Annotated in this window: 47 protein-coding genes and 10 pseudogenes (1 of these 57 running past the window's edge); 32 read left to right on the top strand and 25 right to left on the bottom strand. The window is 58.7% G+C overall.

Annotation, left to right across the window (positions count from 1 at the left end; genetic code table 11):
• From KX729_RS30210 to KX729_RS34305, 3 genes and pseudogenes are all read right to left on the bottom strand, one after another.
• Nucleotides 1-588 (bottom strand): annotated as a pseudogene (locus KX729_RS30210) (3'-5' exonuclease) (its annotated part extends 3 nt beyond the left edge of the window); the annotation flags it as partial.
• 45 nt (nt 589-633) lie between these two features.
• Nucleotides 634-876, bottom strand: a complete 243-nt coding sequence (locus tag KX729_RS34700; RefSeq protein WP_376776097.1) for a GNAT family N-acetyltransferase — start codon at nt 874-876, stop codon at nt 634-636.
• Nucleotides 877-1,032: 156 nt separating this feature from the next.
• Nucleotides 1,033-1,326, bottom strand: a complete 294-nt coding sequence (locus KX729_RS34305; protein WP_219746155.1) for an I78 family peptidase inhibitor — start codon at nt 1,324-1,326, stop codon at nt 1,033-1,035.
• A gap of 320 nt (nt 1,327-1,646) precedes the next feature.
• Between KX729_RS34305 and KX729_RS30195 the strand changes: the two genes are divergently transcribed.
• From KX729_RS30195 to KX729_RS30185, 3 genes and pseudogenes are all read left to right on the top strand, one after another.
• A complete protein-coding gene (locus KX729_RS30195; protein WP_219746154.1) occupies nt 1,647-2,066 on the top strand; it encodes a VOC family protein in 420 nt (139 codons plus the stop codon).
• A gap of 91 nt (nt 2,067-2,157) precedes the next feature.
• A complete protein-coding gene (locus tag KX729_RS30190; protein ID WP_219746153.1) occupies nt 2,158-2,718 on the top strand; it encodes a YcxB family protein in 561 nt (186 codons plus the stop codon).
• Between the two features lie 118 nt (nt 2,719-2,836).
• Nucleotides 2,837-3,242, top strand: a pseudogene (locus KX729_RS30185) (OsmC family protein).
• Between the two features lie 95 nt (nt 3,243-3,337).
• Here the strand turns inward: KX729_RS30185 and KX729_RS30180 are convergent.
• Nucleotides 3,338-4,618, bottom strand: a complete 1,281-nt coding sequence (locus KX729_RS30180; RefSeq protein WP_219746152.1) for a hypothetical protein — start codon at nt 4,616-4,618, stop codon at nt 3,338-3,340.
• Between the two features lie 98 nt (nt 4,619-4,716).
• Complete coding sequence (locus KX729_RS34485) at nt 4,717-5,922, bottom strand: GGDEF domain-containing protein (protein WP_219746151.1); 1,206 nt, start codon at nt 5,920-5,922, stop codon at nt 4,717-4,719.
• A 163-nt stretch (nt 5,923-6,085) separates the two neighbouring features.
• Here KX729_RS34485 and KX729_RS30170 point away from each other — a divergent pair, with 163 nt between their 5' ends.
• The gene (locus KX729_RS30170) at nt 6,086-6,292 is read left to right on the top strand and encodes a hypothetical protein (RefSeq protein ID WP_219746150.1); all 207 of its coding nucleotides are present in this window, start codon (nt 6,086-6,088) and stop codon (nt 6,290-6,292) included.
• Between the two features lie 250 nt (nt 6,293-6,542).
• On the opposite strand, the pseudogene KX729_RS30160 reads toward KX729_RS30170, so the two are convergent.
• The 3 genes and pseudogenes from KX729_RS30160 to KX729_RS30150 form a co-directional block, all read right to left on the bottom strand.
• Nucleotides 6,543-7,384: pseudogene (locus KX729_RS30160) on the bottom strand (NAD(P)/FAD-dependent oxidoreductase); the annotation flags it as partial.
• Nucleotides 7,385-7,624: 240 nt separating this feature from the next.
• The gene (locus tag KX729_RS30155) at nt 7,625-8,170 is read right to left on the bottom strand and encodes a TetR/AcrR family transcriptional regulator (RefSeq protein WP_246617976.1); all 546 of its coding nucleotides are present in this window, start codon (nt 8,168-8,170) and stop codon (nt 7,625-7,627) included.
• Between the two features lie 44 nt (nt 8,171-8,214).
• Nucleotides 8,215-8,751 (bottom strand): dihydrofolate reductase family protein, encoded by a 537-nt coding sequence (locus KX729_RS30150; RefSeq protein ID WP_219746148.1) that lies wholly within the window; start codon nt 8,749-8,751, stop codon nt 8,215-8,217.
• 161 nt (nt 8,752-8,912) lie between these two features.
• Here KX729_RS30150 and KX729_RS30145 point away from each other — a divergent pair, with 161 nt between their 5' ends.
• The gene (locus KX729_RS30145) at nt 8,913-9,440 is read left to right on the top strand and encodes a hypothetical protein (protein WP_219746147.1); all 528 of its coding nucleotides are present in this window, start codon (nt 8,913-8,915) and stop codon (nt 9,438-9,440) included.
• A gap of 1,110 nt (nt 9,441-10,550) precedes the next feature.
• Here the strand turns inward: KX729_RS30145 and KX729_RS30140 are convergent.
• Nucleotides 10,551-11,438 carry a LysR family transcriptional regulator gene (locus KX729_RS30140; RefSeq protein ID WP_219746178.1) on the bottom strand — a complete coding sequence of 296 codons (888 nt, stop codon included), beginning with the start codon at nt 11,436-11,438 and terminating at the stop codon, nt 10,551-10,553.
• Between the two features lie 158 nt (nt 11,439-11,596).
• Between KX729_RS30140 and KX729_RS30135 the strand changes: the two genes are divergently transcribed.
• Nucleotides 11,597-12,493, top strand: a complete 897-nt coding sequence (locus KX729_RS30135) for a DMT family transporter (protein ID WP_219746146.1) — start codon at nt 11,597-11,599, stop codon at nt 12,491-12,493.
• A gap of 280 nt (nt 12,494-12,773) precedes the next feature.
• On the opposite strand, the gene KX729_RS30130 is transcribed toward KX729_RS30135, so the two are convergent.
• The gene (locus KX729_RS30130) at nt 12,774-13,313 is read right to left on the bottom strand and encodes an AraC family transcriptional regulator (RefSeq protein WP_312992750.1); all 540 of its coding nucleotides are present in this window, start codon (nt 13,311-13,313) and stop codon (nt 12,774-12,776) included.
• A 241-nt stretch (nt 13,314-13,554) separates the two neighbouring features.
• On the opposite strand from KX729_RS30130, the gene KX729_RS30125 reads away from it, so the two are divergent.
• Nucleotides 13,555-13,824, top strand: a complete 270-nt coding sequence (locus tag KX729_RS30125) for an SDR family NAD(P)-dependent oxidoreductase (RefSeq protein ID WP_219746145.1) — start codon at nt 13,555-13,557, stop codon at nt 13,822-13,824.
• A 243-nt stretch (nt 13,825-14,067) separates the two neighbouring features.
• Here the strand turns inward: KX729_RS30125 and KX729_RS30120 are convergent.
• Nucleotides 14,068-14,259 (bottom strand): annotated as a pseudogene (locus KX729_RS30120) (IS110 family transposase); the annotation flags it as partial.
• A gap of 170 nt (nt 14,260-14,429) precedes the next feature.
• Here KX729_RS30120 and istA point away from each other — a divergent pair.
• A pseudogene (gene istA, locus KX729_RS30115) lies at nt 14,430-15,982 on the top strand (IS21 family transposase).
• A 12-nt stretch (nt 15,983-15,994) separates the two neighbouring features.
• Nucleotides 15,995-16,771 (top strand): IS21-like element helper ATPase IstB, encoded by a 777-nt coding sequence (gene istB / locus KX729_RS30110; RefSeq protein ID WP_219746144.1) that lies wholly within the window; start codon nt 15,995-15,997, stop codon nt 16,769-16,771.
• A 67-nt stretch (nt 16,772-16,838) separates the two neighbouring features.
• On the opposite strand, the pseudogene KX729_RS30105 reads toward istB, so the two are convergent.
• A pseudogene (locus KX729_RS30105) lies at nt 16,839-17,723 on the bottom strand (IS110 family RNA-guided transposase); the annotation flags it as partial.
• A gap of 161 nt (nt 17,724-17,884) precedes the next feature.
• Here KX729_RS30105 and KX729_RS30100 point away from each other — a divergent pair.
• The gene (locus KX729_RS30100) at nt 17,885-18,094 is read left to right on the top strand and encodes a hypothetical protein (protein WP_376776095.1); all 210 of its coding nucleotides are present in this window, start codon (nt 17,885-17,887) and stop codon (nt 18,092-18,094) included.
• Between the two features lie 77 nt (nt 18,095-18,171).
• On the opposite strand, the gene KX729_RS30095 is transcribed toward KX729_RS30100, so the two are convergent.
• Nucleotides 18,172-18,816, bottom strand: coding sequence for a LysE family translocator (locus tag KX729_RS30095; protein WP_219746142.1), 645 nt, complete (start codon nt 18,814-18,816; stop codon nt 18,172-18,174).
• A gap of 638 nt (nt 18,817-19,454) precedes the next feature.
• Between KX729_RS30095 and KX729_RS30090 the strand changes: the two genes are divergently transcribed.
• From KX729_RS30090 to KX729_RS30080, 3 genes and pseudogenes are all read left to right on the top strand, one after another.
• On the top strand, nt 19,455-19,631 hold the full coding sequence (locus KX729_RS30090; RefSeq protein WP_181459245.1) for a hypothetical protein: 177 nt from the start codon (nt 19,455-19,457) through the stop codon (nt 19,629-19,631).
• Between the two features lie 216 nt (nt 19,632-19,847).
• Entirely contained in the window at nt 19,848-20,810 is a 963-nt protein-coding gene (locus KX729_RS30085; RefSeq protein WP_219746141.1) for a DUF3991 and toprim domain-containing protein, read from the top strand.
• Nucleotides 20,809-21,925 (top strand): annotated as a pseudogene (locus KX729_RS30080) (helicase-related protein); the annotation flags it as partial. The gene KX729_RS30085 and the pseudogene KX729_RS30080, both read left to right, overlap by 2 nt.
• 240 nt (nt 21,926-22,165) lie before the next feature.
• On the opposite strand, the gene KX729_RS30075 reads toward KX729_RS30080, so the two are convergent.
• Nucleotides 22,166-23,101 carry an NmrA family NAD(P)-binding protein gene (locus tag KX729_RS30075; RefSeq protein WP_219746140.1) on the bottom strand — a complete coding sequence of 312 codons (936 nt, stop codon included), beginning with the start codon at nt 23,099-23,101 and terminating at the stop codon, nt 22,166-22,168.
• Between the two features lie 100 nt (nt 23,102-23,201).
• On the opposite strand from KX729_RS30075, the gene KX729_RS30070 reads away from it, so the two are divergent.
• The 6 genes and pseudogenes from KX729_RS30070 (at nt 23,202) to KX729_RS30040 (ending at nt 28,995) form a co-directional block, all read left to right on the top strand.
• Nucleotides 23,202-23,999 (top strand): AraC family transcriptional regulator, encoded by a 798-nt coding sequence (locus tag KX729_RS30070; protein WP_219746139.1) that lies wholly within the window; start codon nt 23,202-23,204, stop codon nt 23,997-23,999.
• Nucleotides 24,000-24,223: 224 nt separating this feature from the next.
• Nucleotides 24,224-24,925 (top strand): annotated as a pseudogene (locus KX729_RS30065) (plasmid partitioning protein); the annotation flags it as partial.
• Nucleotides 24,926-25,776: 851 nt separating this feature from the next.
• Nucleotides 25,777-26,364 carry a hypothetical protein gene (locus KX729_RS30055; protein WP_219746138.1) on the top strand — a complete coding sequence of 196 codons (588 nt, stop codon included), beginning with the start codon at nt 25,777-25,779 and terminating at the stop codon, nt 26,362-26,364.
• Between the two features lie 267 nt (nt 26,365-26,631).
• The gene (locus KX729_RS30050; protein ID WP_219746137.1) at nt 26,632-27,555 is read left to right on the top strand and encodes an ArdC family protein; all 924 of its coding nucleotides are present in this window, start codon (nt 26,632-26,634) and stop codon (nt 27,553-27,555) included.
• 645 nt (nt 27,556-28,200) lie between these two features.
• Entirely contained in the window at nt 28,201-28,509 is a 309-nt protein-coding gene (locus KX729_RS30045; RefSeq protein WP_219746136.1) for a DUF736 domain-containing protein, read from the top strand.
• A 129-nt stretch (nt 28,510-28,638) separates the two neighbouring features.
• Entirely contained in the window at nt 28,639-28,995 is a 357-nt protein-coding gene (locus KX729_RS30040) for a hypothetical protein (RefSeq protein ID WP_219746180.1), read from the top strand.
• Between the two features lie 1,589 nt (nt 28,996-30,584).
• On the opposite strand, the gene KX729_RS30035 is transcribed toward KX729_RS30040, so the two are convergent.
• The 3 genes from KX729_RS30035 to KX729_RS30025 form a co-directional block, all read right to left on the bottom strand.
• The gene (locus KX729_RS30035; protein ID WP_219746177.1) at nt 30,585-31,514 is read right to left on the bottom strand and encodes a nucleotidyltransferase and HEPN domain-containing protein; all 930 of its coding nucleotides are present in this window, start codon (nt 31,512-31,514) and stop codon (nt 30,585-30,587) included.
• A gap of 166 nt (nt 31,515-31,680) precedes the next feature.
• Nucleotides 31,681-33,318 carry a type IV secretory system conjugative DNA transfer family protein gene (locus KX729_RS30030; protein ID WP_446692525.1) on the bottom strand — a complete coding sequence of 546 codons (1,638 nt, stop codon included), beginning with the start codon at nt 33,316-33,318 and terminating at the stop codon, nt 31,681-31,683.
• Between the two features lie 8 nt (nt 33,319-33,326).
• A complete protein-coding gene (locus KX729_RS30025; protein WP_219746134.1) occupies nt 33,327-33,614 on the bottom strand; it encodes a mobilization protein in 288 nt (95 codons plus the stop codon).
• Nucleotides 33,615-33,900: 286 nt separating this feature from the next.
• Between KX729_RS30025 and traA the strand changes: the two genes are divergently transcribed.
• Together traA and KX729_RS30015 are read left to right on the top strand one after the other, a co-directional pair.
• Nucleotides 33,901-37,212, top strand: coding sequence for a Ti-type conjugative transfer relaxase TraA (traA, locus tag KX729_RS30020; RefSeq protein ID WP_219746133.1), 3,312 nt, complete (start codon nt 33,901-33,903; stop codon nt 37,210-37,212).
• Entirely contained in the window at nt 37,196-37,729 is a 534-nt protein-coding gene (locus tag KX729_RS30015) for a DUF6118 family protein (protein WP_219746132.1), read from the top strand. Before traA ends, KX729_RS30015 begins: the two co-directional genes overlap by 17 nt.
• A 281-nt stretch (nt 37,730-38,010) precedes the next feature.
• Here the strand turns inward: KX729_RS30015 and KX729_RS34695 are convergent, their stop codons facing one another.
• A complete protein-coding gene (locus tag KX729_RS34695) occupies nt 38,011-38,160 on the bottom strand; it encodes a 5-formyltetrahydrofolate cyclo-ligase (RefSeq protein ID WP_512699462.1) in 150 nt (49 codons plus the stop codon).
• Nucleotides 38,161-38,530: 370 nt separating this feature from the next.
• Here KX729_RS34695 and KX729_RS30005 point away from each other — a divergent pair, with 370 nt between their 5' ends.
• Entirely contained in the window at nt 38,531-39,439 is a 909-nt protein-coding gene (locus KX729_RS30005) for a LysR family transcriptional regulator (protein ID WP_219746131.1), read from the top strand.
• Between the two features lie 33 nt (nt 39,440-39,472).
• Nucleotides 39,473-40,600, top strand: a complete 1,128-nt coding sequence (locus tag KX729_RS30000) for an HPP family protein (protein WP_219746130.1) — start codon at nt 39,473-39,475, stop codon at nt 40,598-40,600.
• Here the strand turns inward: KX729_RS30000 and KX729_RS29995 are convergent.
• The gene (locus tag KX729_RS29995; protein ID WP_219746129.1) at nt 40,597-40,908 is read right to left on the bottom strand and encodes a hypothetical protein; all 312 of its coding nucleotides are present in this window, start codon (nt 40,906-40,908) and stop codon (nt 40,597-40,599) included. The two genes, KX729_RS30000 and KX729_RS29995, sit on opposite strands and share 4 nt — an antisense overlap.
• Nucleotides 40,909-41,087: 179 nt before the next feature.
• Nucleotides 41,088-42,920 (bottom strand): chloride channel protein, encoded by a 1,833-nt coding sequence (locus KX729_RS29990; RefSeq protein ID WP_219746128.1) that lies wholly within the window; start codon nt 42,918-42,920, stop codon nt 41,088-41,090.
• A gap of 128 nt (nt 42,921-43,048) precedes the next feature.
• Here KX729_RS29990 and KX729_RS29980 point away from each other — a divergent pair.
• Together KX729_RS29980 and KX729_RS33935 are read left to right on the top strand one after the other, a co-directional pair.
• Nucleotides 43,049-44,166, top strand: a pseudogene (locus tag KX729_RS29980) (DUF5682 family protein).
• A gap of 300 nt (nt 44,167-44,466) precedes the next feature.
• Nucleotides 44,467-44,667: a hypothetical protein gene (locus tag KX729_RS33935; protein ID WP_312992736.1), complete on the top strand. Its 201-nt coding sequence runs from the start codon at nt 44,467-44,469 to the stop codon at nt 44,665-44,667.
• Nucleotides 44,668-44,707: 40 nt separating this feature from the next.
• Here the strand turns inward: KX729_RS33935 and KX729_RS29970 are convergent, their stop codons facing one another.
• A complete protein-coding gene (locus tag KX729_RS29970; protein ID WP_219746125.1) occupies nt 44,708-46,126 on the bottom strand; it encodes an RtcB family protein in 1,419 nt (472 codons plus the stop codon).
• A 941-nt stretch (nt 46,127-47,067) separates the two neighbouring features.
• Entirely contained in the window at nt 47,068-48,636 is a 1,569-nt protein-coding gene (locus tag KX729_RS29965) for a TROVE domain-containing protein (protein WP_219746124.1), read from the bottom strand.
• Nucleotides 48,637-48,846: 210 nt separating this feature from the next.
• Here KX729_RS29965 and rtcR point away from each other — a divergent pair, with 210 nt between their 5' ends.
• A complete protein-coding gene (gene rtcR, locus KX729_RS29960) occupies nt 48,847-50,460 on the top strand; it encodes an RNA repair transcriptional activator RtcR (protein ID WP_219746123.1) in 1,614 nt (537 codons plus the stop codon).
• 89 nt (nt 50,461-50,549) lie between these two features.
• On the opposite strand, the gene KX729_RS29955 is transcribed toward rtcR, so the two are convergent.
• Nucleotides 50,550-50,900: a LysR substrate-binding domain-containing protein gene (locus KX729_RS29955; RefSeq protein WP_312992784.1), complete on the bottom strand. Its 351-nt coding sequence runs from the start codon at nt 50,898-50,900 to the stop codon at nt 50,550-50,552.
• A gap of 168 nt (nt 50,901-51,068) precedes the next feature.
• Between KX729_RS29955 and KX729_RS29950 the strand changes: the two genes are divergently transcribed.
• Both KX729_RS29950 and KX729_RS29945 read left to right on the top strand, forming a co-directional pair.
• Entirely contained in the window at nt 51,069-51,545 is a 477-nt protein-coding gene (locus KX729_RS29950) for a Rossmann-fold NAD(P)-binding domain-containing protein (protein ID WP_219746122.1), read from the top strand.
• 81 nt (nt 51,546-51,626) lie between these two features.
• The gene (locus KX729_RS29945; protein ID WP_219746121.1) at nt 51,627-51,965 is read left to right on the top strand and encodes a LysR substrate-binding domain-containing protein; all 339 of its coding nucleotides are present in this window, start codon (nt 51,627-51,629) and stop codon (nt 51,963-51,965) included.
• Between the two features lie 256 nt (nt 51,966-52,221).
• Here KX729_RS29945 and KX729_RS29940 read toward each other — a convergent pair whose 3' ends face one another.
• Nucleotides 52,222-53,046, bottom strand: a complete 825-nt coding sequence (locus KX729_RS29940; protein WP_219746175.1) for a helix-turn-helix domain-containing protein — start codon at nt 53,044-53,046, stop codon at nt 52,222-52,224.
• A gap of 194 nt (nt 53,047-53,240) precedes the next feature.
• Between KX729_RS29940 and KX729_RS29935 the strand changes: the two genes are divergently transcribed.
• Entirely contained in the window at nt 53,241-53,795 is a 555-nt protein-coding gene (locus tag KX729_RS29935; protein WP_219746120.1) for a carboxymuconolactone decarboxylase family protein, read from the top strand.
• Between the two features lie 16 nt (nt 53,796-53,811).
• Here the strand turns inward: KX729_RS29935 and KX729_RS29930 are convergent, their stop codons facing one another.
• Nucleotides 53,812-54,708, bottom strand: a complete 897-nt coding sequence (locus KX729_RS29930) for a LysR family transcriptional regulator (protein ID WP_219746119.1) — start codon at nt 54,706-54,708, stop codon at nt 53,812-53,814.
• A gap of 164 nt (nt 54,709-54,872) precedes the next feature.
• Between KX729_RS29930 and KX729_RS29925 the strand changes: the two are divergent.
• The 3 genes and pseudogenes from KX729_RS29925 to KX729_RS29915 all read left to right on the top strand — a co-directional run.
• Nucleotides 54,873-55,100: pseudogene (locus KX729_RS29925) on the top strand (Atu4866 domain-containing protein); the annotation flags it as partial.
• 53 nt (nt 55,101-55,153) lie between these two features.
• Nucleotides 55,154-55,996 carry an oxidoreductase gene (locus KX729_RS29920; protein WP_219746117.1) on the top strand — a complete coding sequence of 281 codons (843 nt, stop codon included), beginning with the start codon at nt 55,154-55,156 and terminating at the stop codon, nt 55,994-55,996.
• A gap of 166 nt (nt 55,997-56,162) precedes the next feature.
• Entirely contained in the window at nt 56,163-57,557 is a 1,395-nt protein-coding gene (locus KX729_RS29915; RefSeq protein WP_246617974.1) for an epoxide hydrolase family protein, read from the top strand.
• The last annotated feature ends 114 nt before the right edge of the window (nt 57,558-57,671 follow it).

The raw sequence follows: 57,671 nt of genomic DNA, 5'->3' as shown, positions 1-57,671 counted from the left end.
TCGTAACAGTCCGGCTTTCAGGAGGTGTTGCAGGGTGTACGTACCGAAAGCGCATCATCGAGTGCATCGTGGCCCTGCAAGGGTGGATGCTCAACGTTGTAGTAATCGGCAAGCTTGATACTTGGGGTCTTGGCCAAATCCTCGATCGGCATCCCGGCGGCGAGCAGGAGCTTGACGGCGTTATCAAAACGCTGAGCCGGAACTGGCGCATCAATGCCGGCGATATAGCAACTGATGGCGACCATATTAAGTTCATCCTTGCCCCACGACCAAAATCGCGCCCCGCTGGAGAAACTGTCGACGCCGGATAGCGCGTCCTGCAACGTCACGCCTTCCGCCTCGATAACCTCTTCGGTGATCCCCGTAAGCTTCGTGAAGAAGGGATCGAGCGCAACCGCTTCCAAATAGATTCATCGGCCGGACGTAGGCCTTGTAGGTGTCAAGGATCGGAAAGTCAGCTTCCAAACCAAGCTTTACCGCGCCGATCTGGGCAATGACTGGATCGCGGTCGTGGGCGGCGCACCAAAATCTGCGTTGCGACCCTTCGAGACAAAGGAACTCACAGTCGAATATGATTGCAGTTTTCAAAAGTCCCTTCCTCTTCTTTCAAGTTCGGGTTCTGCTCGAAGGGCATCATTCTATCATTTTGCGCATTTGCACAGTCTCGAAAGTGCCAGCGTCGAATACAAACGGTGAAAAGCCGAGTTTCTGATAGAAGCCTGCTGCGTCCGTAGCGGAATGCACGAGAAGCTCGTTGATGCCAAGTAAACGCGCCAGCCGTTCAAGCCGCTCAAAAAGTGCTGTTCCGTGTCCTCGCCTTTGGACATCATTTGAAAAGCAAAGACAGATTCTGTTCGTTGATCTCCTCTGGCCCATCCGGGATATAGTCATACCGTTCTCTGGCTTCGAAGATTACCTGCCGTAAACCAAGGCTTTCTCAATCACAACGTTTTCTCCATCGCGTTGACGTGATCTCCGGTCGTGTTCTTCCCTCGCATATGAGTTCCTCCCCGAAGACTTTGTGCCAAGACCTCACCCGCAGGTCGCCCTCACCAGGCGCCCGGAGGCCGGATCGGTCTCAAGGGTCACCCTGTTATTTCGGTAATCATGGGTGACGGGCTGGCCGGGTGCGATCTGGCGTACGACGGTTGCTCTAGTTCGGTCCATGGCCGCCCTGTCGGTCAATTTCGGTTGCCCAACGAGCGCCAGCGCAGCTGCTGTATCGCACCGCCCACGCGACACATCAGACACCGTGGAACAGGCGATCAAACCGGAGATGACGCACAGGGACGCCACAACGGGCGCTATACGCAGAAGAGGATTCATTGTCTTCCCTCGTCAAATCAATAACATCAGCTGTCGGCCCGATTGCCGCTCGCTCGTTTGTGCAGGGAAGTCATGTTGAAATTTTGATCAATCAGACATCATGAGAGGGTCACGTAGTGTCAAAGCCCGGTGCATCATACTGATGGGTCCGAGTTATTTAAGCGGGAGCGTGCGGTGCAGGGGCACTAATCGCGCGAAAATGCATTCGTTTGATGCATCTTGGCGATAGTGGGCTAAAATTCGTGCGCATTGCGAATGCCTCAATGGTAAGTCACATAGTCGGGTTCGAGTTTGTTGGACACCATACTGGAGATAAAACCATGTTCACCCATGTCATGATCGGCAGCAACGACCTCGAGCGATCAAGGGACTTCTACGATGCCACCTTCGCTGCATTAGGTGTCGCGCCTGGCGAGATGGATGCGCGCGGCAGGCTGATCTATGTGCACGAAGGCAATCGACTAATGATCACCAAACCGATCGACGGCAAGCCGGCCACCGTTGCCAATGGTGGGACAATCGGTATCGCCGCTCAAAGCCGCGAGCACGGTCTGGCGTGGCACACCGCTGGTGTCGAGCATGGCGGCACGTCCATCGAGAGCCCGCCGAACGAGCGTCCGAACGGGGCCTTCGTCGCCTATCTTCGCGATCCGGACGGACACAAACTAACAGCACGGTCTAACCGACAAGGTAAGTCCGCGTCGACAGTGCTGCGCATTCTCACCACTGTTGTTGATTGATCTTCCTGCATATCCGGAGCGACAGCAATGGTAGTCCGGAGACAGCGTCATCTCACGATGTAAGGCCTTCAATTTCTCGTCGGATATCTCAATGCAAGCCGAACCTACGTTCCAGATCACCTACACCCTGACCGCGTGGGACTATGCCGCCATGGCGCGGGCGCTCACTCGCCGCCCCTGGCACCGCAGCATAGTCACGTTGGTTCTTTGGCTGTTTTCGGTCTGGTGTCTTCTGGTCTTCTTCACGGATCTCTACAATCCGCTGATCATGATCAACGCGGTAGCTGACAGCAGTTCCTGGCTTTGGCTACCTGTCGGTCTCGTCGTCGTCGCGCTGGTGTCACTGGCCACGCACTGGCTGGCATGGGGAGCATCGTTTCTGTCCTATCGGCAAATCGCGTCCGCGGACGCCACCATCACCATATCCCTCAACGATGATGCCATTCATGTGAAGTCAAACGTGGCAGATTCCACCGTTCCCTGGGCGAGTGTGAAACGCATCATTCGAGAGAAAGATTATCTGATGCTGCCGATATCAAACCGGGAAGCCTTCATTCTGCCAAGACGCAGCTTCGAAAATCAAAGGCGTTTTGAGGACGCCCTTCGCTATGCGAGCGCGCAAATATCGGCAGGACGTGGCATCGGAACTTGAGGCAAATACTAGTGCCTTTGATAAGCTTCTCAGGGGCTTACCGTTGGGGGAAATGCCTCGCAAGTTGACGGGGTGGCACTTGCGGCGCACGTTTTGTGCGGATGCCAAGGAGGAAGCCATGGTCCAATCAGTTGTTGAACTGCGAAATGTTGCGGGCACAGAAGCCGCGCTGGGATGGGCCGGGGGCCACACTGTGGTCGTGGATCGGCCTGACGGGAAGGCAGGGGGCAAGGGGCTGGGCTTCAATGGTGCGCAACTTCTCGGGTTGGCGATCGGCGGATGCTATTGCAATGACCTTCGGTATGCAGCTCACGAACTCAGGGTAGAGCTTGGGGAAATCGCTGTAACGGTCAGTATAGAACTGGAAGGGATCACCTTTACTCGCGACAAGCGCTGTCCTGAGCGTGTGGTGCGAGACAAGCGATGGTTCGAACCCGGAACGGGTCATATCTCGCGCTTGGTCAGTATGCACGCTGGCGAATTCACTCAACAAGGGCGTCAAGAGCACCCTGGAATTGCCATGAAGGCAACTCCCATTGAAGTTAAATCGGGTAGACGGCTCGAATCCAATCAGGGCCGAGGCCCCTCTATCGTTAGCGAAACGCTGCCCCAGCTTGGTCTAGCGATCCAGCACTTTGAAATATCCGGCACCCACGTCTGTGAAGAGTGAACGCGCATCCTTAAGCGGCACCGTCAACAGATCTTCGGTACAGGCGAATATGACGTGCGGCAGGCCCTTCAGAGTGAAGACAAGGTTATCCTTGGTGAAATAGACGCCGAGATTGCTGCGAACGAGGTCGTCGAAGCCACAGTCCTTCTCCGTCTCGTCATCAGATCTGTCGCGGTTTTTGATAACGAACTGGATGAGGTCTTCGTTTGGTCCAAAGCTGAGCAGCGATGGATCAGCCACCGTGGAAGGATCGACCTCGGCCCCATCCCCGTTGGTTGCGACCCAGCGGCGCAGGAGGGTTTCGGGCACGAGTGCCTTGCCCGTGCGGGCATCGGCGAGACGATGGTCTCCGAAATTACTAGGATGCGCGCCACCACACCAATAGCTGCCATTTTCCGCGATGCCCATGAGGCGGGTCGTCAGATGTTCAACCGTGACAGAACCGCCACCGTCGTATCCCGTCGAACCTTCTGCATCCTGCCCGGACCAGCCGAAGCCGAGATAGGCTTTCGTCATGCACCAAAAAGCAGGGAGAGCGAACTGCAGGCGCTGTTGCGCAAGATAGCGATTGAGTGGCGCCGGATTGACCTTCCCGATCGTCAGGACGACTGGATAGGAAAGCCCCGTTCGGCTGTCGTCGTCCATCCGGTAGCTATTGCCGCCGAAATCTTCAACGATGCCTTTTTTCAGCGGACGGTCCATCTTCAAAAAATCATAGGGCAGGCTGTCTTTGGTCAGGACCGTCGGCTCGTCGGTACCGGCTTGCGCATAGCTCGGATCGAGAGCGGCTAGCAGGTCGGGCTCACTGGGGGAAATAGCCCTCTCACCCCTCTTGAGGAGCTTGACCGGCAATGTCTTGCCGGTCTCCTTGTCCCGCCATGTCCCAGAAAGGCCCTGGCCACCATCGGTGCTCAAATCCCATTCCGCAGCGATCGGCGCGACGTCGATGACCTCGCCACCGGTGGTTTTGCAGAGCGTTTCTGTACAGGGCTTTTCCTCGGCGAGCCGCAGAGTACCGGCGCCGGCGCTCTTCATGCCGTGCAACGCAATGTCACCGCCCTTGGCGAGATAGGCATAACGCCCCGCCCGAAGGCCATTGGGACCCGGTGATGTCAATTCAAGAATGATTGGCAGCGAGCCTAGGGATCCAGAATAGGTAACCGCGTCGGCCGCATGGGCGGCGAGAGCTCCGGTGAGATAGGCGATCACAGTAGAGTAGAAAACGCGCATGTATCACCCAAATACCGGTAGAGACATGCCATTCTACCGGCCACGCTCTCATTTCGCCAGACGCGCCGTGATCGCTTGATAAACACTGGCACCCCTCGCTAGCTCCTGACGGCCGAGCCGGAAGCTGGAAAGTGGTCAAGCCGGACGATGTTGTTGCTATGGTCGAGAGGCAAGGCAAAAACGGAATACCCATCGCGGCCACGCCGCTTCGTCTCGTATAGCGCCCGGTCCGCGCTGTCCAAAAGCGCCTCCGGGCTGATCTGTGTCCCCTCCGACGATGCTATTCCGATGCTAACCGTGAGGCTCAGTTGAAGGGCTTCCCACGGAAATGGCGTGGCTTTGACTGTGCTCACGATCCTTTTGGCGATAAGCGTCGCCTCGGCTGCGGTCGCAGCTCGCAACAACAAGCAGAATTCGTCGCCGCCGAGCCGCGCAAAGACGTCGCCTTGCCGCAACTGTTTCGTTATTACGGCTGCCGCGTGCTTTAGTGCCGCGTCGCCCGCTGCGTGGCCATACCTATCGTTGATGGCCTTGAAACGGTCGAGGTCCAACAATAGCAGGCTGAAATTGGCGCCTTTCTGCTTCCCGCAAATTCTGTTCAGGTGTTCCGTCAACATCCGGCGATTGGCGATCCCTGTCAGCTCGTCCTCATTCGCCAGCTGCTCGACCTTCGCTTGCAGGCGGTCGAAAGCGCAAATGAGAAACCCAAAGTTCCAGATGACCGCGGCAAATAAAAATACGAGAAGATCGATCGATGCGGCTTGGTAAAGGTGCAAATCAGGTCTCATACCCGTTACGATGAGGATGTTGCCGCCGGCGATAATACAATGAGACAATGCGCCCATGGCAATGGCTGTGCTGGCAATGATCGCGCCCAGGTCTCGGCGAGAGGGTCGGATCAGGTAGATTGCCGTCAGTGCGAGCGGGAGTGACTGAGCCAATGTGTAGATCGGATTACGGCCATACCAGAGGTGAAACGTCGCCGCCATCACAAGAACGCTGCTACCCAGCAGGTATGAGACTTGGGTCCGTTCAACGTTGTCGCCGTGCAAGCAACGTGCGCCACACCAATTTAAATAAAAGCCAAAGATGATGAAGCCATTGCCTCCGACGGTGTTCAGCATCAAGCCGCTTTCGCCTTGAAGTGAAAGGGCAACCCTTCCGGCGACGCTTGCGGCGCTGCCGGCAAGCCACAACCGAGCGGCCCGCAGATCCCTGTATCGATAGGCGATCAAACCCCACATCAGGCAGTGCGAAAGATTGAGAAGCATAACAACGAGGTAAAGCGTAAGAAAATCCGGCACGCAGTCTCCTTTGCACTGACATCGCAACGGCTACCCGTACGGAATAAAAGCCTCATGAATATTTTGAGATGCATTTGAGCGAATGGGTCGTCCTCCGCGGCGAATGGCAACTTGTACGGAGCTCCATGAAGAACTGAACCCGGGCCGATCGGTTAGCCGTCACATGCTTGACACCACGTTCGCGACGAAGCGCACTGACAGCCGGATCGGGGTCACGGTCGTAAGCCAGGCGACGTTTTGCAATGACGTCCTGGAGTGTCTCGATTACCGTGACCGTTCCATGGCCCTAATTCGCAAACCGGTCGATGATCTCGGCGACAAGATTATCGAGATGCTGAAGCAGTCGTTCGGCATTGTCGGATCTTTCTGACACGATCTTCGCTCCTCAAATATCTAGCCGCCGCTGCTGCCAGTCCTTATATGGCGCCAACAACCGTCCGGTGAATCGCTCTTCGATCGCGGTCTCAACCATAGCGATCCTGACAAAGACCTCGCTGGTTTTCGCGGTTTTCAGAGGGGATAGTTTCGCTTTCGTCTTCCAGCTTCTGCATCAGCGCGAACAGTTCTTCGTCGGTCATCGCGGAAAGCTCGTCTGCGAATTCCGCGGCATCGAAATCGAAGCTGAGCGCAGCATGGATCTGCGAGACGACAGCTGCACCCTCCCCGACGGCCGCGGCAACCCGCTTGGTTGAGCCGGCGCGTACATCGCCACCAGTGGCAGGGGATTGCGGCTGTGGCTGCACAGCTTGTCAAAGGATTGGCCGGTGATGATGAAGCCTTTGGCATCTGTATGGACGCGGTTACTGATCCATCCGGCATTTGGATCGGCGCCGATGAACAGGAAAAGATGGTGGAGAGTAAACGGCTGCTCGCTGCCGTCCATCCTATTGCGAATGGTTGCAGAGGCCAGGCCGATCGCAGGATCGCCAGCGATCGCATTCACTTCGCAGTTCAAATGAAGCTCTACATTGGGGAGCGCTTTGATGCGGTCAATCAGATATTGCGACATCGTCTCCTCCAGGGCGCGCCGGACGACGAGGTGCAGTTTTCGGACCTGCGGTGCGAGGAACACGATGGCCTGACCTGCCGAGTTACCGCCGCCGACGAGCGCGACCTCCTCGCCAGCACAGAGCTTTGCTTCGATGGGTGAGGCCCAGTAAGACACGCCGTTGCCCTCGAAGGTCTCTATGCCTGGGACATCTGGCCGCCTGTACCGCGCACCCGATGCGATCACGACGTTACGCGCCTCCACCGCCCTGTCGCCGGAAAGCTCAAGCCTGATCGCTCCGCCCGCGTGGTCTGGTGGGACCAGACTGTCGACTTCAACGGGCAACACCATTTCTGCGCCGAACTTCAGCGCCTGATTATAGGCGCGACCTGCCAGTGCTTGGCCGGAAATGCCCGTCGGGAATCCAAGATAGTTCTCGATACGTGAGGATGCGCCAGCCTGTCCGCCAACGGAGACGCTGATCATGAAACCACTACGTATCCGCGTTATCGGCGGCTCGCTTGCGGGCCTGTTCACCGCAATTTTGTTGTAAAATGATGGCCATGATGTGGTTGTCTACGAGCGCTCCCACTCCGGCCTTGAAATCGGTCATCTCGATACAATGGAAAGATCTGTGGTCTGCGCGCTTTTTGCTGGATGGATCGCCTTCTTCTATGCTCGCAATGGGACACCTTGAATGCCCAAAAACTTGATCTAGGCGCTAGGGTGATCGGAAGAACGCCTGAACGCCTCCAGTAGCTCGTCAAGTCCGCTGTCAAAATCATCCAGCATTGCTCCTCTTGGCGGACGTCCCATGCTTCCATCCTGGGTAGCTACAGCGAGGGCGGCACCATGAGTGTAGTCAACAAGGATATGCGTCCAACGCGACGAGCGCTGTGAGGAGTGATTGTGTTCGCTCAAGAAGCTCATCAACTCACGGGTTATCCTTACGGCGTGATCGGGGAAAACTGCTGGCCGGCCAAAGATCGCCAAGGTCAGAGCGGGGTGGCGCACCACCTTAGCGTAGTAGGCTGTGAGGAGGCTGCGGGCGCGTGTATGGGCATCGCCCGTTTCAGGTGCGACGACCTCCGCATATACCCACTCCGCTAGCGACTTGATCAGTCCATCCCGATCCTTGAAGTGGTGATAGATCGTCATGGGATTGATGCCCACACGTGTTGCCAACACGCGCATGCTCAAGCCGTCGAGGCCGTCGGCATCGAGGATGCCCAAAGCTTCGGAAAGAATGGTCTCCGGCAAAACGGTCTCTCCGCCGGCTGGTGGCCGACCTCTCCCCCTTTCTGTCATGTCATGACTTCATAACGAGATTGGACCAATCCGGAAGGGAAAGACCTTGTGCCCTTGTGCGCAAGCGCCACATCACGCTGACCGCCGTTAAAAAGAGAGCGGCCAGTACCGAGCAAGATTGGCACCCTCGTGATCACCATGTCGCTGATCATGTCGAGCGCGAGGAAAGATTGAATGATGCGTCCTCCATCCACATAGGCACGCCGTGCTCCCTCGGATTGAAGCGTCGCCATCGCTTGTTCAGGTGACTCTGCCGAAAAGCGCACTTTTCCTTCAAGCTCGAAGGGCACTGCCTGTTGCGCAAGCTGCGCCGACAAAACCAGGACCGGACGGGTATAGAACCAGTCTCCCATGCCTCGGACCGCCTCATAAGTGCCTCGCCCCATTACGATAACGTCGATGTCGCTTATGAAATCGTTATAGCCATGATCCTCGCCAGTTTGGTCGTGCTTCAGCAACCAATCGATATCGCCACTTTCGCGAGCGATAAATCCATCAAGGCTTGTTGCGATAAATACGTGTCCGGTGACCATCTTCGTCTCCATAATTATACGTCGTATAAATAATGGACCTCTGACCAATGTCAACGCGCTCGGCGGCCGGTCTTGCATACCGCCCAGCTAACCGGCCGTAGCAGTCTCGACTGCCGGCTCGCTTACTCTGCTAATCCCACGAAGTGTCCGAAGGCCAGGCATTGATTGCGCTCGGCCTGGATGCGCAGATTGCGACAGTCATTCCGATGCTCACTGGAGAACTTGTCACGTTCACCTTCGAACGCTGGGCAAAGGAGGAAACCTACCTGACCGCGCAGATGGAGCATCTAAACGGTTATCGACCGAACCTTGCACGAGCTGGACTGGGTTCGGCCCGGCTGCGGCTCGAACGCGCCCATGCAACGGTGTCGGCCCTGGAGATACTCGATGTTCCTGCGGCAGTCGTTCAGAAGTCAGGCCGCGTGCTGGCGCTCAATGGTCTGCTCGAAAATTTGACTTCCGTTTTCCGACCGGCTGCCTTCGGCTACCTTGCATTAGCCGACGCGGCAGCCGACCAGCTATTGAAACTGTCAATCGCCGACACCGGCGACCCAAAATTGTCGGTGGGATCAATTTCGCTGGCGGCGACGAAGCATAGCCGGCGGTCGTCATTCATGTTCTGCCGCTGGTCCGGTCCGCTCACGATATTTTCTCGAGCGGCGATATACTTATCGTGGCAAATCTTGTGAGCGTCAGTCGAATGGCGGTTCCAGCTGCAATGCTGACAGCGTTGTTCGACTTGTCGCCATCGGAAGCAAGGCTTTCTGCCAAGCTTGTGGCGGGGAGCTCGGTCGCAAAGGCAGCAATCGAATTAGGTCTGACATTGAAGACGGCTCGGACATACCTCGAGCGTGTTTTTGCCAAAACCGGTACGCACCGACAAAGTGATCATGTCGTCCTGCTGAGAAGCGCAGGACCGATTTCTGGTGTGGAGGCTTCTGCAATCGCGAAAGACGAGGCAACAGGTACGGTAAACTTAACGCCGTAAAGAGAATATTTTGGGGTACGGCTTTGGTTCAGGCGGCGTGAAGGCGTGCGATTTGGCGCCAGTCATCCAAGGATTCGTCTCGCAGTTCACGATGGTGGATGGATGTCGTGGCGCGGAATGTAAAAGGGGGCAGAACAAGATTAGTGCGGAATCTTACGTTTAGTCGAGAAAGTCATGCTCGAGATCGATATTCGTCCCAAATTGGGTCCAAATAGCATTCACCTTAAAACTTTATATTCAGCACAGGCGGCAAACGACGGAAAATATGAACGAATTCGGTTATCGCCTTGGCGATTTCATCTGCGTTGATCCAGAAACCTTCGAGATCGAGCTTCGCGAACGAGGAAGACTTGCCGGAGCCATTCGGCCCTGCGGGGAGGATGCATGACAATTCCGGCATGAAGCGACTGCTACCTCACCGTGGCCGGGACGCGATCCTTGCGCTAGGTTGTCGACCGATCCTTTGCCTCGTTCTGCTTGTCCTTGGCGGAGATCGACAAACCCATGCGACCGCTCTCGGCAAGAGCTTCCCGGCCAATATGCTTCAGGGCTTCCTTGTTTTAGCACTTCTTCAAAAGCATCGTAGATCTCCTTTCCTTGTCTCGAATATAGCGCTTCACGCCATCCGCTGGAAATTCCGCTTGTGCCAGGTTCCGCCGACAGCAACACTGGATCCAACAGGTAGCGGGAGACGGCCCTCAAGCGCCAAAGCTAGTCGTTCCATAATTGCGGCTTATGCCAAACAGACCAGCGGCTCAGCTAAACCAGGTCAAGTTGTCGATGGTTCTGATCCCATCAAGGCGTGACCTTCTCAGCCAATCAGGGCCAGTCCGCCCTGACGCCCAGTGTCCCTCTCGATTTCGCCCACGAGGCTATCGAGAGCCGGATTTCTTGTTTTACGTGCCCGCCGGATCACGTAAGCCAAGGATGGCGGTGCAGGCAAACGATCGTTCATTATCTGCATCTCCCCTCGGATGTGGCGGTCGCTCAGCAATGCCACACCCATTGCGGCGTTGACGGCGGACACAATTCCAGCGGCGCTTGAACACTCGAAGACCATCTCGAGAACCGCATTCTCCTGACCGATGTCGAACGCCCATTGGCGGTAAAAGCATTCGTCATCAAACGACACGAACGGGATCGGTTCACCCTGTCGGGTCATCAATTCGGGATGCTTCACCCAGTGAAGGCCTTCTTTGTAAAGAACCACGTCGCTTGGCCGCACCTCGTGGCTGAAGACCTGGACGATCGCGGCATCGAGTTCACCGCCCTCCAGCATTGCGCGGAGCACCGTGCTCATGCGGACTTTTGTTCGGACCGCAACGTTCGGGTGAAGACGCTTGAAACGACCAAGGATGCGGGCGAGATCGGTGCATGCAGTATCTTCCGTCAGCCCAAGCAGAAGTCTCCCGGCAAGCGGCGTCTTGGACAAGCTTAACAGAGCCTCGTCATGCAGCCCCAGAATGCGGCCAGCGTAGTCCAGCAGGTCCGCGCCCGCAGCCGTGAACATTGGTCCTCCTGATTTGCGCCCGAGCAACTCGCAGTCGAGGCTGATTTCGAGCCGTTTGATCTTATGGCTGATGGCGGATTGGGAGAGCCCCAATGCGGCGGCGGCTCTCGTAATGCCACCATGATGGCGAATTGCGCAAAGCGCCCGCAAAGCATCAATCTCGAGGCGGCGACTGTTTAACTCGGTCATGGTCATACCCGTCAGTTTGTCCTGAAACGAAACCTACCACGAACCCTGTACATCATGACAAGGATTCAAGGAATGTCATATACCCATCGATATTTGTCATGTGCGGCCTTTGCGCTTTCCCTTTACCGGTAGATCGCGTTCATCGTGATAGGGCCCCAATGACCGACACCTCTCTACCTTCCGTCTCTGCCAGTCGCCATCCTCTGTTATGGCCATTGCTCGCCACGCTCCTCATTATCGGATGGAGTTCAGGCTTCGTCGGTATCCGGTATGCCAACCAGGAGGCAAGCGTCATGCTTTTACTCTTCTGGCGGACTTTGCTGTCAGGTCTGATCCTCCTGCCATTCGCACTGGCCATCGGGCCAAGGATTTCGATGCGCGCAGTCGGGGATCAGGCGCTGTGCGGCATCATGGCGGTGTTCCTCTATTTGGGAGGCTTCGCGCTGGCCATCGAGCAAAGGGTGCCAACGGGGCTCGTCGCGCTGATCTCCGACCTCCTTCCGCTGGCCATTGCCGCCCTGTCCCAACCCGTCCTCGGCGAGCGGCTGACGAAACGACAATGGTTGGGCACCGCGATTGCCGTCGCCGGCGTATTAATCGTGTCCTTCGATAGCCTCAGCTTTGGGGCGGCTCCGGTCTGGGCTTACGGCTTGACGGTCGGTTCTATGCTGGTGTTCGCTGTCGCCTCAGTCCTACACAAGAGGCGTAAGGCGCAGCATATGCCTGTTTATCAGAGCCTTTGCATCCAGATGCTGACGGGCTCGGTTCTTTTTGGCGTCTGCGCATTGACGCAGGGTGGTCTTGCTCCACCCATGACTCGTGACTTTGCTATCGGGATGGTCTGGCTGGTCCTATTCGCCACGTTCCTCGCCTATGCGGTCTACTATACTAGTCTGCGGCTGTTCCCCGCTGCCAAGGTGAGTGCAGCCATCTACCTCAGCCCTCCCGTGACCATGCTATGGGCATGGATGTTGTTTTCGGAGCCTTTGACCGCCGCTATGTCTGCTGGCTTGGCGGTGACCTTGGTGGGGGTCTGGGTGACATCCCTGGGATAAGCTTTTCGCCTCAATATGTGACGTGTCATCCGGTCAAGCGGCGATCTGAGGCTTCCCAATGTTTTCACGAACATCCCTGGCTGGGGACGAACCGAACAATCGGCCATATTCGCGCGTGAACTGCGGAAGCTCTCGTAACAGACCGCATAAACCGCATTGCTGATCGCGGCGCCTTCGGAGATCATCATCCGCCGGGCCTCGATGAGGCGGAGCTGCTTCTGGAATTGCAAAAGCGCGAGAGAGGTCACCGCGCGGAAGTGCTGGCGGAATGACGAGATGCTCACCCGGCGACATCAGCCAGACGTTCCACTGGGAGCGTCTCAGCATATTCGGCCCTGATGATAGCTACAGCCCTTGCGATACGGTTGGCATGGCTGTCGGTAAAGCCGAGCGCACGAATGCCCGCTCCGTGATGGCCGCTCAGCAGCCAGTAGTGCATTTCCCGCAGCAACTGGTCTTGGAGGATTGGAATCGACTGCTGTCGATCAAGGAGGCGCATGAGCCGAAGTGCCGCGTCAGCCACTTCCGCTTCGGCCGGATCGACACAGACAGGAAGTCCAGTCTCGGTCTGCGCAACACCGATCTCCAGAACCAGCGATTGCGTGATCACCGGATCGGTGTTGCGCACCAGTGAATAATAGGGAACCCCCGCATTCGCGCGGGTGATCTGACTGACGTTCGGAACGTCGGTCGAAATTAGAAGGGAGTCGCCAGCGCCGAAATCGAAGGTCGTGCTGCCCGTGGTCACACGCTTGGCGACGCCGAACTTGTCGGCATTGGCATCAGCATAGCGGCGGACGCATTGCGGGCTCGGCCGCAACACCGCAATCAGGATTGCCCGTCACGGCGGAGATGTCATCCTGACCTATCGAAATGGCGCCGAACAAGCGGACGCCGTTGTGGCCAATCGAAGCTCTCGGTCGGAAGGCGATGGCCCTGCAGCTTGACGTGACGGATGTTTCTTCGTTTCAGAAATTTGCCGGCACTGTAAAGCAGGCTCTGTCGTCCACGTGGAGTCGCGATACGTTCGACCATTTAGTCAACAACTCGGGTCAGGGCGAATGGCGAGCTTCGCTGAGACCACCGAGGGGCAATTTGATGCACTCTTCAACACCCCATGTGTAGGATGTCTTCTTCCTCACACAGACGCTCCTGCCACTGCTTGCCGACGGCGGACGCATCGTAACTTCTCACCCGGCATCACGCGCGTCTCGGCCGCCGGCTTCTCGGCATACTCCGCCGCTAAGAGCGCGGTCGAGATCCTGACCCTCTACATGGTCAAGGAGCTGGCAGGCCGCGGCATCACCGCCAACACGGTGGTGCTTCTGTAATGGGCCTTTGTTCGTCAAGTCCCTCTGAATGAATCTCGTCGCTGAGGTCATGCTTCTGTCCGTGGTCAGCACAAAGCCGCCACACTATGCCATCAGATCAACAAGCCGACAGGTCAATCTAGGAAGCGTGCTTCGCCGAAGCGGTCACAGCACCACACACGACCTTGCCAAGCCTGCGTCCCAGCGACGGGACTTCATCCGATGCAAGCCTTATACTTGCCTGCATCAATCACATATCGATCGTCATGCCGCCATAGGGCTTGCGCTCCAACAAAAGTCCGTCGCATCCACCCACATGCGGTGAAGAACGACACCGAGTTTGCGTGCAAGGGCAACCTTCGCGCGCTTCATTCCGCGACGCCTGGCCACATCGAGCGCCCAGCGCTTCAGACTGGAAAAGCGCGTGGCCCGCGTCAGCATTATGTGCGCGGACTTGCGGGTTTCAGTAAGTCGCGGACAGGCATTTCGGTAAGTCGCGGACACCGATTTCACTAAGTACGGGACAGTGATTTCAGTAAGTCGCGGACAGTTATCGCGGCGGAATTAGATCGATTTTCGTGAGCGCCGTTCTGGCACTTTGCCCTCGTGGTTTGAGCGAGGACATGATGCCCAGGCGGAAGCAAGCGAGACATACTGACGTGAAGGATATCCGATCGATCCTGCGGCTTACGTTCGAGCAGGGATTATCGATACGTGCCGTTTCCGAGCGGCTGAAGATCAGCAAGACATCGGTTTCGACGTACCTGCTGCGGGCAAAGGAAGCCGAGCTTGCGGTCTGGCCTCTACCTCCGGGCCTGGACGAGGACGATGTTCTTGAACATCGACTATTCCGCCGCATGGGACGGCCTCCACGCGATACTGTCGAGCCGAACTGGCCGAAGATGGCCAGCGAACTGAAGCGCAAGGGCGTCACGCTCCATTTGCTTTGGCAGGAATACCGGGAAGCTCACCCGGATGGCTACGGGTACACCTGGTTTTGCGGCCGGTTTGCTGATCACGAAAGCCGAGCCAGGCCCACCTACCGCAGCCGTCATGTTGCTGGTGTCGCGATGGAATGCGACTATGCCGGCCATACGATCCCGATCATCGATCCATCCATCGGCGAGATCCGTGCAGCGCAGATCTATGTGGCGGTGCTGAGCGCATCGCAACTGACGTTCGCCTATGCCAGCTTCAGCCAGAAGCTGCCAGACTGGATCGAGGCGAACCAACGGGCCTTTAGTTACTTCGGTGGCGTGACGAAGACGACGATCTGCGACAACCTCAAATCGGCTGTCGCCAAGGCTCTTTGGTTCGAGCCGACATTGAATGCGACCTTTGCCGCTTTCGCTGAGCATTACGACACGACTGTGGTTCCGGCACGCCCTCGGCACCCTCGCGACAAACCCTCCGCTGAAGGGACGGTTTTAATCGTCGAGAGATGGGTCTTGGCGAGGCTCCGAAACGAACGGTTCTTCAGCCTTGTCGATCTCAATATCCGCATCAGCACTTTGATCGAGGATCTCAATACCCGAACCATGCGGCGATATGGAAAATCTCGCCGCGCTTTGTTCGATGAGGTCGAACGCTCGCAGCTCAAACCATTGCCTTCAACGCCGTTCGAATATGCGGAATGGAAGATCGCCAAGGTGCATCCCGACTATCACGTCGAGGTCGACAAGACCTTCTATTCCGTTCCGCATGGGCTGATCGGAAGCGGGTCGATGTCAGGCTGACGTACCGGGTGGTCGAAATCTTCTTCGACCACAAACGAGTCGCAAGTCACATCCGGAGTTCGCAGCGTTCAGGCCACGTCACCGTCAATGAACACATGCCCAAGGCGCATCAGCGCTACGCAAACACGACACCCCACTTGTTGCGCAGCGAAGCAGCAAAGGTCGGGGTCAACACGGCGACGTTTATCGAACGTCTGCTCAGTCATCGTCCCCACCCCGAACAGGGCTACCGATCTGCTCAAGGCATTCTTTCCCTGGCGCGTCGCTACCAATCCGATCGGCTGGAGCTGGCTTGCGAACGGGCGCTGGTGATCAACGCGCTGAGCTATTCGTCTGTTGCCAACATTCTCAGATCCGGTCTCGATCAGGCTCCGGCCATGACCGAGGCCGTGAAGCCGGCGCCGCCGCACGGCAATATCCGCGGCAAAACCTACTATCAATAAAAAGGACATTAGATGCTGACACATCCGACACTTAAACAAATGAATGCGCTTGGTCTGGCCGTTATGGCAACGGCCTATCGCGAGCTCCTCGAGCAGGCTCATGGAAATGATCTGAGCTTCGACGAAAGACTGGGATTGATGCTTGACCGCGAGATCGCCCTCAGAACGGACAGAAGACTGACAAACCGGCTCGCCACCGCCAAACTCCGTTTTGCTAACGCTTCCATTGAAGACATCGATTTTGCAGCGCATCGGGGCCTGGATCGCCGCAACGTCCTGTCTCTGGCGCAGGGAGCGTGGCTCAAGGCAAATGAGAACTTGATCCTCACGGGCCAGACGGGCACCGGAAAGACTTGGATTGCATGTGCCTTTGCACGCCAGGCCGCCCGCCTCGACCACTCTGTCCTCTATGTTCGCATGCCGCGGTTGTTTGAGGACCTCGCGCTTGCCAGGCTGGACGGGCGTTTCCCGCGCCTCATCGACAAGCTTGCACGTGTTCATCTGCTGGTGCTCGATGATTGGGGAACCCATACCCTGAACGATCGGCAGCGCCTCGATCTGCTGGAAATCTTTGAAGAGAGATATCGGCGAAAATCCACTCTGATCACCGCCCAGCTTCCCGTGGCCGCCTGGCATGAGATGATCGGTGAGGCCACCTTAGCGGACGCGATCCTGGACCGTATTGTTCACAACGCCCACCGCATAACGCTCGAAGGCGACAGCATGCGGAAGCGGAAAACACCAACGCTCTTGAACGGCGCCGAAATAAACGAAATCAATCACCCCTGACAGGAACCAGGCTGGCGGAATTCGTTCGATCCCGCTGTCCGCGACTTAGCGAAATGCTTGTCCGCGACTTGCTGAAATCGCTGTCCCGATTCACCGAAATCCGCACGGACTCGAACAATGCGGTTCTCACCATCGCGTCGCCGACCTTGCTGACGCCGCCATCGCGATCAGTTTCGCCGGATTGATATTTCTTCGGCGTCAGCCCGAAGTAGGCACCCACAGTGCTGGACTTTTGGAACCGGGCAGGATCATCGACGGCAGAGCGATAGGTCAGCGCAACCAGGGCACCGACACCTGGCGCACTCATCAGTCGTTGGCAAACCTTGTCAGCGCGGGCGATCCTGAGCATCTCGCGGTGCAGCTTCGTAAATTCGCTCCACAACACTGCTCGCGCCGTCAGCATCGCGTCAATCACCGTCGACAATGTCGCATGCCCTGCAATCAGTTCGCGGATGCGCACCTCAAAACGCCCTCGGCTCACTTCGCCGACCTTTAGTCCATAGCCGCGCAGGATACCCCGTATGCTGAGCTCGACGTCGAGCAGCTTGGACTGCAGAAGCTTGCGACCCACCAACAGAGCCCGAGTGTCCTGCGCCGGCGACGATTTCGCGTGGACCGGACGATACCATCCCATGCGCAGAAGTTGCGCGATCCCCCGTGCATCCTTGCGACCTGTCTTCACCGTCATCGCCGAAAGCGCCGCCTTCACATGTCGTGTTTCCAGCAAAACCACCTCATGACCCGCAGCAGCGAGAGCCGCGTATAGCCATTGGGACAAAGGCCCCGCTTCAAGGCCGATGCGCTCTACCGGAAACTCCAGTTGAGCAAAAAACCCGACCAGGCATTCTGGCTCGCTGCCCACCTTGGCCTCGCGAACCAACTTGCCCGTCGCGTCGACCACGCACACGCTGCTCTCTTTCAGCGAGACGTCAATTCCTGCATAATACTCCATGGCTGTTCCTCTCATGATGCTTGAGGCCGATCGCTCGGACCTCGTTTCAAAACATCATCATTCTGAGGGACAGCCACCTAACTGGCTACTCGTGAGACGCCGGCCCATTACGGCATCTAGGCCCCATTGAGACTGACTTCCTCGGCGGCGCGGTTCGCGCCATGCCCGACCTCAATCAACATCTCGCCGGCATGACAGCCCTCGGTAGGGTCGGTGTTCCCGATGATATCGGGCCGATGGGCGCCAGCTTGCTCGGCCCTGATAACCGCTGGATCACCGCGCAGCGCATCGAGGTTCTGGTGGTCAGGTTATCTGACAACGATGGGGGACGCGTTGTTACACAACACAGCGACCTCCCCGTCCATTGTTAGAGCAGGTCACACATCCCATTCCCGGATCATCACCCGCAGATCCTAGCCACCCGGCGAGCAGCCAAGCACCTCTTGCGTTAGAGCGTTCCGCGAGACCAGAGCTTTTCCGAAATCAGCTTTAGGCCAAATACAGTGAGGGCTGACCCGATCACTCTTTCAACCCAGTGGCCAGCGCGATCGTATGCGGCACGGGCCGGCGCGGTAGAGAAAAGCAGGATAACAAGTCCATACCACACGATCTCCAGGATGAAACCACCCAACAGCACTGCAAGTTTAGTCCAGAGTGATGCCTCTGCAGGCATTGTGACTGCGTAGAGACTTAAAAAGAAGGTGATGACCTTGGGATTGGAAAGATTGACAATGATCCCCATTCGAAAGCCCTCTTGGGCGGACTTTCGCGTCGGAGCGCTTCGTTCCCTCGACCGTTGGGGCTTGGCCTCCAACAAGGTCTTCACGCCCAAGTAGATGAGATAAGATCCGCCCGCGATCTGAACCAGACTCGCAAGCCAGCCAACTTCCGTCAGGAGGACAGACAGCCCCGCTATTGTGAGGATGGCATAGAACGTTGCCGAGAGCGCGAGCCCGACCGTCGCTCCCACCGCCGCTTTGCGAGAACCATTCAAAGCAAGCCTCGATATCAGAGCAAAGTTAGGACCAGGACTGACCACGGCCATGGCATAGAGGCCGAGGGTCGACAAAACGATCATAATTTCCGGTGCCATCTACAGCCTCCACTTCCCTTGGCAAAATTGCGCGATGTGCGTGTGTGCCATAAACCAGAAGAAGCTCTGGCTTGCGCAAGCGTATTAACACCTCCGCTCAGAGAAAGTTCGCGTGGGCGGCCGTGCCCTTGGGAATTACCTCACTCGGGCCGTCAATTGTCGATGGCTGTCGTGTACAACTTCCCAGACAGCTTGCAATGTGCAGATCGCCCGCCCGAGTCAGTGAGATCGTGCGTCGCCCCGTTGGATGACGTCGTTACTGCCGGGGTTCTAGCACTGAAAGGCCCGGTGTCGCAGCTTAAATTTCGAGTTCAGATCTTCTCCACGTAGATCCGTGCCGTTTCTCCGCCGTCGCCGAGATCGCTTCACGAAGAACGATCGCTACCACTGAGACGCAAAAGCGCGGTCCCCATTCGTTTTATCATTGTCACTTGGAGGCGGCCTGCAAAGGCGCACCATCCCGCTCTTGATGGATGGCTTCCTGGTCCAGCCCCGGATCTCCGCCAATCAACCCGCTGACGGGGTCCGCTAGCAAGCTGCGGCCGCTTCGGCTGCGCCTTCGCGGTGATCGCAACCGGTTCCGGACACTGACGGGAGCCATCGAGCGGGAATGGCCCGCTCCAAAGATGGAGCCTCAGATGAACACCGATCTTTCGCTTGCGCAGAACCACGCCTTCCAGCTTTCCCGCACCCTGATGGTTCCCGTCACGCTGTTCAGGTCCGGCGACGAGTTCGGCGTTCTGCCGAGCGACGAACTCGATGACGAAGACAATCTGGAGATCGTGCACGAATTCCATCCCTGGCCGGCTCATTGAGCCGGCATTTTCCTCTCCTAGGTGCCGCTTGCGAGCGGCAGGCGGCAAGGGAAGCTTCGCCGCTGCTGGCATGTCATCTGGAGTGGGTGCAAATCTGCAGATTGCCAGCCGCGCCCTTGCCCCCTTTGCCTTAGCGGCCGCCGGATACGGTCCCGTGAAATTTCGGGAGACATGAATCTGGAGAGAAGGGCGGCGCCGAGAGCGCCGGTAAAAATAATGGAGAAACAGAAACTGGAGGAACTTCGGGACCGTGTCCCGTGCGCAGCAGTGCTGGAACAGGCCGGCTTTGCCATCGACATCAAGGAAAGCACACGCAAAGCTTTGAAGTACAGGCGCGGTGCGGAAATCGTCATCGTCATCCATGGGGGGCGGGGATGGTTCGATCCGCTGTCCGACGCGAAAGGCGATGTCTTTGCTCTTGCGAAGCATCTGGATGGCGTCAACTTTGTCGAGGCGCTCGACCGGGTGGCCGATCTTGTCGGCGTTATCGTCAGGGATCCCGCTTGGTCCCGGCCGGCCGGAAGGCCAGCTAAGAGCACCACCATCCCGGAACGCTGGGCAATACGACGTCGACCGTGGCAGGGATCCTTGAGCTGGCGCTATCTGCGTGCCGAGCGCTGCCTACCGGCAACAATCATCCGGGAGGCCATAGAAAGGGACGTCCTCCGGGAGGGACCTTATGGCAGCATGTGGGCAGCGCATGTGGATGACAATGGCGCACTGACCGGCTGGGAGGAGCGCGGTCCCGATTGGCGCGGCTTCTCGGAAGGCGGTTCGAAAATTCTGTTTCGGCTTGGCTCGTCTGACGCCATGCGTCTTTGCGTCACCGAAGCGGCCATCGACGCGATGAGCCTTGCGGCATTCGAGGGGCTGCGTGAGGGCAGTCTCTATCTCAGCACTGGTGGTGGGTGGTCGCCAGCGACAGAAGCGGCAGTCCGCCAGTTGGCCGCACGTCCCGGCGCTGTTCTGGTCGCAGCCACCGACGTTAACAGCCAGGGCGAGACCTTTGCCGGCCGCCTCCGTGCCATTGCCGATGAAGTGGGCTGCGATTGGTTGCGGCTGAAGCCGCCGGCAGAGGACTGGAATGAGGCGCTGAAAGCGCGGGAGGAAGAAAGGAGGGAGAGAAGAATGGAAACCAGCAGAGGCCTGCCGCATGCCCGCCGGCCGCGTCAAGGGTGACGCTTCGCTCCGGCTCGGCGTGCCGGCGTCACAGATCGCCTTCATGCAGGACTACAAGAAAACGGAAGCCAAGCAGCGGCTGTTCAGTGATGTCCGCGCCTGCAAAGTCCGTGTTCTGATCGGTACGTCCGAGACGATGGGGACCGGCGTCAACGCCCAGCTCCGATTGAAAGCACTCCACCATCTCGATGTGCCGTGGTTGCCGTCTCAGATCGAGCAGCGCGAGGGCAGAATTGTTCGCCAAGGTAATCAGCACGACGAGGTGGATATCTTCGCCTATGCGACAGAAGGTTCGCTTGATGCCTCGATGTGGCAGAACAACGAACGCAAGGCCCGGTTCATTGCTGCCGGCCTCTCTGGCGACACCTCGATCGGGCGACTGGAAGATGTGGGCGAAGGGGCGGCCAACCAGTTCGCCATGGCAAAGGCCATTGCGTCGGGTGACGAGCGACTGATGCAGAAGGCCGGGTTGGAGGCCGATTTGCTAGGCTCGAACGGCTGCCGGCTGCCCACGAAGACGATCAGTATGCCGTTCGTTGGCAGATGCGTGATGCCGGGCGTGAGATCGAGGTCTCGACCCGGCGCATCGGTGAGATCGGCCAGGATATCGCGGGGCTTAAGCCGACAGGCGGCGATGCCTTCACGATGACGGTGCTCGGGCAGGAATACACCGAGCGCAAGGAAGCGGGCCGCGCGTTGATGAAGGAGATCCTCACGCTTCTTCAGCTTCAAAGCCAAGGCGAGGTTCATCTGGCAACGATTGGCGGGTTCGATCTCGTCGATGAGGGCGAACGCTTCGGCAAGTGCGATGGATATCGCTCGAGACCCTCCTCCAGCGCACTGGTGCCGACTACGCGATCGATCTGGCGATCACGGTCACGCCTCTGGGTGCCATCTCGCGGCTGGAGCACGCCCTTGAGGGCTCCTATGAGGAACAGCGCCAGTATCGCCGGCGTTTGGAAGAAGCCGAGCGGCGATTGGTTTCCTGCCGTTCCCGAGACGGAGGCGCTTTTGCGTTCGCGGACGACCTGAAGGAAAAACAGCTGATGCTGCGGGCAATCGAGGCCCAATTGGCGGAAGATCTGGACAAGCAGACCATCGCGGCAGCTGCATAGCTGCGTTGCACAATAAATGTTTTCCCGTTGGTTTAAATTCAGGCATAACGCCTTTAGCTGAGGCACATGACGGTCACCTCCCAGTTCCGTCGCAGCAGCTGTTCCCCTCTGGAGGTTTTAGATCTCCACACTTGATGGGCCACGGTTTCCGCAGGCCCATTTTTTTTATTCTTCGTTCCCCTCATCTGACAATCCGGAGCGAGTTGTGCCGCACTAGCTTTCGGGCAGCTAACTCGGCCATTATCCTTGCGAGCACCACGTCAGGAAGGTCTCTGGTTTGGCGCCTTCCGTCCGCGCCTTCTCGATCAGCGGTCTGAGGGCGTCCTTGATGAAGTCTTCCATCGTCGTGGGTAGCGCCGGACGATCATCGTGGAACTTGACCCGCCCCTCGTTAAGCGCCGCCGCGGTGTTCTTGTCATAGACCCAACGATCGAGCGTTCCGAATCTCTCCCGGAAGACCGTTTCAACCTCACGATCGCTCGGATCGACGAAGCGATAATCCAACTCCTTACCGAGCACCCGGCCGATGATCCCGGCGATCTCGGTCATCGTGTAATCGATGCCCAGTTGCTTTACGGACCGGTGCTGGTCAGTCGGCGTGTCAAACTCCTTTGCCGCGAAATCCGCGAGGTCCCGAATGGAAACCCAAGGCGCTTTGACATCAGGAGCGAGTGTAAAGCCGATTCTGTCGTGCTGCGCGATTGCATCCGCCCATCTGGACAGGTCCTCCATGAACCAGCCACCCTGCAGGTGCGCCAGCTTGATGTCGCGTAACCGGTTGAGGATCTCATCCAGGATATGGAAGCCCTGGAAATGGCCGGTATTTCCACTGCGCTCGGACCCCATTGCGGTCAGGCTCACGGCAAACTTCACCGGCGAATCCCGAAGTGCATCGAAAAATCGAAGCGCTACCGCAGGGTAGTGCCCATGAAAGTCCTCCGCCTGCCAAAGGGTTTTAACCATCAGGAACGCAGCGTCGGCATCTTTGAAGAACCCGCCAAGCTCACCATCGCCCATGTCGAAGCTACCAAGGAACGGCTCTGCTCCTTTCGCGACAAGTGCATCGAGGGCAGGCCCTCCTCTCGAAAGAGCTTTGACTGAATGGCCTTTGGCCAAGAGGTTCTCGGTCAGTCTGGCACCGATCCTGCCGGTCGCCCCAACCACAGCAATGCGCATGGCTCATCTCCTACAGTTTGCCGAGCCGATTCTTAATGGATTGCTTGATGGGCGAAAGTGGAGATGATGCCATATGATCTCGAAATCAGGCCAAAATTAGATGAAGCCAACCTGCAGCACCGCCATAGATCTGAGCCTATCGCACGGGCCGGCGATGGCGTTCAGAGTGGACTTCGCCGATTATCAAGCCGAGGGGGTGCAGCACCAGCACCCGCAGGGTCAACTGATCCTGGCGCTGCATGGCGCGGTAACCTGCACCGCGGAAAGCGGGGTCTGGGTCGTTCCACCCGACTGTGGACTTTGGGTGCCCGGCGGCATTCCTCACAGCAATCAGGTCACGTCCAATGCTCGTCTGACATACCTGTTTGTCGAGCCCGGCGCGGCGAAGCTTCCGGATGAATGCTGCACGCTTTCGGTATCGCCGATGCTTCGGGAAATGATCCACCGGGTAGCGGACCTACCGGAAAGGGACGTGCCAGACGCTCATTTCGATCGCCTCGTGGCGGTCATGCTTGATGAGCTCGCGTTGATGCCGCGTGAGAGGCTGGAGCTACCTGTCTCTGATCATCCAAAAATCGCCCTGATCGCTGCGGCGCTTTTGGCAAATCCGAGCGATCGTCGGACCGTCGATCGATGGGCTGAGTATGTCGCGGTCAGTGAGCGAGCGTTAAAGAGGCTTATGGTTCAAGAGACAGGGTTGAGCTTTGGCCGTTGGCGGCGCCAGCTCCATCTCGTCATCGCGCTGCGGGAGCTTGCCGGCGGTGCGACAGTCCAACAGGTGGCAGGCGACTTAGGGTATGAATCCACGACCGCCTTTATCGTCATGTTCAAAAAGGTCCTCGGGACTACGCCATCGCGCTACTTTGCCGATCGGCTTGTGAGCGGCGAGCGCGGTTGAGACGTTGACGTCCGACATAATGAATGCACTCCCCTCACGGGTCCAGCGCCTTTCTGTATCGGAGGCGACCGCAAATGAGGTGCTGCACCTTGACTGCAACTGCTTTGCGGCTGAGATCTGCACCAAAACACTCCGTTGGGAAACATGCCATTTTTTCTGGTGACGCAGACATCGTTGGTCGAAGCTCAAGACGAGCATGAGGCCGCTCAAACGGGCGTCGATCGCCCCCGCTCCGGAGGACAGGCCATGACATGATCGGCGATTTTCGCACAGATGCGCTACACAACGCGCTCGGCCGCGCGCCAATCGAGGATGACATGCTCATGGCGCTTATGGTTCTGGCCCTTGTCGGGCAGGAAGTCGGAGTGGACTCCGGCGCAGATGGGACGTTTTATGGCGGCAAGCGCTTTTCGCGCCATGCGGTCGCTCTGTTTGATGAGCATGGCAAGCTCGCCTTCGACCAGGACACGCTCAGGGTCGCCGTTCGCGCGGTGCTGATTGAAGTTCTGTCGTGCCGCCGCGGCATGTCTAATAGCGGCACGGTTTCACGCATCGCCAGCGAGGCGATCGGTGCCGACGGATACTTGCCGAACATGGGTTCGGAGGAGTTCCTCTTGTGCCTGTCCCGCCAGGCACTGGAAGCATCGTGCACCGAGGCGTCCGTGCAGCCACGGCCCAAGGTTCGTGAAACCCGTTCAGCGCTCGTGGAGCACTTCGTCCATGCTTCGGCGCGCTTCGCACCGCCAGCCGACGAGTTGCTCGACTGGATCCGGGCGAGCTCAGCTACGGATATTCTCGGCGCGTCGCCGCGCGACGCCGGTCACGCTGACGGCTCCGCTGAAGACCAGGAAGGGGAGGTCAACGAGGCAGCGGATCAGGACGATGTGCGCGATACCGATCTCTCCGACCACGAAGAGGATGACGCTGGCTTCGATCAGAGGGACAGCATGATTGTCGTCTCCCAGTCGAACATGGCAGGACCCACTCCCGATTTTCGGGGGTGGAGTGCGCCACCAGTGCGGACGGCCTTTCCGTCGACGGGCCGTCCGCCTTCATCGGCTGGCGAAGCTTGGGGATGGGCGATGATGAACGTACGCGCTTCTAAACCGCTAGCGAAAGCAATCGTCGCCCGGCGAGAGAGCCAGCGGCATCTGGAATGTCTGACCCGGCAAATTACAGCGCGCGCGGGACGGCAGGCGGCGACAGTGAAAGCCGGAACCGAGCGTGTCGTCGATTGGGTCGTCGTACTTGAGAGCAGGAGTCGTTGACCGCCTCACCTTCAAGCGTTGGGTCGAACTCGACATGATCCACCGCAGGCTGGCGATGCAAGAGAGCGTCATCGGTGAACTGCAGCATTGCGATGAGCGACCTCTGCATCATCCGGCGACATAGGCAGACCCGGAAACGAAGCCGCTGGTGCTGAACATGCCCGGCTTGATGTCGTCGGCATGGTGGGCTTGGCCATGTCTGTTCCTTCCCGTTGGAGCCAGATATCGGGCCGTGCTGGACTGCCCTTCTTGTTCGCTGCGGTCTGAACCGGCAGCCGGGCGTTTCAAGGCCGCTGTCGCGCCGCGGAGCGGCCGATCCAGCCTCTCTGCGCGAGGGCAAGCTCGCGGTCCCAAGCAGGTCGAAACCTGCTGGCCCGCAAACCTGCCCTGCTGGTTCAGCCGGATCGGACCTGTGAAGCCACCCGTCCATTGCCGGTTCTTAGTCAACCGCATCGAAGGGCAGACCGGCACGGGCCGGAACCGCTTCGGCAGCCAAGGAAGGAACTGATATGGCCAAGCCACCAACTCCCAACCGCTCCAACGCACGGGTCTCGCAACTCCGTAAAGGAGCAACCCTCGAAATGGTCCGCCTTTCATGCCCCGATGCCTCCCAGGCGCTCAAGATTGCCGAAAGCTTTGGCACCACGGTCGTCGACAGCGAGGGCATCCGCAGCCTGCATGAGCGGCTTATCGTCGAGACCGCCGACAATCTCTCCGAAGGTTTGGGCGAAAGAGCCATGCAAATCCACCTGCAGCGCATCGTCGGGGCCTTCGTCGGATCGGCGCACGGCGCCGGGCAGTTCTACTCCCGTGCGGTCACCGAAGCGCGCGACGCGACTGCCAAGGCATCGAACGATGCCAGAGATGAAGATCTCGATGGTCCGGGAGGTTATGATAGCGCCGCCCAGCGCAAGCGGGAATTCGCGGCCGACATGGGTATCCAGTCCCATGCGCTGCGCATGGCAGCCGAGGGCGCGGTGACCGCCTACGAGCAGGTCGTCGGCGAGACCTGGAAGCCCTTCGACCGCCCGGTCGAAAACCCGGGTGCATCCCTCGACCGCAAGGCGGCCGAGGTTCAGATGGCCGCTTTCGGATGACGCACTTGGCGGGGTCGCCCCCCGCCTTCCTTTACTGCTCCAAGGCCGGTGCCCACAGCGCCGGCCTTTTCTCATGTTGAAAGGAAACTGGAAACGCGCCTATCGCGGCTCGTCCCGCTCGGCGGTCCTGCAGGAGCCGGGCGCCCATGCAACGGCTTTGCCGTCCTCCACGCTGTTACGGCCTTCGGTGCAAGGCCACCATCGGCCCCTGACTTCGGACCTCCGTGACGGACCGCGATAGGCGCGGTTCATGAAAGGAGAGAAGTCATGACAAACAAATCAGAAAAGGGTCGGGCGGACATCTACACGCGGATCACCGATCGGATCGTCGAGGATCTGGAAAAAGGCGTCCGCCCCTGGATGAGGCCGTGGAGTGCCGCCAACACCGATGGTCGTATCTCGCGGCCGCTGCGCCACAACGGCCTTCCTTATTCGGGCATGAACGTTCTGCTCCTGTGGTCGGAGCAGATGTCGCGTGGCTTCGCCTCGTCGATGTGGATGACCTTCAAGCAGGCCCTCGAACTGGGAGGGGCGGTGCGCAAAGGCGAGACCGGCTCAACCGTTGTTTTCGCCAGCCGCTTCACCAGATCTGAAGCGGACTGGAACGGTAATGAGGTGGATCGGGAGATCCCGTTCCTCAAGGCCTATTCAGTGTTCAACGTCGAGCAGATCGAGGGTTTGCCTGACGGCTATTACGCGCCAGCGGCCAAGGTGCCTGATCCGATCGACCGGATCGAGAGCGCCGATCGCTTCTTCCGCAATACCGGCGCGGTCATCCGGCACGGCGGCAATCAAGCCTACTACTCCCCGGGAATGGATTATATCCAGATGCCTCCCTTTGAGACGTTTCGCGATGCTGCCGGGTACGCGGCCGTCCTAAGCCATGAGGCGACCCACTGGACAGCGGCGGAGCATCGTGTCGGACGTGACCTGTCGCGTTATGCCAGGGACCGAACGGAGCGGGCGCGGGAAGAACTCATTGCCGAACTTGGCAGTTGCTTCCTCTGCGCTGATCTCGGGATCGCGCCGGAACTCGAGCCGCGCCCCGATCACGCTTCCTATCTGCAGTCCTGGCTTTCGGTTCTGGCCAACGACAAGCGCGCGATCTTTCAGGCAGCCGCCCATGCACAGCGCGCCGTGAGCTTTCTGCATTCGCTGCAGCCGGAAACGGATATGAAGGCTGCGGCCTGAATTTCAAGCGCGGTCGTCACCATCGGTGGCGGCCGCGTGGTCCATATCATGTTGGTCCTTATCCAGTTGGGCTTTGAGACCTTGTGCAATGTCAGCACTCAGCCTTCAGATCGACGGCGTTGCAGTGTGCGCTTGGGGTCTGCGGGACGGTTGCGTTCGACGATGAACGGCTTGGTCTGCTGACGCATTGATCCTCCAGGCTGCGATTCGCGAGCGCAACGATATCGCACAGGGCGCATCAGCAAACGCGCAATGTTGGCAGGAACGCTTGTGCTCGATTGAGGCAGGCAACAACGGCGGTCGAAGTAGGCGTGGCGCACGATGCCCTTCGTGCCCAAGGCGAATGCACCGGAATGCCGCTGCCAAATCCCCTTGCGTCAGAGTTTCCGGCAACCCATCTGCAAGCTCGATGAGGCATGTCTGACCGGAGAACGGCTGCGCCTCGATCGTCTTCCCGCAACGACAACTCGCAGATTTCTTACCCCGGAAGGCTACGCTCTCCTCCTCTCCCACTAACAAATCTGCGACTTGCCGCCCTCCATTTCATTACGGCCCTATCGGGTGCGGTCCGATCGTCACCGATCTTTGCGACAGCCATCGAGACCGCGATGGGCGCGGCCCGAACTTAAGAAAAGGAATACGACAATGGCAACCATCGGCACCTTCACTTCTACCGAAAGCGGCTTCACCGGCTCCATCCGCACTCTCGCCCTCAACGTCAAAGCCCGCATCGCCCGGGTCGAGAACCCTTCCGACAAGGGCCCGCAGTTCCGCGTCTACGCGGGTAGCGTGGAACTGGGCGCCGCCTGGCAGAAGACCTCCGAGCAAGGCCGCGACTACCTCTCGGTCAAACTCGACGATCCGAGCTTCCCTGCCCCGATCTACGCAACGCTCGCCGAGGTCGAAGGCGAGGATGGCCTCCAGCTCATTTGGTCCCGCCCGAACCGGGATTGATTGATATCATGAGGCTCCGCCGCCGGCGGAGCCTTTTCCTCTACCGTTATCAAAGCGGGACCAGGCATCGAGCCAGGTCCGGCTTTTTTCGGTGCCATACGGAGAGGAGGGAAACCTGCTCAGTACCTGATGATGATGCCGACGGGATTGCCGCCGTCAAGGATGAGCGGTGCCCCCAATTTCGAATTGGCTGCGAAGCCGCCAACACGAAATCGGCTCCCCCACTCCCCGGCGCTGCCGGTCGCTCTCGCGATCCCTGACAACGTCATTCCCTATCCGGCGCCGCTGATCGTCTTTCACATAGGAGATCAGACGATGACCTTTGAACTCGAACGCCAGATCGAAGAACTTCGTGCCGAATTGCGCAATGCTGTCGATTCTGGCGAGCGCCGCCAGATCGAAAAAGAGCTCGATCTCGCACAGGCGGAATTGACGCTGACGATTGCCGAGCTAAACGCCCGTGTCGACGCGGAGCCACCGTTCTGACGAGTGGTGTCAAATCACGTCGCGTACCCCTCACGCACTGCCGAAGCTCTCCTGTTGATCTCATTTTATCGAGATCGGGGATGGTGCGTCTCGAACGTCTGGCCGCAACCTGATGACGCCAGAATTTTCCTTGGCCGCGGCTCCTTGAGCACCAAATTCAGGCGCCCTCAGGTCCTCCGCCCCGCTTCGGCCCTGTGGGTGCGGCCCTCCTTTTGGGTTCGCTTTTCATCCCGCAATAAAACGCAATCAACAGGAGATCCATCATGCAACAGCTCGCAAAATCCTCAGCGCCACCGGCCGCCGCCTTCGCACCCTTGGCAAGGTCGTCAGTCACCTCTCCCGCAAGGGCATGCTCGGTTTGAAGATCGCCATCAAGATCCCCTTCTTCGTCAATGTCGAATGTAATATTGAGACCGAATGGGAACGGCGCGAGTGAGCGCCGACAGGCTCGGCCTCTGGCCGAGCCGCCTTTCCGCGATGAATTCTCAATGGTGATCAGGATGCCGACGACTATCTCATTGTCATTGGGGTGCTGTGCTTCGCCCGCCGCCGCCGTCCCCTCTGGGGTCCTCGGGCTGTTTTAAATCGGTCGGTTGGCTTTGATTCATTATCGTGGATACTCGATCGGGGCACGAAGCGAACTGGGCGAGCCGGCTTTAGGTCGACCGCGTTTTAGTCGCGCTACGCCCGTCACGAAGCGGTAGAGCGCCATATATCGGTCTTTTCACGCTCGTTATGTCGACGGGACAATCCGAATCCATCCCCGGCTTGAGCGACCCAAGCGATTTTAGCGAAGACGAAAACTTTAACAGACCAGCTGTTCGGCGCCGACCTGTCTACGTGGAGAACCCGCAAGGAGTTCGGCTTTGTGCTCAAGCGTCATTCGGCTGGCCCTTGGCTAACCGCAAACGCCCGTAGCCGCTCCGTTTTTTGCCGCGACGATTCAAGCATTTGCCAGGATGCTCCCGTTGCAACGCGGTGCGTCTCTCCGAAATATTTCCGCTTGCGCTCGGTCTTGGTGATGTCGTTTTCTGCTCGCCCATAGGTACCTCCATTAGTCGGAGATTGAGCCAAGCTCAGCTGGGGCAAAGACGATAATCGACGCCGAAAGAGAGCGTCAGGCGGCTCACTATCAACAATTTCAACTGGGTCGTACCGATACGCGTCGAAGATCCAGTTTTCAGAAGATTCCTGGCACACTCTCGCAGCGTACTGGGTAACACCTTGATGCAGAGTGGGACTCGCGCCGAGTAAGCCGACGTCCAGATAGATCCGCCGTTTCCAGTCTGGCAGTCACCCACCCGGGATTTGCTGCAGGTGCGGTCAAAAAATCTTCAAAGGTCATTCCAGTATCTCCGCTTTCCAGCACGGCTTGTCGATAAAAGGAACGCCCCAAAACGGGGCCAGTCGGTCCAGCCTCCCTGCGGACGTTACGCTGAGGCTCCTGCGGCTGACCATGAACCGCTTGGGGCGTGTCGCGAACTCCCGAAATCCCGCCAGGGCGGCGCGATGCTGATTTCTCCGATACTCTTCTTTATTCATTGGCCCGGCGGGCCCGCACGAGCGCGTCTTCGTCGCTGCAGCGGAAACTAGTCGTGGATATCTCTCTTCAGTGCTTCGATATGTTCCGTGCAAACCTGCTTGACGAGCTCAAGCAGCACAGATGTGCGTTCCGCAAGCCAGTTAAGGGCTTCGGAACTGATTTCGTAATGTTTCGAGTATCGGGCCTTCACATAGGCCTCGTTCAGCGTGTTGAACCATGCCCGTTCGCGATGCTGATCTCGCGGAAATGCTTCTGCCAGACGGCGATCCTGTCCTTCCGCCATCGAGCGAAGAAATTTCAGATTATGCGATGCTGGGCCGTAGTTGGTGAGGGTTAACAGAACGCAAGAGTAGGCTTGCTCAAGAGCCTGATGCAGACTGAATGCAGCTAAATTTCCCCAGGCATCGCCGAGTGATTCTGAGTTAGTGGCCTGAAATCTCGCCGTGGAAAGGAAGGCCGTTGCCTCACTGCTTCTCTGTGTGAAGTGACCTTTCGCCAGCCTGAGACTGTCGTAAGGGGAAAGCGCCTCCGGTTCCGCCAGCGGCTCATCATCGAGTTCGTAGAGGACGATGCCTTCCCTACGGATATCGGAGAAGAAGTACTGCCCTTCCTTGAGATAGGTATTCACCTCGCGCCTCGAGTGGACAATAAAACTCACCGGCGTCTCGATCGATTTTTCACGGATCAGCCGGTCGGCAGCCTTGTACCAGTAGGTCGCGAAGTCGCAGAGCCTGCGGTCGTTGACGATGACCAGCAGATCGAAGTCGGATCGGTAGCCCTTCATGGTGAAGGGTTCGTCCACCCAACCGCCCTTGGCGTAGGAACCGAACAGAATGATCTTGAGAATGCGGCCGCGCTTCTTGAAGCCGGCAGTACCCTCTTTCAGGGCGTCCTCGAACTCCTCGTGAAGAATTTCAAGAGCCCGCTCGAGCTCGCGCTGCTTGCGTTGCGGCATGTGATCGACGGAAGACTTCATCATGTAATCGGACCGTCCCTCCATTCATCCGCCGCATGCCGACGCGTCGCGCCGCCCGGTCTATCTACAGAGATCAGGCCATCTCTGGAAGCACCAAAGGCTGCCCGCATTTCAGCCAAGACTGCTAGTTGCGGATTCGTCCCTAGAAACCTTACATCACGACTGATCATGGCGTGTCGAACCTCCCCCAAAACTCTTTGTCTCTGTGATAGCAGAGCTTCAGCGCAAGGATCGGCCGCCAGCCTGCGAGGAACAGCAATTCTCCCCTCGACGACATGTTGCGAACTTCATCAGGGGTGAGGAGAGGGCGCGCAACATGCTGCTCGCTGTAGCTGATCCCGGACTGCTCCGAATCCAGCGCCCTTCCCATAGCCTGAAACACCACCGTTTCTTGCCCGAGCAGATCGGAAACCAGTTTGGCGCTGGCATGATCGTTGACGCCAAAAACCTGCAGCAAGCCGGCATTCGACAGAAAGGTGCCGGCGCGCTGGCCATAGAGTGCCCGCAGCTGGTGCACGTCCTGCAGGATCGGCCAGAGTTGTACGCCATAGCCGGCCATTAGTCCCATCGCGCGCTCGACCGGGGCGAGATGCCCGAGCGCTGCAAACTCGTCGAGCAGATAGAGAACCGGCACGTCCGGGGCGTCAGCTGTTCGTGCCATTTCGAGGAGGCTTTGAGTAACGATAAGGCGGAGCCAGCGAGAGTAGGTCGACAGACGGTCCGGCGGCAGCACAAGAAAGATCGTCTGATGGGCGCGCTTCAGATCCGCAAACCGGAAATCCGAGCGACCGAGCACACGCGCCATACGCGGACTGTCGAGAAAATGCGTGTGCCGCTGGGCGGCCGAAAGCACACCCGCGGCCTCGCGATCGGATTTTCCAAGGTGCCGGTTGGCGGCGCGCGCGACAAGGTCGCCGGCTGAAGGCGATCGCTGCATCTCGGCCAGGAGTTTTTTGAACGCATCCGGTGGCAGGGTCAGGTATTCCCGCAGCGTCATGAGAGTCCGCCGGATTGCCGGCTCGGTCGTAACGACGTGAAGCAACAATCCGGTAATCAGTGCTTTTGCTTCCTCGTTCCAGTGCGCCTCGCCCGCCATGCCGGGTTCGTCGAACACCAGCGCATCGGCAAGTGTGCCGGCATCATCGACGAGATCGAGACTTTCCGGATCGAACTGGTCGAGTGGGTTGAACGCCGCCATCGGCTCATGGGTAATGCCGAAAGGGTCGAGGACAAACACCGGACCGAAGCAGCGGCGCGCACGTCCGGTGACACGTGTATTCTCGCCTTTCGGGTCGATGCAGATCACCGACCGGTCAGCGGTCAGCAGGTTTGGAATGATCGTCCCGACACCCTTGCCGGTGCGTGTCGGCGCCATGGTCATCAGATGAGCCGAGCCGTCGTAACGCAGCAGGCTTCCGGTCTTGCTGTCGCGGCCGATCAGCAGCCCGGATGCGCTATTCGAAAGTTTGCCAATCTCCTTGTTGGTCGCAAACCGCGCGCTGCCATGTGTCTCGGCATCGACAGTACCAAAGTGCTGGATCAGCGGATCGCTCAGAAGCCTGAAGGCGAGCCAGACCATGAAGACGACGATGATGGCGGCGGCGATGTTGCGAAGGATGGCGTAGGAGGGCGGGATGAGGCCGCCGACAATCGACAGCACGACCCCGACAATCAGGACGGTGAGCGTCGCCGCAAAAATATGTCGCCATACCCGGATCGGCGAAAGCACAACAGCCGTGATTGCCCATACCGGATCACGCCGGGCAGCCCGCAGCATGTTCCTGAATGCTGCCCATGCGAGGATCGCCGAGTTCACGGCGACGCGCCCTCGCTGCTAGGCGCTAAAGACTTCAGCAGATCGCCGAAGATCGCCTTGTCGTTGTCCCGAGTCAGGAAACCTGGCAGTTCACGCCGGAGCCATTCACGCAGGTCGGCAGAGAAGCGATCTTCAACGCCATCAAGCCGTTCCAAAATAAGCGATCCGAGCAGCACCTTGCGGCGCGTGTCTTTCGCTCGTTCCTGGGTGTTGAGACGTGCCTGCAGATTTTTTTTCTGCGCGTCGAGCTGCGCCAGTCGCTCTTCGATGGTTTTGCGCGACATTCTAACCTCCTCGATCGTCCTTTGAGCGAAGCAGTCGGTAGATGGTAGCAGCGCTTGAGTATCACACAACCTAATACATGATCACAAATGCGCTACCGCTGATTTAAGTCGCTTCTAAGAAGAGTCTCGCTGTGGTAGAAAATCGAAGCAATCTTCTGTCGATTTCGGCCTGGCAAGAGCGCCTGAGGAGGGTGGCTGAGGGCTGATTTTCGAGTTTTGAAGGGCGCACTTACGAGTTGCTGCGCAACTCAGATGCGCCGATCGGTGATCGGAAGGGCAGGCGGCGTTGGCGATCTATCATGCAAGCATGAAGGTGATCTCGCGGGGCAAGGGCCGGAGTGCTGTTGCCTCGGCCGCCTATCGTGCCGGCGAGAAATTGACCAATGAGCGTGACGGGATCACCCATGACTTTACCCACAAGCGCGGAGTGGCGCATGCCGAGATCGTGCTTCCCGACAGTATCGACGCGGAATGGGCGCCCGACCGGTCGGCATTGTGGAACGCGGCGGAGCTGGTGGAGGGTCGCAAGGATGCGCGCGTCGCCCGTGAGATCGAGATCGCCCTGCCGCATGAACTGTCGGAAGACCAGCGGCTGGAACTGACACGGTCGTTTGCACGTAATCTCGCCAATCGATACGGCGCCGCGGTCGATTTCGCGATCCACCAGCCGCATGAGGAAAGCGACGTTCGTAATCATCATGCGCATCTGATGATGACGACCCGGGTGGTCACGCCGGAGGGGCTTGGCGACAAGACGCTGATTGAGCGGGAGAACAAATGGCTGCTCGCGAACAACCTGCCGACATCGCAGATGCAGCTTCGCGATATCCGGCAATCCTGGGAGCATCATGCCAACGAGCATCTCGCGAAAGCCGGACTGGACATTCGCATCGATCATCGCTCGCATCAGGAGCGCGGTCTTGAGCTTGAGCCGACCGAACATCTCGGTGTTCATGCAACACAGGTTCAGCGCCGCGGAATGGAGGTTTCCCGGGCGCGGCTCGACGCAGAGGCTGCGAAGCGAAACGCCGACCTCATTCGTCAAAAGCCTGAACAGGTTCTGACACTTCTGACCAATGAAAAGAGTGTGTTCGACAGGCATGATATCGCCCGCACGCTTAATCGCTATATCAACGACGATGCGCAGGGTTTTCAGAATGCGTTTGCATCGGTCATGGCTTCGCCGGCACTGGTGCAGCTGCAGGCCGAACGCATCGATGGAACGACGGGCGAACTCGAGCTGGCGCGTTATTCGACGCGCGAGATGATCGACACGGAATTCGGCATGGCTGCGGCTGCCGAACGGATGAACGGGAGACGCAACCACTACGTCGGTCGGCGTCATGTCGATCGGGCCATCGATCGGCAGGATTTTAGCCTGCGCCTGGCTGCATCCGGGGAGGAGCTAGGGCATGGCAGTCACGGTGCTTCAGTGCCCCGGCTTTCGGATGAACAGCGCAACGCAATCCGGCATCTGACAGGGCCGGAACAGATCTCCGTTGTCGTCGGCTTTGCGGGGGCCGGCAAGAGTACGATGTTGTCTGCGGCGCGCGAGGCCTGGGAGGCGCAAGGGTATCGTGTTCATGGCGCCGCCTTGTCGGGCAAGGCGGCCGAGGGACTGGAGCAGGCATCCGGGATCCAGAGCCGCACGCTGGCGTCCTGGGAATATCGATGGCAGGTGCAGAGCAGGGGCAATCAACCCGATAACCAGAGCCAACCGGTCGGTCGCGATGTACAGCCAACCGATCGGCTCGGCGCTAAAGATGTGTTCGTCATCGATGAGGCAGGCATGGTGAGCAGCCGTCAGCTGGCTCGTTTCGTCCATGAGGTCGAGACACGCGGCGCAAAGATCGTCCTTGTCGGTGATCATGAACAGCTGCAGGCGATCGGGGCCGGCGCGCCGTTCCGGGCGATCGCCGAGCGGATCGGCCACGCGGAACTTTCCGAAGTCCGTCGTCAACGGATCGACTGGCAGCGGGACGCGTCCGTCGACTTTGCGACGCACAGAACGGCCGAAGGGCTTGCCGCCTATCGCGCACATGGAAACATTCGGCTCGCGGAAACAAGTGACGATGTACGGCGGGCGATCGTTCAGGACTATCTGGCGGATCGCGATGAGCGGCCACAAGGCAGCCGGGTTGCGATGGCGCATCGGCGCTCCGATGTCCGGGCCTTGAACGGCGCCATTCGTTCGGAGCTTCAGGAGCGAGGCACGTTGGCGCGCGGACAGGAGAATGGCGAGCTCGCGTATCAGACGAATGACGGCACGCGCTCGTTTGCGTCGGGGGATCGGATCGTGTTCCTGCAGAACGATCGGGACCTCGGCGTGAAGAACGGCATGCTGGGAACGGTCCGGACCGCCGAGCGGCACGCACTACTTGTTTCGCTCGACGGCCGGAATTCTGGTGCCGGGGAAGGGGCCGACCTCGTCGTTGTACCGAGCGAAAGTTACCAGGCCTTTGACCACGGGTATGCAACGACGATCCACAAGAACCAGGGCACGACGGTCGATCAGGCGTTCGTACTGGCGTCGAAGACAATGGATCGGCACCTGACTTATGTGGCCATGACGCGCCATCGTGATGACGTACAGCTTTATGCGGGCAAGGATGAGTTTGCCGATCGCGGGGTTGGCAGGCTGGTCGAGCATGGTTCCGCTCCCTATCAACATGACCCGAAAAATCGACAGAGTTATTTCGTGACGCTCGAGAGTGATCGTGGGGAGCGGCACACGACCTGGGGCGTGGGTCTTGCGGCTGCGATGGCGCAAGCCAATCCACAACCGGGTGATAAGCTCGGGCTTGAGCATACCGGTTCCGAGATGGTGCGGCTTCCCGACGGAACTGTGACCGAACGGAATTCCTGGAAAGTGCGCGACGCGGCGGATGTCGCGTTCGCTGGTCTCGAAGCCCGCCTCGGCCGCTCGGGCGCAAAGGAAACGACTCTAGACTACGCTCAGGACTTTGCGCATCACCGAGGTGTTGGCACGGGCAGCGCGGTGACGAGCGAGATCGATATCGGTCACGGCATTGCGCAGAGACAAGATGGCAGGAGTGACCTGGGCGTCGGGCGGGCACAACATGGTGCCGCTAGAGCGAACCAGATGTCGATGCCGGGAGCCGAGAGAGGCGCGATGCAGAACAATTTCACCGTAAGTGAAAATCCGCCGGTGCGCCGTGCCTCGTTTGCTGGCCTGAAATTGTCCAGAGGGCAGAGACCTAGCGATCTCCGCACCGAGGAGCGGAGTGCTTCCGAGCCACAAGGCATGGATCAGGCGCCGAAGCGTGGGATGTTCTCAGGTCTGCGATTGACGCCGAGCCGCGAGCCTCCACAGGCGGGCAGGGATGAGCCAGACATTGCGTCGCAGGCCGAACTGCGTGTCAATGGCCGGCGGCTGTCTATAGGCGATCGTGATCTGACTAGTTCCGATGCAAGTCGAACCGTCCTGCAGCAAAAGAACCTTGATCGGGTCACCGAAGTGCAAGAGCAAGCGCACCATTCCTACGATGGCCAGGCGAACCCAGTAGTTGGAGAAAAGCCTGCTCGCTCGCGAGTACGTGAGGTCGAACGAGAACGCGACGATGGTTTCGAGCGGTAGTGAGGTCAGAAGAGATATGCCTAATGATGCGATACCGGAGTCCGAGCAGGACGATGCAGATGACGCGGTCAAAGCGTTCGAGGACCTTCGTCGCGCTGTCGAAAAGCATGGTGCGCAACTGGGCGCCGAAATGACGATCATCCGCAAGGCTCTCGAGATTGCCTTCGAGAAATTCGAACTCTCGCAACAGGCAGAGACTACCGCACTGAAGCTCGACCGGATCCTGGAAGTTCAGGTGGCGAGTGCCGAACATCTCTTGGCGCTCATGGATTCAGTGGCGTTAAAAACCAATCCGGAGCAGTACGCACGAATTTTCCAAAGGATTGCTGACGAGGCGTCTCAGAATCTGGGGCGGGTGATGGAAAGTCGAAACCGGGAATTCGAGCGGGCTGTTGGTGACCTGGGTGACCTCGCGCGGCGAGATCGAGGGCGTCGTGAGCGGGATCGGTGGCTGTGGGCTGTAGGCGTTGGTGGTTTTCTGATGGGGATTTTGGTTGCACTTTTAGTATTCGGATGACATGACGATTTAGGGATATCCGCTGTTCGCGTAGAGCGTCTATGGGAGTATCAAATACTTTATTGTTTGTGAAACAATTACAAGTCCTCAGCTCGTTGCAGTTCCAGCATTGTCGGGGTGCGCTAAGAGGCCCAAAGATGCTTAACGAGGGGTGCATCCTCCTCAAACGGACTGCGCTATGTTGCAGCCAAACCTCATCCACGAGGTGCGAGACTTCTTTGTTCCTCCAGTCACAAAGTTTTACAGGCGAACGGTGCTTAGGGATACGCGCCACTGCCTCTTCACCTAACACCGATCGCAAAAAGCTCTGAGGCGAGAGAAGCCAGCGTTCGGTCGAAATACCCTCCTCCAAAGCCGAGGGGCGAGCATTCATTGTCAAAGCCGACAACGGGTGCGATGATGATGTCGGGTTTTCGTTCCTCGCGATGCAGCGGGACCGGAATATTCGGACTCCGCGTATCAACTCCTCACCGATGCGCCAGGAGCGCACCGATAAGCGACGTCTTCCCGTCACGTTCTGCCGATCCGAGAGATGAGCGGGCGCCGATCAGTCTGCGGCGTATTTCCTTTCGCCACTCGGCCACGGCTTCGTGACTCCTATGCAAACCCACATATTCCGGATCGACCCGATACACGGAGAGTATGGCGGCTATGCGTATTCAAAGGAATTGTCTTTCTGAAAATCACCACTCATGTAACATTTCTTTTCTGTGCGGTTGCTCCAGAAGCCCACTGCGCTCCTTGATGAATGTTCTCTCATGGAGAATAATAAGGCAATATCATTCTTGAATAGAGATCGTTTTGGATCCCACGTCGCTCGAAATATTCCTAGCCGTCGCTGAAGAGGCGAGCGTGACCCGTGCTGCGAAGCAGCTGGCTCGCGCGCCGTCCAATGTGACGACGCGTATTCAATTGCTGGAAGAGCACCTGGATGCCGTCCTGTTCAGCCGGGAGGGAAAGAAGATGACCCTCACGCTGGAGGGTCGGACTTTCTTGACCTATGCGAAGAGGCTCGTCGCGCTTGCCTCGGAAGCCAGGTTCGCGCTCAAGCAACAGGTTCTGCCGGCATCCCTGCGCGTAGGGACTATGGAGAGTACTGCGGCAAGCCGTCTTCCGCCGGTAATGGCTCGTTTCAACGAAGCCTGGCCGCAGGTGTCGCTGCAATTGACGCTTGGCGCGACCCAGGAATTGACGAAGGCCGTGATCGCCGGCGAATTGGACTGCGCGCTGATCGCGCGTATTCCCGAGCAGCTGGAATGGTCGGCGATGACCGACCGCAAGCAGCAACCGCTCCACGCGACGCGTGTCTATCAGGAGGAGCTGCTGCTCATTCTTCCGCCAAACCATCCACCGGTCCGCGACGCGCGCGACGTGCTGCCGCCCGTGCTGGCAGCACTTGAGCCCGGCTGTACCTATCGCCGTATTGCCGAGCGCTGGGTCGGAACGGGCACCGCCGTCCCCACGGTGGAACTGACCTCCTATCATTCCATCCTTGCGCATGTCGTGGCGGGCAATGCCGTTGGCGTCGTACCGCGCTCGGTTCTCGACGGGCTTCACTGGACCGCCGATATCGCCGTGCATTCCCTTGGCGTGGTGGATACTCTGCTAATCTCCAATACCAGTCACAGGCCGGATGCGTTGCGCGGATTTGAAGATCTGCTACTTGCTTCGTCGGCCAGCGCGTCCGTCACGTCCGCCCTGCTTTCCTGAAATCTCTTCCATCATCGACTTCCAGGTTTTCCCATGCCCTCTTCCAACTTCCGCGAGCCGGCTCCAAATCGCCCGTCTCTCTCTTCGCGGCTGTTCCATCCCATTCTTGCCGGCGCGACATTGCGTGACCGGCTGCTTGCCTGCGTCGGCGCACTTGCGGCCATCACGCTCACAGGCCTGATCTGCGGTTATCTGTTGGGAGACGGCGCGCATCTGCCATTGATCGTCGCGCCGATGGGGGCCTCGGCGGTTCTGCTGTTTGCCGTTCCGGCAAGTCCGCTTGCTCAGCCCTGGTCGATTATCGGTGGAAATACGATTTCGGCAGTCATGGGCGTTATCGCGGCCAGCCTCATCAAGGACCCGATCATCGCCACGGGCGTCGGCGTATCGCTGGCGATCGCGGCCATGTCGTTTACCCGATGCCTTCATCCGCCGGGTGGGGCGGCGGCGTTGACGGCAGTCCTTGGTGGACCGGCCGTCGCCAGTTGGGGCATGCTCTTTCCGTTCGTACCCGTCGCCCTTAATTCCTGCATTCTGGTGGCAATGGGCCTGATGTTTCACAAGCTTTCCCGGCATAATTATCCGCATGTCGCGATGCCCCAGATCAATGCGCATCTGACCGCCGACCCGCCGCCGGCGCAGCGGGTCGGAATTCTGGAAGCTGATATCGACGCCGCTCTTGCGACGCTGAACGAGACATTCGACATCGATCGTGCGGATCTCGGACGCGTTTTGCGTCAAGTGGAATACGAAGCAGCGGCCCGTACTCATGCGGACATCCGATGCGCCGACATCATGTCTCGCGATGTCGTCGCGGTCGATGTGGATGCGACTGTCGAGCAGGCACGCTGGCTGCTCCTCCATCACAATGTGCGGACGCTGCCGGTCAAGGACCAACGCGGGCACCTGCTGGGAACTGTCGGCCTGCGGGAGTTGGCAATGAGCTCCGGTCCACTGAAAGAGGTCGTTACCCCTCCCACGACCGCCTCGGCCGATGATCCGGCCCTGAGCCTGCTTCCGGTCCTCACCGATGGCCGAACCCATGCGGTTATTCTGGTCGATGACGAGAACCGTATCCTGGGTCTTATTTCCCAGACGGATCTTCTCAGCGCTGTTGCCCGATCCTTGTCGACAGGCGCGCTCAGGGCTGCGGCAGCCTAATTGATCGTGCGAAGTGCGAGGTAGACTGCCAGGCTGACCACGGAAATAATGACGGGGAGTTTCGGCCTGGCGTCATTGAATATGGCGGCCAGAGCCAGACCGAGTGCAAATACCACAGACTTGGCCCAAAGACCCTGATCCGAGACGGTGAAGGCGATGGCTGTGAGAAAGACGGAGCTTGCGACGATCGTCGACGGCGCTCGTTTTTCATTGAGATCACCGCCAGGCAGGTAGGGGAGAAGAAAGCGCCGCATGCTCAAGCCTGCGGCGATACTCAGAAGGAGACATGTCAGAACGGGATGCATCATGAGGCGGCGCCGATCGATCCGTGGGTCTCCTTCCCGATGCAAGCGCTATGCCATCCTTGTTCTCTATCCGATTTGCCGCGCGATGGAGCCAGGACGGCCCTTCCCGTGACTAATTCCTCGGCGTTGCGACCCGTTTTTCAGCAGTGACTGCTCGCTATTCCTTTCGGGCTCGCAACCGATCAGGGTTTGCCCGCAAGTTGATCGCCAACCCGCTCTCGCGACCTTGCTGCCAGATACGGTCTTCGCTCGTGCTCCGAGGTTCGCAGCGAACTGCGCAGGCGGAGAAGGTCCTTCCGGGCGATGAGGCCGCATAGTTTTCCGTTGTCGGGATCGACGATCGGAATACGGCCGGTATCGGCGGAAAGCATCAGATCCGCGATGAACCCGACCGTATCTTCGGGATGTCCCACCGGAAGAGAGGTATCGGAAATTCTGTCGGCGATCGTCTGCTCGGCCAGCTCGGCATCTCCTTGCCAGCTCAGCGCATCACCTCGCGATACGGTCCGCACCAATTTGCCGGTGCTGTCGATGACCGGATAAACGCGGTGGGTCTTCTGGCGGGTTGCAAACAGATCGCAGGCCTCCGCCACCGTCATCGTGGCGTCGAGGGTGTCCACATCCTTGATCATGATTTCACGAGCCCGGGTGAATTCGAACGGATCGATACCGTATTCGCGTGTGATGTGCTGGCCTCTTCGGGCTATCTTCTCGGTCAGGATCGAACGGCGCATGAGGAGCACGGTCACGGCATAGGCCACGACGGTAGCGACCAGCAGCGGCACGAGAGTGTTGATGTCCCCGGTGATTTCCAGTGCGAAGAACGTGCCGGTCAGCGGCGCACGCATCGTGCCTCCCATCATTGCCGCCATTCCCAGCAGAGACCAGAAGCCGGGGTCGTTGCCGGGCATGACCAGGCCGACAAGCCAGCCAAGTGCGCCGCCAAAAATGAGGAGCGGGGCCAGGACGCCGCCCGATGTGCCGGAAGACAGGGCGAAGAGCCAGATAATGCTTTTGACCACAAGGATCGTGACGACCGTGGAGGCAAGGAACTTGTTGCCGAGCAGCCCGTCGATAATGTCGTATCCGACGCCCATCGCCGCCGGCTCGATCAGGCCGCCGATACCGATGACCAAGCCGCCAAGCATCGGCCACCACATCCAGTGGATCGGTAAGTCTTCGAACAGATCCTCGATCCTGTAGAGAAGCGTCGTCAGCAAGCCGGATTGAAGCCCGGCGATGATGCCGATCGCACCACAGGCGAAGATCCCCCACCAGGGCAGAGCCATCTGGAAATGTGTCGGGAAGAGCGGGCCGGCTCCAAACAGCATCGGGCGCCAGCAGATCGCGACACAGGCCGCGGTGGCAACCGGAATAAAGCTGCGAGGCTTCCATTCAAACAACAGAAGTTCGACGGCAAGCATGACGGCTGCGATCGGCGATCCGAAGATCGCCGTCATGCCGGCAGCGGCGCCTGCTACCAGCAACGTCTTTCGTTCGGCGGCGCTCATGTGAAAGAACTGGGCAAACAGCGATCCGATCGCGCCGCCTGTCATGATGATCGGACCCTCGGCGCCGAAAGGCCCGCCGGTTCCGATCGAGATTGCCGAGGACAACGGCTTCAATACCGCGACCTTCGGCGACATCCGGCTGCCACCGATGAGGATTGCCTCAATAGCCTCGGGAATGCCGTGGCCGCGAATTTTCTCCGAACCGAAACGGGCCATCAAGCCGATGACGAGCCCGCCAAGTACTGGCATCAGCACGATCCAAGGAGATCGCGGCAGCCCGGCCAGCGAAGCAGGCTCGATACCGACATGCCCGAACCAGACAATGTTGGTCGCGAGTGCGATCAGGCTGACAAGGCACCATGCAGCAAACGCGCCCGCCGTGCCGACAGCGATGGACATTCCGACAAGGATGAGGACCCGCTTGTCGGTCGTGAAATCGCCGGCCTCGCGCCGGGAGAGGCCGCCGGTGAAATCGTGCGGCCGGTTGCTGAATTTATGAGACATGAATTGCCTTGGATCGATCAAGTTTGATGCTGCTTGAAGCGGCGAATTATATCGTAGTACGACCTAAATCAAGATCAAAAACTGATGTCAGGTGAGTTGATGGTGCGATCGACGAGGCGGTGCCGCAGATGCCAGCCGCCAAAGATTTCGAGGCTTGGTGCAAAAAGACGCGGCTTAAACCGGACGAAGACATCAGCGAGATCAAGCTCGATCTGCGCAGTGAGGCGGGGCTTCTCAAATCCACCTTCCTGCATCGCCGCACCCTGATCGGCATCCATTGGGGCCGGTTGATCGATGCGGAAGCAGGGCGCGGCACCTATCGCGAAATCTGGCGTCTCATCTGGTCTCCCGACATGTCGGTTGGTCTCGCGAGGCGTTAGTTTGGGGTCTGACGATCGAGCAGGCGGCAGGAGCGGCCACGATCGACCGGATGCCGCGAGGCGTCGCGCCGCTTTTGGAACTGGTGCGCGGCGCGCTGGTGGCCGATCTTCCCGAGGCCGCAAGCGCCTGTATCGATCTTCTGCAGGCGGCGGCCGTCCAGAACTACGATATCACCGATCTGATGAATGCGGTAGCACCGTTGGTGCGCATCGTGCGCTACGGCTCGGCTCGCAAACTGCCGGAGCCCGAGCTTCGCGCACTGATCACCGCGCTCAGTGCTGAAGTGAATGACGGTGTGAACATCGGCTCCCGCCAGCTGGATGACGATGCGACGGCCAAACGCATGAGTGCGATGCGTGCCTATGACGAAGCGCTAGGACTTTTCAGCGATACCGCACTGCTGGAAGAATGGCGCCGTCAGCTCGCGCTTCTGGTCGATGACGAACAGGCCGTGGCGCCGGTCGTCGGTTTCAGTCTGCGCCGGTTGCATGATCTCGGCCTTTGGGATGAGTCGCATATCTCGGCCGCCTTTTCCCGGCAGATCGTCGGCGAGACGCCGGCGCGAGCCGGCTCCTTTGTCGAAGCCTTCATCGCCGGGTCTGCGGAGGTTCTGATCCAGGATCAGACGCTGCTTTTCCTGATCGACGAATGGCTTTGCGCACTGGACGAAGAGGTTTTCGTCGAGAGCCTGCCGCTTCTCAGACGTGCGCTCACCGGCTTCGATGCTATCGGCCGCAAGCGGATCATGGAGCGCATCGCCGGCGGGCGCAGGGAAGTCGCCGCTGCGCAGATCGAAACGGTGGATAATCCCGCCTTCGAATGTGCGCTGCCGTTACTGAAGCAAATCTTGGGAATGAGCGCATGACAGAAGCTCCCAAAACATCGGCCCCTAACACCTCAGAGCGTATCCGTCGCTGGAATTGGCGCTTGGCGACGATGACATGCAAGGTCTTGGCGAGCGGGACCAGCTATTGAGCCGCGCGCTTTCGGCTCTTTATGACTCCGACGGCAAGAAGGGCAGGGGAGGACTTGGTGCCGCACTCGCCTACTGCGAGACGAAGATCGAAGACGCATCTCGTGCTGATCACCGACCTCTACGAAGCGGGGATGCCCCTGCCATGCTGGCGGCGTTGCGGCGCTGAAACAGTCCGGCGTCAACGTCATCGTGCTTCTGGCGCTCTCGGACGATGGCCGGCCGAGTTATGACAGCCGCCATGCCGGCGCGATCGCCGCTATGGATTGCCCGGTCTTTGCCTGCACACCGGACCAGTTTCCGGATCTGATGGCGACGGCCCTGACGAAACAGGATGTCGGGCAATGGGCGAGCGCCAACGGCATCGAGCTCATTCGCGGTAATCAGGGGTGAAGCGAACAAGGGCGGTTTTGGCCCGCCCTTGTTCCTGATGTTATCGGCGCTTTTTCCGCCACGGCGCATTTTTCTGCCAGTCGCCGGCCATGATGCTGCCGTAGGGGATCACCTCGTCGATCACTTCGGCCAAGCCATAGTGCTCGATCTGTGCTCGCACATTGGCGGCGTTCTTGTAGGCGCCCGGTAGCTCCGACACGTCCGGCGCGTCATAGAAGAAACGCACATCAAGCCCTACCGTCTCCTTCGCCATGATTTCGGCGATGTTGTTCGGGCTCAAGCCTCGGCTGTCGGCACCATATTCCTCCGCCAGGCGCCGCAGATGGGCGCTTCGCGAAAAATTACGTCCCGCCCCATGCGGCGAGAAGCCGAGGCTGTGAGGGGCGTTCGAACCGCGAACGATGAGGATCGGTTCCGCCATGTTGAGCGGAATGATCGTCAGGTCCGTGGCATCTTCCGCCCAGCCGTCGAAGGCCGGCGTTGCGCCCTTGCCGTGATAGAAGAGGCCATCCGACTTCCGAAAGACGAAGTTGTGCTCGTTCCAGAAGCGATCCGAGACTTTTGCAGACAGTTTTTCCGCCGCCATGTCGTGGATCACGTGATGGTTCTCCTTGGTCCACTGCCGTACCGTCTGGAGCGCTTCCCAGTAGAGGTCAGCTTCCTCGGTATCGGCTGGGATCCAGGCATTGTCGCGATGGGTTTCCGGCGAAAGCAGCTCGCGGAAACGGTTCGCTGCCTTCATACCCTTCTCGTAGAGCCGGGCGCCGGGTGCGCGCGATCCGTGATGGGTCACGAGCGCCGTCTCGCCGCTCGATTTCATCTGGCCGACAAAAGCGAAGTGGTTACCGTCGCCCTGCGTTCCGAAATGATCGATCGCGGCCGAAAGCGCTCCCTCACTGAGGAACCGGTTCTGCTGAAAGGCTGTCAGCGTCTCGATCGACGGCTTGATCTGCGCACCGCGTGCACGGCCACCGCCGCCGAAATGCGTCACCGAATGAACGGCATCCAGCAGCGCCTTGGGATCCACGCCCGGGAAGACCGAGATCGCCATCGAGCAGCAGATATCCGCCGAGTGCATGCCTGGATGGATTGCTTCTGAGGCCACGACACCGCCGACCGGAATGGTCCCGATCAGTCCGGACGGGCAGGCGTCCGGCATGATCGCCGCAGCGCGCACGACCGGCGTGCGGACGAGCTCGCGCATTGTCGCGTTCACCTTCTCGACATTCTCCTGTTCGAAAGCGTTTTCTGCGCGGATGTTCGAATAGATCTCGATATCGTTCTCCGTGCGCAGCGCCAGCGTCGGCCCTGGCCGGAAAGCCCGGGCAGCAGCCATAGCCGCCTCCATCGAACCACCTTCGCTCAAGACCTGGTTGGCCGCATCCAGCGCCGGGCGAAACCACTTGCCCTGCGGCATGCCCGCATCAATCAGATCCTGTCCGCTTACCACTTCAATCATCTTCTTTTCTGCGTTCGCAGTCCTTCTGTTATTTTTTAAATACAAGTTCGACGTTTCAACACCAGCCGGGCGACTATCTTGTTGCTCTGGACCATCTCACCGCACGCACTTCACACGAGGCGACGCGATGCGGCCCCTGTAGTCCAGGGCAGCATTCGCCCGGCTTCGTCTCGATACCCCGGCGACGAATTTTGGCAGGACATCTTGCTGAGCTACGCAGCGCGTGGCGCTACGGGATGAATTGAACACCCGACCTCCCCGCCGGAGGTCGACGGGGCGCTCTTTCCTGTGGTCCTGCCGGTATTCGCCGGGCATTCTCTCTTTTAGTTCCGGCGACGAAGATGGCAGGACAGTATTTCTGAGCTACGGCGTTCCTTGCGAAATACCGGGATGATTTGAACATCCGACACCCTCACCCGCTAAGGCGAGGTGCTCTACCTGTAGTCCTGCCGGCATTCGCCGGTATTCATGTCGTTTCGGCAGCGGCGACAAGGATGGACGAAACCAGGATGGCCCCGCTCGTGCCAGAGAGCGCTGCCAAGGATGGGAGTCGAACCCAATCAGACCACCCCACTGTGGAGGCTGTAGTTCCGTCCGGCATTCGCCGCTGTATGTTTGGCCATGGCGACCAGGTTTGAGGAAACGTACTTGCTTCCGGCGTTTCGGCCTTTCCGCAAGACGGGACTCGAACCCGCAACCCTTTCGGGATGCCAATGGAGTTTCCCCGGCATTCGCCATGTCATTCGCATAATCCGTCATTTCAAAAACTCGTCCGTGACGACGAAGATTGGTGGAACGCCTGCTCTATCCGCTGAGCTACGAGGTCACAATCCTGGAGACCTCGGCGGGATTCGAACCCGCGACCTGGAGGGTTACAGCCTGTAGTTCCATCCGGCATTCGTCACGGTACTCCACGCGGTCACGACCCGCGTGGAGCAATTTCAAAGATCGATCGCCTCGATCTGGCGGACCCATTCGCTTTCACCAGACTTGGCGGAACCGGACTTTCCGGTCGCGAAGCTTTCGATCGCGCCATAAACGGCATCCGAGAAGCCGCCGATGTTCAGCACGTCCTCGCCCGTCGCCGGGGTCTGGACGTAAGGCTGGATGTCGAGGCAGACCAGCTTCGCAGCCGGGTTCAGCCTCTTGATCTGAGCCCACTCGCTCATCATCGCGGTCGCCTGGCCTTCGCCCTTCGCATCCATCCAGGACTGGTTGTCCGAGACAAAGACGACGAGATCGACCTTGGCCTTCTCTTTCGCCAGCAGGCGCAGCGGGGCCGAGCAGTTCGTTCCGCCGCCGCCAATCGCAGCGAGCTTGGCCGCGTTCGTCATCACGCTGTCGCGGCCGTTCAGGTTGACGCGAACCACGTCGTTCTCGAACGGCAGGACCCGGGTGTTCGGGTTCCGCCGCAGGAAGGACGCAGCCACGAGAGCGGCGACATCGATGCAGCGGACGACCGAGGTCGCGCCCTTGCGGAAGCCGGTCACCGACGATCCCATGGAGCCGGAAACGTCCGGGCAGACCACGACATTGCCGCGGACCGTCGGGACCGAGGAGATCGCCACCTCCATCGCATCCTGCAGTGCGTCCTTGACGACTGCGGGAACCGACGGATCGACCATCTGCCAGGCGACCATCAGCTGGTAAGGGAAGACGCGAGCCTTCCGTACCGCTTCAGGATCGGCCAGCCGAGCCGCCAGCTTTTCCGCCAGGCCCTCCACCTCGAACACCCCGTTTCTCGCGAAGGTGTTGAGGTTCTGGCGCACCATCTGCCAGGAGCCCTTGAGCGCGATTTCCGCCCACTGTTCCTTCGTCAGACCGAGCGAGGTCAGCATCTGGAACGGTACGTTCGGCAGCGGCAAAGACGTATCCCGCTTGAAGGCTTCGAAGGCCGAGACCTCTGCAGGTAAAGCGGCAACATCATACGGCTTGCCGATCGCCCAAGCGTAGAGTGCTGCGCGCATCTCGTCCTTCGGCTTCGGATGCACCATCCGGATGACGTCCGGCAGCGAGGGATCGTTGCCGACCATCGCATACAGGATCTGTTCCGGCGTACGGCTTTCCAGCCATGCCTGCACCATCTTCTTCGGGCGCGTTCCGAGCGATTTGCGTCCGGTAGCGCCGGACCGCATGATCTGCACGAACCCACGCAGCATCTTGCCGCTCTTCACGACCTTCGGAAAAGCTCGCGCGAACGCATCGCTTTCAAGACCGGAAAGCATCGCCAGCAACATGACCGGCACGTCCTTCATATGGCCCTTTTCGGCCGCATGGATCGCCACCTTGGCCAGGAGCTCCGGCTCGACTTCCGCCGCCAGCTTGACGACCGCTTCGAGCTGCTCGCCGGCATCCGCATAAAACGTATCGTTGAACGTTCCGGTCACGGCATACTGTGCCAGAGCTTCACGCGCCGTCAGCGCATAGGCCGGAGCACTCTCGTGGTTGACGGCATTGGTGCCCGGGATGAGCTTGCCGAAGTAGGATTTGAAGATCGCCTTGTTGACCATGACAGCATCTCTTTCGTTTGGTTCTGCCAGATACCTTTCAAGTCGCGTGCCAAGTAGATGCCAGAAGCGCGGAAAGCGTCTATTTTCTTCTTATCTATCTGTTTTAAAATGAATAAAAATAGTTCAGAAAATTTTTGTCGGCGAATTGCGATTTTAAGTGCTACCAAATAATCTCTTCAAAAGTATAGGACTTATAAATTTGGATAAACCATGAAGCGCCGAGTTGCCATCAGCATTTTGGGAACGACCCTCGATATGAGCCGTCGCGAGGACCGCTGGAGCCGTTGGAGACCGAATGTCGGCCTGTGCCAGCAGGCGGGGTTTTTCATCGACCGCGTGGAGCTGATTCACGACAATCACGCGGACTGGCTGGCCAAGGGCGTCATCAAGGATATCGAAACCGTCTCCCCGGCGACGCAGGTGCGCCAACATGTCATCAACCTGCGCGACCCATGGGATTTTTCCGAGGTCTATACAAGCCTGAGGGATTTCGCCCGCGGCTATAATTTCGATCCGGATACCGAGGATTATCTCGTCAACATCACCACCGGCACCCATGTCGCACAAATCTGCTGGTTCCTGCTGACGGAAGCGCGGATCATCCCCGGCCGTCTTCTGCAGCTCTCGCCGCCACGCGACCGCGAGCCGGGCCAGGATTTCGCCGGCACGCATCGCATCATTGATCTCGACCTTTCGCGCTACGACGAAATCGCGAAGCGTTTCGCGTCCGAACGGGATGATGCGGCGTCCTTCCTGAAATCCGGCATCTCCACCCGCAATCCCGCCTTCAACCGGATGATCGACGAGATCGAGCGCGTTGCGATCCGCTCGACTGCGCCCGTTCTGCTGACGGGTCCAACCGGCGCCGGCAAATCGCAGCTCGCCAAGCGCATCTACGAACTCAAGAAGGCACAGAGGAAGGTGACCGGGCCTTTTGTCGAGGTAAACTGCGCCACGCTACGGGGCGATCAGGCGATGTCGGCGCTGTTCGGTCACGTGAAGGGCGCTTTTACCGGTTCGGCCGGAGAGCGGGCGGGTCTGCTGAAGTCCGCCGACAAGGGTTTGTTGTTTCTCGATGAGATCGGTGAATTGGGAGCGGACGAACAGGCAATGTGCCTGCGCGCCATCGAGGAAAAGCGCTTCCTGCCGGTCGGTGCAGACAAGGAGGTTTCGGCCGATTTTCAGCTTCTGGCCGGCACCAACCGCGATCTGCGCAAGGCCGTGCAAGAAGGGCGTTTCCGCGAAGACCTTTTCGCCCGTCTGAATCTCTGGACGTTCCAACTTCCCGCACTTCGGGAGCGCAAGGAAGATATCGAACCAAACCTCGATTTCGAACTTCACCGATTTCTGGTACGGGAAGGCCAGAATGTTACCTTCAATAAGGAGGCGAGGGAGCGCTACCTCGTGTTCTCGACAGGCGCGGAGGCCGCCTGGAGTGCGAATTTCCGGGACCTTTCGGCGTCGGTAACCCGCATGGCGACGCTTGCTCCGCAAGGCAGGATTACCGTGGATGTCGTCAATGATGAGATTACGCGCCTCAAAAAGGCCTGGATAGGCACTCCACAAAACATGGCTGCCGATCACGCGATTTTTGAGCTTCTCGGCGACAATCTAGCGGCAGAACTCGACCTTTTCGATAAAGCCCAACTCTCGGCGGTTTTGAATGTCTGTATGGATCATGTGTCGGCCAGTGCAGCCGGACGTGTGCTCTTTGCAAACTCGCGGCTGGACAAGAAAAGCTCAAACGATGCCGATCGATTGACCAAATATCTGGCCCGCTTCGGTTTGAAATTTGAAGATATTCGAAAAGGACGTAGACCGTGATGGCATAAGATTGGTCTTCGAGCGCCGGGGTGCGCCGACCGCAACGTGCCAACACGCGGTTATCGAAAGGACAATCCTAAATATCGGCCTTATACCTTCACAACTTCAACAAGATAGTCGACGAAGGTCTGCAACTCGGGCGTCAATTTATCCTTGCCTTTGACAAGGGCCAGTTCGGTGTCGGGCTGGATTTCAAACCCGTCTTGCTGATCGAGTTCCATGTGTCCGGGCAGCAGGGCGCTTCTGGGAAGCAGGCTGATTCCAAGGCCGGAGGCAACTGCGGCCTGGACGCCCATGAGACCTTGGCTGGCATAGGAAATGCGCCCGCGCCGCCCTTTATTCTCCAGGTACTTGATCGCGCGCTCGCGATATATGTAACGCATTGGAATTACTGCAAGGGCGACCGGGCCGAAGGTGGTCGGCCGAATTGAACTTCCCACCCAGAGCAAGGGCTCTTCCACGAAGCCAGAGCTTGTCCGCCGCCTCCTGGTTCCCGCTTTATCAATGCCAGGTCGATTTCATCGGCTCCTAGGCTTTTTCGAAGATCGAAGCTCCAGCCGCTGATTGTATCGAGGCGAAGATTCGGGGAGGCATGCGAAAATCCGGACATGATCGCCGCGGGCGTCAACGATGCGGCCCGGTGTGTAAGCGGGTGCACGGAGACCTTCAGCCTACTGGGCGAAGGCGATTACCTTATGGGCGGCGCCAAACACAATAATCACGGTTTGAAGACTGTTTTCTCGAAGGAAACCAGGTTCCCCAGCATGCCCGTCGCCGGGCCCAACCGTCGTTTCGCTGCCATGCCAGGCTATCTCGGCGGCCGTTTCGACGTCTGCGGCAACAAGTGGTACGTCTCCTCCCATGTCGATACCCAGAACGGTCTGCCGCGTTCCATCCTGACCATGATGCTCAACGACCGGGACACCGGCGCTCCGCTGGCGCTGATGTCGGCCAATCTGCTCAGCGCCGCCCGCACCGGTGGTGTACGGGCGCCGCCGCCAAAGCATCTGGCCAACAAGGACTCCAAGCGAGTATCGATCGGCGGGGCGGGCCGATCAACAAGAGCTGCTTCATTTCGATCATGACGCAACTGTCGGCCGTCGAGGAAGTCGTCTGCTTAGATGTGTCCTGCAGACCTCGCCGCGCATCATGCCGTCGTCTAGGACGTGCGTAGCGGTGGTACCGTTTGGAACTTCAGCCAAGGTTCTGCTCAAAGTGCCGTGACGATCAAGGGGTGTATTCGGCTGAACGTAGCCGAGGGGGTGCGGGAGGACGTCGTTGCGGGCATGGGACTGGCCGTAGCTTCCGAATGGATGTTTGCCCCCGAACTGGCATCGGGCAGGGTTCGGCGTCTCCTCAAGGATTGGGATCCTCCGGCGCTCGATCTTTGGGAGGCCTTTCCAAGCGGGCGCACGGTGAGCAGCAAGGCAAGAGCCTTTGCCAACTTCATCAAACAAGAGTTGGCTTCCGAATTCAGTACCGAGAGCGATGGTGAGGCCGACTGAAGGCTGAGCATCGGGCTCAAGACATCCCTGCCTTGATATTTCACATGGCCGATGTCTCGTTCGGTTTGGGGGCAGGGATCATCCAACGGCTCAGGCAGTATACGTGGATATAATGCAATCTCGGGGCAAAAGGCCTAGAGATGTCGGATCCGGCAATGTGATCGTGGAGCTCTTTTTGCGGGCATACCGTGAGCTTTCAGCCTTACTGCCTTGGTGAGATTAAGTAAGCTGCGACACCGTTGGGCAAATGTGCCAGCTAGTCTTGCTCTAACGCGGCGCGATAATTTGTCTCGGTAGCGTCATCGAGTGGGAACATACATTCGATCCTCAACTCCTGCGTTATGACGGTTTGCGCGGTGGCAACTGTCGTCATCAGTGAGAAGAAGTTCAGGCGCTGGCCGTCTTTGACAAACGAAAGCGGTATTACGGGAAGGTTGTCCGCCAAAGTTGATATTTTCCACAGGCTGTCGACGTCGGGATAGGCGAGGAGGGTGCCCATCAACTCTTGAGTACGCACATCGATGACGCGGCCGACGGACTCTCTGAAGACCCGCGCCAGCAGGCTCTTTGCAGTCTCCTCCCAGTTTGGAATGAAGGGACGCATGCCAGCCGGATCAAACATCAGATGCAGAAGATTACGCGGTTTTGGGCGAGCTTCCATATCGATGAAAGTGTTAAAGAAGCGGGGTGCGGCATCGTTGGTCATGACGACGTTCCAATACCGGTCCATCACTATTGCGGGGAACGGCTCGTGTTGGGCGAGCATCCGTTTCAATGCGCCGCGTATGCTTCGCATCCCGACATCGTCGATATCACCCTCGGCGTATAGAGGCGCATAGCCGGCAGCCAGCAGCAACGAGTTTCGCTCACGAAACGGAACGTCCAGAGCCTCGGCAAGATGAATGAGGTTGTTGCGACCGGGGGTGCTTCGACCGCTCTCTATAAAACTGATTTGCCGCTGCGAGATACCGGTGTCAAGAGACACGTCAAGCTGACTTTTACCCCGGATTCCACGCCACGCGCGCAATTGTGCGCCGAGGTCATCCGATGTTTGCACCGAGATAGGCTGCCTCAAGTTCATCTTTTGTGGCCCTTGCTGATAACAGTGTTCGGGTGCTGCCAAAGGCGCCGTTCAACGCAATGGGGTCCCTTGTACATTGGCAGATGGAATGCGCTCAATGACATGCGATGTAATTGCGACCATATCGGTGAAGCCTCAAAACGGAAGGGTCTCGCTGCCAGCAAGGCGGCCACTCGATCCAAAGAGGATATGCCATGATACACTTCCCCATCCATTCGCTTGAAACCGCACCGGAGGAATCAAGACAGCATCTGGAGGCGCTGCGGAACGCTTTCGGGTTTGTGCCAAACATTGCCTGCGCCATGGCGACGTCACCAATACTGATCGGCAGCCTGACGGCGCTTTTTGGCCGGGTACATTCCGGCAGTTTTTCCGAGGGGGAAATCCAGATCGTCCTTTTGACGAATGCGGTGACCAACCGGAGCCAATGGCCGGTTGCCTTCCACTCATACCTCGCTCTGGAGCAGGGTATCGAACCGGACGACGTTCAGGCTCTGCGGGTCGGCGGCTTGCCTCGGGATCGCAAGCTGGCCGCGCTATCGGCCTTGGCCAAGGCACTCATCCTGCAACGGGGCCACCTAACCGAACATGAGAAGAGTGAATTCCTCAGCGCCGGATATGGCACCGATCGACTTCTTGAAGTCATTGCGATCGTCGCAGCATCGACGATTACCAATTACACCGCCAACGTGACCTTGCCGATGCTGGAGGAAAAGTTCGCGACGAACGCATGGCATCCCGCATCCTAAATCAGGGTAGCGTTCCTCACGTCCTGCCAGCGCTGCGCACATGGTCCACCAGAACTCGAAGCTTTAACGGCTGGCGGTCGCGTTTCGGATAATAGAGATAAAAGCCGGGAAAGGAAGGGCAATAATCTTCGAGCAACGGCACCAGTTCTCTCGTCGCAAAATAAGGCTCGAAGGTTTCCCACATGCCAAATGTGATCCCGGCCCCTGCGCGAGCCATGCGTGTCATCATACCCATCTCGTTGGTCGTGAGAGCGGGATCGACCGAAACGTCGAAGTCGCGGTCGTTCTCGGTAAATTCCCAGCGATAAGGCGCCGCATCGATCCTTGGCCTCCAGCCGATGCACCGGTGTTCCACAAGCTCGCGCGGATGGAGCGGCTTGCCGAACCGCGCGACGTAGGCCGGCGAGGCGACCGCACATTGTCTCTGATCTTCCGAAACAGATACGGCGATCATGTCTTGTTCGATGACTTCGCCAAGTCGCACGCCGGCATCGAAACCCGCGCCCACGATGTCGAATTCCTCGTCCGTGATTGTGATGTCCAGGGTTATGTCGGGATACTTCTCCATGAAAGCCGCGAGCATGGGGCCGGATATAAATCGTTCCGCAATGGAAGATACGGCGACTTTCAGCAATCCGGCTGGTTTTGACTGCACCTCGCGGACTGCTTGGACTGCATCCAGCACCTGCCTCGTGGGCGGTTTGACAAGGCCGTAGAATAATTCGCCGGCCTCCGTCAGCCGGACACTGCGAGTCGTACGCTGGATGAGGGCAACGCCCATCCGGTCTTCCAGCCGTTGAAGCGCCTGGCTTACCGCAGATCGGGTTACGCCCAAACCTTCTGCTGCAAGCCGAAAGCTGCGCGCTTCCGCGATCGCAAGAAAAACAGAAATGCCGTCAAATACGTCTGCCATTGGTTAGAAATTTTAACCGGGTCATTGCTGATTGACAACTCCCACTCATCCAATCGCACGCCTATATCGGTGATCTTGGGTTGAAACGATCGTTGCAACAACGCTTTCCAGCGACCGGCTTCAGCAATGGGCAACCCATTCAATCGCATCGACGGGAGATGACAATGACGACGCACCCTTATGTCGGAATATGGGTCACGGATCGGCACGAACTGCTCCCCGGCGGCCGATATGACGAAGGCCGCGGAAACCGCCAGAGCGCCTATCAAGGGCGATACGAAGTGGTCGGTACCCATATCGAATATTGGGATGACACCGGCTTCACCGCCGACGGCGACTTCACCGACGAAAACACTCTCCATCACGGCGGCATGATCCTGCGCCGCCAATGAAGCGGAGAACTCCGCGTATCGAGAAGGCTGATCTTCAGCTGAAAGGAATGAACATGACGACGATTTCTCCCATCTGGTTCATCACCGGCGCCTCGTCCGGTCTTGGGCAGGCCGTGGCGCATGCCGTTCTGGAAAGAGGCTGGAAGGCCGTGATAACCGCACGCAACACTGACCGTCTGGCAGAACTGAGCTCCAGGCACGGTGATCGGGTGCTGGCGTTGTCGCTCGATGTGACGGATAAAAATTCCGTCGACAGAGCTGTCCGCCGAGCCGAAGAGCACTTCGGTGCCATCGACGTGCTGGTCAACAATGCCGGTTACGGTTATCTCGCAGCTATCGAAGAAGGCACGGATCAAGAGATCCGCGCTCAGTTCGAGACAAATGTCTTCGGGCTGGTCGAGGTGACGAAACATGTGCTTCCCGGCATGAGAGCCAGGCGCCAGGGTCATATCTTCAATCTTTCGTCGCTTGGCGGCCTCGTGGCATTTGCCGCGACCGGCTACTATCATGCCACGAAATTTGCCGTCGAAGGCCTCTCGGAGTCTCTCTCGCTTGAGGTTGCGCCGCTCGGTATCAAGGTGACGATCGTCGAGCCGGGCGCTTTCCGGACCGACTGGGCGGGCCGTTCGATGATTGAATCGGCGACCGTCATAGACGATTACGCCGAGACCGCCGGCAAGCGCCGCCAGGCGACCCGTGCCGTATCGGGCAACCAGCCGGGTGATCCCGCCCGGGCGGCGGCGGCGATTATTTCGGCCTTCGAGGCAGAGCAACCGCCCCTGCGCCTGCTGCTTGGCGCCCCGGCGCTAAAGATCGCCCGTGAGCGGCTGGATGCGCTGAGGGTAAATTTCGACCGATGGGCCGATCTGACGCTCAGCGCGGACTTTCCGGTTTGAGGGCGCATTAGCAACCGCGATAGTGCCGGCCGTGCCCCGGCACCACCGTTTGATTTCTGTCTCTCCGGCGTTGAACGATAAGCATCGACCCTTTCCGCAACCAAGGCGACGTCTATAGTTAAAACGCAGCGCGCAGGAAAGCTCGCCGTACAGCGGAGATATACTTATGGACATCGAGCCGTTCGAGATTAGCGTCGACGATCACTTTTTGGAAGACCTGCGACGCCGCCTCCAGAACGTGAGATGGCCGGGCACCATTTCCCCGAACGATTGGAGCGATGGTACCAGTTCGCAATTTTTTCGGGAGCTGGTTCGCTATTGGCGCGATGACTTTGACTGGCGTGCCCAGGAGGCGCGGCTCAATCATTTTCCGCAATTCAAAGCAGAGATCGATGGCCTCAAAATTCATTTCATCCATGTAAAGGGCAAAGGGCCAGACCCCATGCCGCTCATCATTACCCATGGCTGGCCGGGTTCGTTTCTTGAAATGGAGCACATTATCCCGATGCTGGCGGATCCCGCAGCCCATGGCGGCGATGCTCGGGATGCCTTCGATGTGGTGGTGCCATCATTGCCGGGATACGCATTTTCCGACGCTCCGAAGTCACCGGGTATCGGAACCTTCGAGATCGCCGGCTTGTGGGCACAATTAATGTTGGGGTTGGGATACGGAAAATTTGGCGCTCAGGGCGGCGATATCGGTGCTGGTGTTTCCAGCTGGTTGGCAAACCGCTTCCCCGAACAGCTGTTTGGTGTCCAACTGAACTATATCCCCGCGAGCTATCGACCATTCTCCGGTCCTGGCACCCTACCATTGACTGACGACGAACAGGCCTTTGCCGAAAGGGCCGTGGAATGGGCGGACAAGGAAGGTGCCTATGCACATATGCACGGAACCAAACCTCAGACGCTCTCCTACGCGATGACCGACTCGCCTGTGGGGCTGGCTGCCTGGCTTGTGGAAAAATTCCATGCCTGGAGCGACTGCGACGGCGATGTGCTGAAAGTATTCAGCATGGATACTTTGTTGACGGAAATATCGATCTATTGGTTCAGCGGCTCGCTCGACGCCTCTTTCCGCCTCTATAAGGAGGGCCGCAATCGCCCGATGGCGTTCAAAGCCGGCGAGAAATCACAACCCCGCTTGGCGTCGCGCATTTCGCCAAAGAGCTGCCTCAGCCGCCGCGATCCTGGGTCGAGCGAGTCTACAATGTCACCCGCTGGACCGAGATTGAAAAGGGCGGTCATTTCGCAGCGATGGAGCAGCCGGAAATACTCACCGAAGAAATTCGTGCTCACTTTCGCCAATCTCGAAAAAGCCGTGCCGGCTGAGAATTTGCAAAAACGTCTCGCCACGCTTTGGGGCGCCCAGTGCACTCCTACCACCACGCCGCATCCGAAATCGCAGTTTCTGCCTAAGTGGAGAGGAAACCTGCGCCGTATGGGCTACGGCGGACATGTCTATCGAAAAATTACATTCGCTCCCGCGCCGCGGGGTCGACGGATTCTCATCTCGTCATATTTATCAATCTCGCTTTGGCCGCACATCGTAAGCGGGTAAGCGATCCCACGTAGCGCTGGAGGGACAGATCGCTCATTTTCTGCATGAGTCATGCGGAGAGCCCTATGAGTGATACTGTGAATCAGACCCGAGCCTTCGAGGTTTTGACGGCGA

Source organism: Neorhizobium populisoli (assembly GCF_019430945.1).
Lineage (GTDB): Bacteria > Pseudomonadota > Alphaproteobacteria > Rhizobiales > Rhizobiaceae > Neorhizobium > Neorhizobium populisoli.
This window is presented reverse-complemented; position numbering and strand designations above follow the sequence as displayed.

Coding starts and splice junctions, on each gene's coding strand:
- KX729_RS34700 (WP_376776097.1), bottom strand. CDS start 876: ATGGGCCAGAGGAGATCAACGAACAGAATCTGTCTTTGCTTTTCAAAT.
- KX729_RS34305 (WP_219746155.1), bottom strand. CDS start 1,326: ATGAATCCTCTTCTGCGTATAGCGCCCGTTGTGGCGTCCCTGTGCGTC.
- KX729_RS30195 (WP_219746154.1), top strand. CDS start 1,647: ATGTTCACCCATGTCATGATCGGCAGCAACGACCTCGAGCGATCAAGG.
- KX729_RS30190 (WP_219746153.1), top strand. CDS start 2,158: ATGCAAGCCGAACCTACGTTCCAGATCACCTACACCCTGACCGCGTGG.
- KX729_RS30180 (WP_219746152.1), bottom strand. CDS start 4,618: ATGCGCGTTTTCTACTCTACTGTGATCGCCTATCTCACCGGAGCTCTC.
- KX729_RS30170 (WP_219746150.1), top strand. CDS start 6,086: ATGCTTGACACCACGTTCGCGACGAAGCGCACTGACAGCCGGATCGGG.
- KX729_RS30150 (WP_219746148.1), bottom strand. CDS start 8,751: ATGGTCACCGGACACGTATTTATCGCAACAAGCCTTGATGGATTTATC.
- KX729_RS30140 (WP_219746178.1), bottom strand. CDS start 11,438: ATGACCGAGTTAAACAGTCGCCGCCTCGAGATTGATGCTTTGCGGGCG.
- KX729_RS30135 (WP_219746146.1), top strand. CDS start 11,597: ATGACCGACACCTCTCTACCTTCCGTCTCTGCCAGTCGCCATCCTCTG.
- KX729_RS30125 (WP_219746145.1), top strand. CDS start 13,555: ATGGCGAGCTTCGCTGAGACCACCGAGGGGCAATTTGATGCACTCTTC.
- istB (WP_219746144.1), top strand. CDS start 15,995: ATGCTGACACATCCGACACTTAAACAAATGAATGCGCTTGGTCTGGCC.
- KX729_RS30100 (WP_376776095.1), top strand. CDS start 17,885: ATGCCCGACCTCAATCAACATCTCGCCGGCATGACAGCCCTCGGTAGG.
- KX729_RS30095 (WP_219746142.1), bottom strand. CDS start 18,816: ATGGCACCGGAAATTATGATCGTTTTGTCGACCCTCGGCCTCTATGCC.
- KX729_RS30090 (WP_181459245.1), top strand. CDS start 19,455: ATGAACACCGATCTTTCGCTTGCGCAGAACCACGCCTTCCAGCTTTCC.
- KX729_RS30085 (WP_219746141.1), top strand. CDS start 19,848: ATGGAGAAACAGAAACTGGAGGAACTTCGGGACCGTGTCCCGTGCGCA.
- KX729_RS30075 (WP_219746140.1), bottom strand. CDS start 23,101: ATGCGCATTGCTGTGGTTGGGGCGACCGGCAGGATCGGTGCCAGACTG.
- KX729_RS30070 (WP_219746139.1), top strand. CDS start 23,202: ATGAAGCCAACCTGCAGCACCGCCATAGATCTGAGCCTATCGCACGGG.
- KX729_RS30055 (WP_219746138.1), top strand. CDS start 25,777: ATGGCCAAGCCACCAACTCCCAACCGCTCCAACGCACGGGTCTCGCAA.
- KX729_RS30050 (WP_219746137.1), top strand. CDS start 26,632: ATGACAAACAAATCAGAAAAGGGTCGGGCGGACATCTACACGCGGATC.
- KX729_RS30045 (WP_219746136.1), top strand. CDS start 28,201: ATGGCAACCATCGGCACCTTCACTTCTACCGAAAGCGGCTTCACCGGC.
- KX729_RS30040 (WP_219746180.1), top strand. CDS start 28,639: ATGATGATGCCGACGGGATTGCCGCCGTCAAGGATGAGCGGTGCCCCC.
- KX729_RS30035 (WP_219746177.1), bottom strand. CDS start 31,514: ATGAAGTCTTCCGTCGATCACATGCCGCAACGCAAGCAGCGCGAGCTC.
- KX729_RS30025 (WP_219746134.1), bottom strand. CDS start 33,614: ATGTCGCGCAAAACCATCGAAGAGCGACTGGCGCAGCTCGACGCGCAG.
- KX729_RS30015 (WP_219746132.1), top strand. CDS start 37,196: ATGGTTTCGAGCGGTAGTGAGGTCAGAAGAGATATGCCTAATGATGCG.
- KX729_RS30000 (WP_219746130.1), top strand. CDS start 39,473: ATGCCCTCTTCCAACTTCCGCGAGCCGGCTCCAAATCGCCCGTCTCTC.
- KX729_RS29995 (WP_219746129.1), bottom strand. CDS start 40,908: ATGATGCATCCCGTTCTGACATGTCTCCTTCTGAGTATCGCCGCAGGC.
- KX729_RS29990 (WP_219746128.1), bottom strand. CDS start 42,920: ATGTCTCATAAATTCAGCAACCGGCCGCACGATTTCACCGGCGGCCTC.
- KX729_RS29970 (WP_219746125.1), bottom strand. CDS start 46,126: ATGATTGAAGTGGTAAGCGGACAGGATCTGATTGATGCGGGCATGCCG.
- KX729_RS29965 (WP_219746124.1), bottom strand. CDS start 48,636: ATGGTCAACAAGGCGATCTTCAAATCCTACTTCGGCAAGCTCATCCCG.
- rtcR (WP_219746123.1), top strand. CDS start 48,847: ATGAAGCGCCGAGTTGCCATCAGCATTTTGGGAACGACCCTCGATATG.
- KX729_RS29950 (WP_219746122.1), top strand. CDS start 51,069: ATGATCGCCGCGGGCGTCAACGATGCGGCCCGGTGTGTAAGCGGGTGC.
- KX729_RS29940 (WP_219746175.1), bottom strand. CDS start 53,046: ATGAACTTGAGGCAGCCTATCTCGGTGCAAACATCGGATGACCTCGGC.
- KX729_RS29935 (WP_219746120.1), top strand. CDS start 53,241: ATGATACACTTCCCCATCCATTCGCTTGAAACCGCACCGGAGGAATCA.
- KX729_RS29930 (WP_219746119.1), bottom strand. CDS start 54,708: ATGGCAGACGTATTTGACGGCATTTCTGTTTTTCTTGCGATCGCGGAA.
- KX729_RS29920 (WP_219746117.1), top strand. CDS start 55,154: ATGACGACGATTTCTCCCATCTGGTTCATCACCGGCGCCTCGTCCGGT.
- KX729_RS29915 (WP_246617974.1), top strand. CDS start 56,163: ATGGACATCGAGCCGTTCGAGATTAGCGTCGACGATCACTTTTTGGAA.